Genomic DNA, 56,876 nt, shown 5'->3' with positions numbered 1-56,876 from the left:
CGGCGGAGCTGGCGCCGATCCTGGAGCGGCTGTCGCTGGACGCGGCGGAGTGGCTGGCGTCGGTGCGGGGCTACGACCGCCGGTTCCGCCGGGTGGTGGGCTGCGCCGGCCGCCTCGCGGAGCTGGCTCGCGCCGCCGGCCTCAAGTGGTTCCAGGGCGTCGCCGCCTGCCGACGACTCTTCCTCCCCGCCCGGACGTAGAACGCCGCAAGGGCAACACGGATGGACTCGGGGACACCCGAAAATGAAGCGGGAAAGTGGCTGTAAAACCTTGGGTTGAACCATCGCCCGGAGGGCGATGGTACTCATTGCGGGGTCATCAGCACTGACAAGTTCGCAACAGGTGGGAAACGACCGAGAACAGGGCCGTAACTCCTTTTTTTATTATCACCCGGCGGTCGATGCCACTTGTTTCGAGGCCGTCTGTATCCAACGGTTCTTCAGCCTTCGGATGACCGGTTGATCCGGTCGACAACCCCGAGAATGCAGGTATCGACAGGAACTTCTTCGGGTTCAAAGGGGAAGGCCGCCTCCCGCGCCGAAACGAAGAAGACCGTTTCCCCCGCGCCGACGCCGGCCACATCCAGAGCGGCAAAAGCCTCGCCTTTCATTTGACCGTCCGAACCGATCTCCCTGATCAGGAGGATCCGCTTCCCGGTCAGGGAGGGGTCTTTAACCGTGGCAACCACGTTGCCGACAACCTTGGCGATGCGCATCTGACCTCCTGGCCGGTCCATCGTCACCTGCAGGCCGACCCAGTTCAAGCCAAGCCGCAACCAACCACAGGACACTCAGTCATCCCAAGAGGTGAGTGCCTTCTGGACACTCATCTCTCTCACTGGTTTGAGTGTCCTTTTCCGCCAGCCTGGAACCAGGGCTCTCCCTGCGGATCAGTCGAGGAGATGGTTAACCAGCCCGTCCTTCAACTTGGGTTCGAACCAGGTCGATTTCGGGGGCATGATCTGACCGGCGTCCGCGATGGCCATCAACTCCGCCACACTGGTGTGGTGGAGGGCAAAGGCGACCGCCGCACGACCCTCATTCACCAGTCGCTCCAATTCACCAAGCCCCCGGATACCTCCGACGAAATCGATCCGCTTGTCCTTTCTCGGGTCACCGATCCCGAGTATGGGCGCAAGCAGATTGTCCTGAAGAATGCTCACGTCAAGGCTCCGAACCGGATCGGCGGCGTCGAAAGTCCCTTCCCGGGCGCTCAACCGATACCACCGCCCGCCAAGGTACATCCCGAAGCAGTGCGTCTTCCCGGGCTTCCCATGCTCAGCAGGCTCGACCGTGAACTTCTCTCCTACCTTGCCAATGAAGGCCCCGGGCTCCAAGCCGTTGAGATCCTTCACCACGCGGTTGTAATCCATGATGTAGAGTTGATCGTGCGGGAATATGATGGCGTAAAAAAAGTTATATTCTTCGTCCCCCCTGTGGCCCGGGTTGTTCTCTCTTCGCATCCGTCGGACCCGGCAAGCGGCGGCAGAGCGGTGATGGCCGTCGGCGACGTAAAGGGCAGGCATTTCTTTGAAAAGCTCCTGCACACGGCTGATCCAAACCGGATCGCTGACCACCCAGAAGGTGTGCCCGATTCCATCCGCGGAAATGAAATCATACGCCGGTTCGGCCTTCATGGCACTCTCCATCATCGCATCAAGCTCGGGTCGAGCGGCGTAGGTGAGGAAAACCGGTCCTGTCTGGGCATTGAGAATGTCCACGTGCCGGGTGCGGTCGTCCTCCTTGTCGGCGCGTGTCAACTCGTGCTTCTTGATGACACCGGACTCGTAGTCATCCACCGATGCACCTGCCGCAAGGCCAACCTGAACATGGTCGCCCATCCGCTGACGATAGACGTAAAAGCAGGGCGAAGGGTCCTGAAAGAAAATACCGTCCTCGAGATAACGCCGGAAGTTCTCCGCCCCCTTGCGGTAGACTCGCTCGTCGTAAAGAGAGATGGAAGGGTCCAGATCGATTTCCGGCTTCCCGACGTGAAGAAAAGACAAGGGATTCCCCTCCGCCATCCGCCGTGCTTCTTCGGAAGAGAGCACGTCATAGGGGGGAGCCGCCACGCGGTCCACGACTTCGGGCTTCGGGCGCATGCCGCGAAAAGGTCGGATGATGGCCATGGTCAAATTTCCTCCGTGGATTGGTCTTCAACAGTCGGCGGGACGCTGCCGGATCGCGCCGGAGCGGAAGTCTATAACCGTCCCCGCTCATTGTCAATTCTGAAAGAGCAAGGTTTCTCCTTGACTTTTGCTTCCCGCTCGAATAGCCTTGATTCGAGGTCGGGAAGCGAAATGTCGGAGAAAGCAAAGCAGTATCCATTCTGGCTGAAAACGGGAGAAGGGCTCCATTCGCTTGAGGAGCTGATGGAAGCCCTCTCCGACATGCCCGACAGCACCTATAACGATCACGTCAATCCCGCAAACAACGATTTTTCCAACTGGCTCAGGGACATCCTGGAACTCCAGTCAATGGCCGAAGCCATCCGCCACGCCCGTTCTCCCCTGGAGTGCCTTCGAATCATCCGTGAATCGCTTCAGCCCGGTCCGCGGCCGTACCGGAAATGGCACAAGGAGGACATCAGCCGCCTCAAGCGGCTCTTCCCCGCCAAGACGAACCAGGAGGTTGCCCGTTTGATGGGGCGGAGCCTGGTCAGCATTTCCTCCATGGCCTTCAAACTAGGCCTCCGGAAGCATCCCGAGTTCAAGGCCCAACTCGGAAGGCTCAGCATGTCGAGACGCTGGGGTGTCCCCCTCCGGCAAATGAAACGCCGTCGCCGGGCAAAACCCGAATCATCTTGAGGGTATCGTAACAGCCGGGAAGCAGCCCGAAACTGCTGACTTCCCCCTTTGTTCACACCATCGGCCAAGGTGGATGACTCGACGACGGGATACCCCTTTTCGCCGTCAAGTGACCCCGTATCTTCAATCGGCGGCAGCCCGGCTCAGGAGCACCAGATCGACTCCGTCCGGGTGCCCGTCGGAGTCGATGTCGTCGCAATCATGACCACAGGGAAGCTCGATCAGGTTGCCGGAGGCGTGGGCTCGCCAGAGCGCAAGGTCGATGGTGTTGACATGGCCGTCGAGGTTCAGGTCGTAGGCGGGGTCCACCGGCGTGTAAACGGTCACCGTCGGGGTGGCGCCCGATATCTCGCCCCCGTTGTTGACCGCCTTGAGCGAAAACGCATAGGGCCGGTCCATCCGCAGGCCGGTGACATCGTACAGGGTCCCCGTGACCTCCGCGATAATGGACGGGATGGGGCTGTTGTTGTTCTGGACAAGGTAGTGGTGGATATCCGGCTCAGGGTTCGCGTTCCACGCCAGGTGGATGGCGTAGGGCGACGTCGGGGTTGCCGTGAAACCCGTCGGCACGGAAGGAACTGCTGAGTCCCCCGCGGGCCCGGCCTCCGGGAGAGATCCGGCCGAAGCCCACGCCACCAGAACGACTGCCAGGATGCCTGCCCGCGTGACCCGCATGCTCACCTCCCCAACTGATGGGAAATCCTATCTTCCACCTTTACTCCTCTCCGAGAGTCTTGTCAAGGTCGGTCGAGACAATCCCGTCAAAAGCCCCCCCCTCTCCCGTCACCGTCACAGAACCAGACAGGACCGAGCGAAGGAAAACCCCGTCCAGGGCGTCCAAAACGTTGTTACCATCGGAATCCCCGCAAGAGGGGCACACGCAGGGGACTTCACCCGCCCGAAGGTTGCCCGACAGGGTCTGCAGCAGGACCACCAGGTCACCGCTGTCGACGACCCGGTTCCCGTCCAAATCCAAGCTGAGCCCGGTCACCGCCTCCTGGACCACCCCAACCGGCACCCCCTCCAGGCTCAGCACCACAGAACGGGATAGCTTGCCCACGTTCGGGTCCACTGCGAGCACGACGTCCGCCGGCCCGTTACCCGAGCTCGCAGCGGCATGAATCCAACCTGGCACACCTGTCACCATCCAGGGACACCCGCCGAAGGTGGAGACGAAAAACGACGTCTGCCCACCGGCGACACCCACGTCCAACCGCCCCGGGGCCGCCGTGTACGTGCACCCCTCGGCCATTCGCGGTTTGAGAGAAGCGTCCCCGATCAAAACCATCCCGTACCACCAGGGGGGAGTCTGCAGCGGGAAACGCCTCTGCACGGTGTTAAACCACGTCCGGAAGGCCTCGCCGAACACCTTCCCGGCCGACAGTGCACCGTAAAAGTGAGTGTCCTCCCACATCCCGCCGGTTTTGGTGCTCCCCCAGGCCAGAAGCCCGGATTGCGCGGGGTTGAAGGCGATCAACGATGCCAGGGAGTTCGGGGTGGCAAAGTCGGACCCGGAGCAGACGAAGAGCGAGTGAAACAAAGCCGGCGGGTCATCGGAAAGGTAATTCGGCGCCATGACGTAGTTGAAGAATGCGCCTCCGCCCTCGTAGAAACCGTGCCCCCCCGGGTAGCCGTGGGAGCGGAGAAGGACGAGTTCCCGTCCTTCCGGAAGACGGTTGACGCGATAGTCCGAGGCGGTGGTCAACTCCGCGTCCCAGACCCCGGCGACCTGGCCGGGGTAAATGGCCTCCAGCGTGGCGGCATCGTCGGGCCCCATGGAAGACCAGTCGTCGTCCACGTAGGCCAAGGCCTTTCGGGGCGGCGTCCAGCCCCCGGTCCGGTAGGCGTGGTTTTTCTGGAAGTAGGCGTCGAGAAGTTCCGCTTCCGTTCCGGCCAGGGACAGGTTCGCCGTCCGCATCCGGCAGACCCAGATTTCCAGGTCGAGGTTGCCCGCCCGGGTGTCGTAGCGGCCATTGCCCGCTTGGACCTGCCCGTCCTCCAGTGCGTCCGTCCACGTCCCGTCGAGATCCATGTAGAACACGTCGCAGGGGAAATCCTCGTACTCGCGGAACCCGTCCCCCCAATCCTCCATCATCTCGAATAACACGTAGGGGATTTCGCCGATCAAGACCGCCCCGGCCAAGGAGGCCGTTTCCTGGTAGAGCGCGCGGAGATGGTCCCGGAGTGCCTCAGCGCCGCCGGACTGGAAAGCGTAGACTACGGCTGAGAAGCCGGATTGGGAGATGTCGGCGAGGTATGCGTCCAGGCCCGTGGCCAAGGCCCCCTGCACATCCTGGTGGACCACCACGCAAATACGGGGCGGTGTCGCCACGCTTTCCCTGGACGCCGAGACGCAGGCCACGGCTTCCATCTCGAGGCTCCCTCCGAAACGGGGAACATCGTGGATCTCCCGTGGCAAGCCCAACGGGTGCATCCAGCGGGTCACCGCGGGGGGAATCCCGGCCGCCGCCGGACACGCCGAGCAAACCATGAAAACGATCCCCAGGACCGCAAGCCGTACCCTACCTGCCATAACCACTCTCCTTCGAGACGCTTTCATCCCCATCGGATATCCGAGACGAGGTCGTTTATAACACATCCAGGCATTTCCTCCAACCCTTCCCCAAAGCCCCCCGCCCCTGCGCCGAGATACAGGACACCCACTTTCCAGACCTTCGCCGAAGGGCCCTCATCCAGGCCCGAATCATCTGAGACCGAGTTCCCTCGACCGTCATGAACGGGTCCGAAACACCGCCTTGCCTGACGTGGTACAATGACGATTTACGTCCGGATGAACGGCAGGAAGGCCGCCCGGACCGGAGGTGAAGCATGAAACGGAAATCACCCGGGGTGGACCCCCTGTTCCTGATGGCCGAGCGCCAGGCTGTCGACTTCTCCCTCTTCCCGCCGGACGAGGCGGGGATCTCCCTGCTGGGCGTCCTGACGCCGGAGCAGATCGCGGCCCGGGTATCGGAACTGCGGACCCTGGACGTGGACGACTACGTTGCCGCCGCGGTCTACCCCTCCGAGGACGGCAACCGGCCGAGCGCCCGCTGGGTGATCCGGCGGCTGGGCGGGGAGGTCCTGCGGGAAATCGAGATGGGCCCCCTCTACGCCGCCGAGATGCTCCTGGGGCTGGGCGACGGGACCTTCCGACGCGTGGGTGTCCTCGCCCAGGAACGTCGGCGTCGGAGCGGGATCTGGATGAGCGAGCACCACCTGAAGGCGGTGGAGGTCATCCGCGGGTTCGCCGCGCGGGCCCTCCCCATCGTCACCTTCATGGACACGCCGGGCGCCGACGCCGGCGAGACGGCCAACCGCCACAACCAGGCGCACGCCATCTCCCGCCTCATCGCCGAGTTCGCCCAGCTCGACGTCCCGACGGTCGGGGTGATCCTGGGCAATGGCTACAGCGGGGGCGCCATCCCCCTGGCCACCACCAACGTCCTCCTCTGCGTGCGGGACGGTGTGTTCAACACCATCCAGCCCCGCGGCCTGGCCGGGATCGCCCGCAAGTACGACCTCTCCTGGCAGGAGTGCGCGAAGTACGTGGGCGTGAGCAGTTACGAACTGCACCACGACGGCTTCCTGGACGGGATCATCGACTTCGTCCCCGGCGAGGTGGACAAGGTCTCCAACCTGCTCGCCGCTGTCGGCAGTGCCGTCCGCGCCGTGGAGAAGGCCGCGGAGCGCTTCGTGGCCACCACGCCCGAGGTCTTCGAACACTACCGCGGCACCGTGACACGCTACCTTCAGCCGTCGGAATCGCTCCGGAAGCTCCAAAAGGCCCCCCTCTCCCTCCTGGACAACCCCACCGAGCAGCCCAACGTCTTCGGCTGTGCCTTCCGTCACCTGCGCTACCTGGGGCTGCGACGGCGCATCAAGTCCACGACCCGGGAGCAGTACGGGCGCCTGAGCGAGGCCGACCTCCCGAGGGGCGACCTCCGGCGCCGCACCGAGCAGGAGTATCACCGCATCTTCCGGAACTGGCTGGAGCACCCGCTGGAGGTCCGCTATGACGACGAGCTGGCCCACGCCTGGAAGGAGTACCTGCGCCGCCGGACGGAACTGCTGGGCGGGCGCGGCCGGCTCGGGCGCCTCTTCTTCGGCGACCCGGGAGCCAATTTCCGCGCCGCCTTCCAGCACCTCCTGATGGTGGTGGGTTTCCACCTCCTGAACCAGTGGAAGGGGGCCTCCCAGGCCAACTTCCTGGCCCTGGCGGACCACCTCGGCGGGGTCGAGCCCGCGGACTTTACCGAGCGGGAGGACCTCAGCGTGCTCGACGTGGTCAACCACCTGGAACTCCGGGACCTTTTCATCGAGGAATGCGAGAACTTCCTGGTCTTCGACCTGATCTACGACAATCTGGTGACGGGGATGCGCCTCATCGCCCGGGAAGTCAAGGACACCAACGTCATCAGCCAGAACTCCGTCCGCCGGCTCTTCGAGGACTCGCTTCACCGGGCCACCGCTGAACTGGCGAAGCGACGGATCCTCCCCGAGGCCGGAGAGGGCCGTCAGGACGAACTCAAGCGGCAGTTCATGGGCTGGATCGACCACTTCGCGGCGCACCCCCGCCGGGAGGCCCTTCTCCGCAAGGTCGAGGAGTGGAAGAAATTCGTCCACCTGAGGACCAGCGAACCGCTCTTCGCCATCATCACTTACTACTTCGGGCATCTCCTCCCCTCGCACTTCGCCTCGGTCCTTGCCGGAAAACCCTTCGACGGCGATATCCGGCCGCGCAACATCGGCGTCCGGGACTTCTGGAACCGGCTCACCCTGGCCTACCAGGACCTTCTCATCCACGACGAACTCCAGCGGCTGAAGAAACAGCATCCAGTGACGTCCGCCGCCGTCCTCGACCGGTTTTTCACCGAATTCCGGGAGACGGACCCCGGTCTCATGACGGCGGACCCCGTCCATTTCCCCGGCTTCCGCGCCTCCATCGAGGAAGCGCTGGACAAGGGCGTTCGGCCCTGCGGCGCCGTGACGGGAATCGGCCGGCTGAAGTGCGGCGACGTCCCCCGCCGGGTGGGCGTGGTGGTCTCCAACCTGGAATTTCAGGCGGGCGCCTTCGACATGGCGGGCGCCGAGAAGTTCTGCCGCCTCCTGGTGACCTGCGCCCGTCAGCGGCTCCCCATCGTCGCCTTCATCTCGTCGGGCGGGATGCAGACCAAGGAGAGCGCCGGGGCCCTTTTCCCCATGAGCGTCCTCAACGACCGGATCACCCGATTCGTCCGGGAGACGGGTCTTCCCGTTCTCTGTTTCGGGTTCGGCGACTGCACCGGGGGCGCCCAGGCCAGCTTCGTCACCCACCCCCTGGTCCGCACCTACTACTTCTCCGGCACCAACATGCCCTTCGCCGGGCAGATCGTGGTCCCCGAGCACCTCCCCTGCACCGCCACCCTCTCCAACTATCTCAGCCGGGAACCCGGTTCCATGCAGGGGCTCGTCCGGCACCCCTTCCACGAGGGGCTCGACGACGCCCTGCGCGCCATCGACCCCGCGGTCCCCATTCCCCGGGAGACGGTGGAGGAGGTCATCGACCGGGTCCTGAAGCTAGAGCTGGACGCCACGGCGGGCGGGGAGTCAGCGGAGGCCGTGGAACCGCCCATCGCGGCGCCCTACACCCGCGTCCTGGTCCACGCCCGCGGGTGCGCCGCCGAGAAGATCGTGCGCAAGGCCCAGGAGACCGGGCACGAGGTGATCCTGGCCCAGTCGGACGCCGACATGGAATCCACCGCCGCCGCCCTGCTGCGGGACGGCATCGACCAACTCGTCTGCATCGGCGGGAACACGCCGTCCGAGAGCTACCTCAACGCCATGAGTATCGTCCGGGTGGCGGAGCGGACCGGCGCCGGGGCCCTGCACCCCGGCATCGGCTTCCTTTCCGAGAGTTCCGCCTTCGCCCGGGTCTGCCGCGCCCACGGGCTGGTCTTCATCGGCCCGCCGGTGGAGAGCATGGAGTTGATGGGGAACAAGTCCAACGCCATCCACACCGCCATGAAACTGGGGATCCCCGTGGTGCCGGGCAGCCACGGCATCGTGACCCACCCGGAGGCCGCCGCGGCCCTGGCGGGGCGGATCGGCTACCCCGTCATCATCAAGGCCGTCCACGGCGGGGGCGGAAAGGGGATCGCCGTGGTGGAGCGCCCCGAGGACTTCGCCGAGGCCTTCCTCCGCATCTCCGCCGAGGCCCTGAGCGCCTTCGGCAACGGCGACGTCTACCTCGAACGCTTCGTCGCCTCGCTGCGGCACGTCGAGGTGCAGGTCCTCCGCGACGCCCACGGCCACTGCAAGGTCCTGGGCCTCCGCGACTGCTCCGTTCAGCGGAACAACCAGAAGGTGATCGAGGAGTCGGGGTCGACCCTGCTCCCCGGCGACCTGGAGCGGGAGGTGTTCGACCACGCCGCGAAGATCGCCGACGCCATCGGGTACGTGGGGGCCGGCACGGTGGAGTTCATCTACGACCTCTCGGCCCGGGCGGTCTACTTCATGGAGATGAACACGCGCCTGCAGGTGGAGCACCCGGTGACCGAGGCCGTCTCGGGCGTGGACATCGTGGCCGAGCAGTTCCGCATCGCCGCCGGCCGCTCCATCCGGGCGCTGAAGCCCCACCGGGAAGGCTACGCCATGGAGCTGCGCATCAACGCTGAAAAGGCGGTGGTGGGCGCGTCCGGCGCCCTCGACTTCCTGCCCTGCCCGGGGAAGGTGACTTTCTTCAACGTCCCGGATGCCCCGGGGATCCGCCTGATCCGGGGCACCGGCGACCAGATGACCGTGACGCCTTACTACGACAGCATGATCGTCCAGCTCATCGCCCACGCGGCGAACCGGGCCGCGGTCATCGAACTCCTCCGGGGTTACCTGGAAACCGTGGAAGTGCGGGGGATCAGCACCAACATCCCGGTCCTGAAGCGGATCCTGGACGACCCCGTCTTCCGCTCCGGCGACTACGACACCACCTTCCTGCGGGACTTCACGTCACGGCTCGACGCGGAGTCGCTGGCGGCGGAGATGGATGCGGCGGCCGGGGGATCCGGCGGGGCCATGGACCTGGACTCCCTGCGCATCACGGGCTCCGACGAACTGAGGGTCCCGGCCCCGTCCCCGGGCATCTTCTACGGCTCGCCGTCCCCGGGCGAGCCGGAGTTCGTCCGGCCCGGCGAGGTGGTGGACGTGAACCGGACCCTCTGCCTCCTGGAGGCCATGAAAAACTTCCGGCCGCTGAACCTGGCGTCCTGGCGGGCGGGCGATGCGCCCCTCTACCCGCCGGAGGCGCTCTACGAGGTGGTCCGGGTGGTGCCGGGGAACGGCCAGGTGGTGAACCGCGACGACCTTCTCTTCGTCGTCCGGCCGGTGGAGCCGCTCGCGGCGATTCCGACGAACCCGTAGACCGTTTCGGAATCCCCCCGCCCTTCGTACCATCGCCCTCCGGCGCGGTGGACGATCGTGCCACAGCCGCACCCTGCGCGGCCCGGAGCGCCGCGCTACGCCCCCCGTACCGTCACCCTCCGGGGCGATGGACGGTCTCGCCGCGGCCTCACTCCGGCAGCGTCATGTCCGGCCACGGGGACGGGTCGCCTTCCGGGCCCGACGAGGCCGGGAGCGGAACGGCTTCAAGGTCGGCCGCCCCCTCCGCGGCGTCCGGGACGGCGTCGAGGTCCATCTTCCCCCCGCCCGGGGGGAAGCCGTTCAGGTTCACGTGGTTCTGCGTCACCCACACCAGCCCCGCCGACCCCGGCGACATGGCCCCCGCCAGGCCCCACTCCGTCAGGTACCACGCCGCCACCGACCCCGTCGTCCCGTAACGCCACAGCAGGTCAGCCTTCGCGTCGTGGTTGAAGTCCCCCACTCCCACCACCTTCCAGTTCGGGTCCCCCACGGTCCCGAGGTAGGCCGCCCCCAGGAACCCCAACCCGCTCACCCGCCAGGCGGACAGCGCCCCGCTCGTCCCGTGACGCCAGAACACGTCCGCGCACCCGTCATGGTCCACGTCACCGAACCCGACGATCCGCCAGGCCGGATCCACCATCCCCAGGTACAGGCTCCCGGCGTATCCCCCGGCGTCCAGAAGCCACACGGACATGGTGCCGTCCGTCACCTTCCGCCAGAACAGGTCCGCCTTCCCGTCCCCGTTGAAGTCCCCCATCCCGATCACCTGCCAATCCGTCGTACCGATCTCGCCCAGCAGCACCGATCCCGTCGGCGTCCAACCGTTCATTTTCCACAGGCTCACCACCCCCAGCGTGTCGTTCCGCCAGAGCAGGTCGGCCTTCCCGTCCCCGTCCATGTCGTCCGTCCCCTGCACCGCCCATGCCGGGTCAACCGTCCCCGGGGACGGGCTCGACAGAACCCCGGCCGGTCCCATCAGCCACATCGACATCGCCCCCGTCACCGCGTCTCGCCAGAGCACGTCGTCCAGACCGTTCCCGTCGAAGTCCGCCACCCCCTTCACCTGCCAGTCCGTGCTCCCCACGGTGCCCAGGAACCGGCCCGTCACCGCGCCCCCCTCGCCCCACAGCCACGCCGTCAGCGTCTCGTTCCCGTCGTTCCGCCAGATCACGTCCGTGTACCCGTCCCCGTCCAGGTCGTACGGCGCCCCCGTCACCGCCTGCCGCACCGTCACCCAGCCCGTCGCCGAGTCCGCCGTGCCACAGTTCCCCGTCACCCGCACCCAGTAGGGCACGCTGTCCGTCAGCGCCGGCGTCGTGTACGCGTCCGCGTCCGCTCCCACCGGCATCGACACGTCCCCCGTCACCCCGCGGTACCACGCGTAGTGCAGGTTCACCCCGGTCGCCCCCACCGCGAACGTCGCCGCATCCCCCGACGCCACCGTCTGCGACGCCGGGTGGCCCGTGACGGACGTCGCCGCCACCACCGTCACCAGGTGCCCCGCCGACGTCCCCGCGCACCCCGACCCGTTCGTCACCGTTACCGTGTAAGTCGTGTCCGTCGCGGGAGACACGTCCACCGTCCGCGTCGTCGCGCCCCCGGGAGCCCAGGAGTACGAGGCGTACCCATCCCCCGCGTCCAGCGTCACGCTCGACCCCGCGCACACCGTCGCCGGGCCCGTCACCGTCGGCACCGGCAGCGGGACCACCGTCACCGTCGCCGCCCCCGTGTCCGACGTCCCGCACCCGTTGCTCACCCGGCACCAGTAGCTCGTGTCCGCCGTCAGCCCCGGCGTCGTGTAGCCCGGTGCGTCCGCCCCGCCGGGCGCCGGCGTCCCCGTGTCCCCGCTCGCCCCCTGGTACCATGCGTAGTGCAGCGTTCCCGTCCCCGTCGCCGTGACGCCCAGGTTCGCCGTCCCCCCGGAGCAGACCGCGGTCCCCGTCGGCCCCGCCGCGAGGAAGGGCCCCTCGCAGAAGGAGACCTTGTACGCCGGTGACGCGTTCCGGAAGTGTATCCAACCCGTGTTCTCACCCCATGCGTACCCGTCGAAGTCGCCCGTCGCCGGGTCCAGGGTCACCCCCCCGCCCGTCGGGTCGAACCGCACCCACCCCGTGTTCTCGCTCCACGCGTACCCCGACAGGACGCTCCCGTTCCGGTTCACCCCCCAGTCGGTCGCCGTGGTGTTCAGGTAGGTGTGTGCCCCGCCCCCTACGTGGCTTCCCAGCTTCAGCCACCCCGTGTTCTCCGCCCACGCGAATCCCTCCAGGTGGTCCGGGTACACCGTCACCCCCCCGCCTGTCGGCCGATAGTTGGTCCACCCGGTGTTCTCCGCCCACGCGTACTTGTTCGTCGCGTCGATGTTCCCCGTCTGCGCCCCAACCGTCCCCGCCGCCCACAGCAGCAGCGCCAGGACCAAAACGACCGCCCGACCGTATCCCGCCCGGGGACTCGCGTGTCTCATGCTTCCTCCTCGATCTCTCGTTGACGTTTCAACCTTCAACCCGATGTCGGATTCCCATCCGGACGAACCGGAGAACAGACCACGAAATACACGAACCGGAAGAGCACCCGGGTGAACACGGATTATCCGGACTCTCCGGAAACAAAAGAACCATGCGGTCCCGACCTCTCGCAAGGGCGCCAAGCCGCCAAGCCTCGCCAGATCGGATCCGGAACCGGGAACCCCTCACTATTTCCGCCCTGCCCCCCGAAGGGACGCCACGCCTGTTCACCTCAGCCTCGTTCGAGACGATCCCCCCGTGTTGGCGCACGCTATACCTTAATCCATCCAAAGCGCTTATTGTCCGCCCCGGACCGGCCACACGTAGGACTTGGTCGACTTGACAAAACCGCTCAAGGCGCCGTTGTAAATTTCCATGGTCCACGCCTGGCTGGTGTCGCTGGCGAGCGTGCTGGACGACCAGTAGCGGAAAGCCCATGTACCGAAGGTCTGTACCGTGAAGGGGTCGCCCGACGTCCACTGCCCCGTACCCGCCGTGTTGCATAACGCCGGGCCGATATATCTGTAATCCGGCAGACTGGAGAGTTCCCGCACGCTCGGCAGGCGCCAGTCCCCGGCGACCGACCCGTCGGTCAGACCGCAATGGCCGCTATGCAACTCGCTACATAACAACAAGGCTGCGTCCCATGTAACCGAAGTAGGTAATCCGGTGAGAGTGCCGCAGTCGGCCTTCTTCAGCCAGATCAGCCCCGTCAGGTTGTCCGTCACCGTCCCGTCCCCGTTGTCCGCGAACCGCGGCGCCGGCCAGGGCACCCCCTTCTGCAGCGCCCCGTCCGACCCCGCCGGCGCCGGGTCGATCGGGACGGTCGGCGTCTGCCCCGTCTTCGGCACCTTCGTCGGGAGCGCCGCCGCGTACACCTCGTCCAGGGTCTTCCCCGTACTCGACGGCCCCGCCGTCGGCTCCACGAACGCCAACGGCCGCTTCGAGGCCATCACGTTGTTCGTCAGCCGGTTCCAGATGTCCCGCAGCGTGTACATCGCCGTCATATTGTCCGACGGCGTCAGCGGCTGGTCCAGCTCCCCCGCGATCGCGAACCACGCGGCCAGAGAAACCCCCGCCAACACCAACGCCAGGGCCAACCGTCCCGGTCCCCGTGTTCCCGCCGCTTTCGTGGCTTTCGTCATGTCAACATCCTCCACCCGTCCTGTTTACGTTTTCGATCCGTCCCGAATTGCGGGATGTTCATGTTCCCGCCAACCTTGGCCAACGCGTAACAAATCAATTCAGCCGCAGAGAACGCAAAGAATATCGAATCCACAACGCAATGCACTTGGACAGGTCGGGCTTTCTTTGCATTCTTCTGCGTTCTCGGCGGTTTTACGGATCCGGACTCCTTGCGGGACCGACAACCTCGACGTGGTCTTTCCACTCCCTCGGCGCCATGCACGGATACTCCCCCTCATAACACCCGCTTCTTCCGACGATTTTGTCTATTCATAGCATCACGCGCCGAGGATGTCAACAGGATTTCCCGGATTGAATCCTTTGTGAAATCAATACATCCGCGTCGCCGGGGATGGGCCTCAGAGGGGGAGCACGAGACAGACGAACGGAGAAGACAGAATCCAGAATCCAGAATTCAGACTGGAGAAGTCCGGTGCGGGGAGACAGCAGGCAGGCGACGGGAGATGGCGTCTGGCCTGTTCATGGTCGTCGAAGGCGTAGCCTCTCCGTGCCGTAACACCGTGGTGAGAGTTCCGGAAGGATCTTCCAGAGAGAAATTCCAGAAGGATCGCTCGCGGAGATATTCCGGGGGGATGGCTCACGGAGACGCCGGGGTACGGGGCGGGCGCGGCCGGAACAGGGCGACGATCCGCCAGGTCAGCCAGGGGACGAACCAGACCAGGTTCCAGATGACGATGGTGAGCTTGTACCAGTCGACCTGCTCCGCCCAGAAGGCCTCGTACGACTCCGCCCACTCGAGGAAGACGGGGTCCGGGGCCATCTTCAGGCCACGCCGCTCGACGGCGTCGTCCGCGGCCGCCCGGCAGGCGTCCAGGTCCTGGTTGCCGGGGTCCAGTCGGATAGCGGCCCGCGGCGGCTGCTTCCAGTTCCTGCGGCACGCGGAGACCTCCCCGCAGATCACCCAGGCCGCCACCGGCTGTTCCGTCGTCCACCCGGCGTCCACCAGGGGCGCGGCGTAGACGTCCCGGCCGCGGGAGGACGACCGCCGGGTTCTGCTCGGTGGAGTGCGGTAGTACCCCCACAGGTCGTCCCGGACCCGGGCGTCCACCAGGGTGAAGGCGGACGCCTCCGGGTGCGCGGGGATCGCCTCCACGCGGACGTCCCTCACCACCGGCCGGGAAACCAGCAACAGAATCTGGTACAGGGCCTGGTTGCCCGTGATGCCCCCGAAGCACCCCGCGAAGGCCGCCCACCACAGGGCCCCCGATTTTTGAAAGACCCCCAGGACGATCACCGCCAGGGCCAGGACGATGGCCACGGCGATGGAGAGCCACCACGTCCCGAACCAGGCCGCCAGTCCAGACAGCGCGATGATCGCGTTCATCGACAGCAGGCACGCGAAAAACGTGGCGAGGGGTTTCATGGCTCTCCTCCGGGTCGGTCTCCCCACATTCTACGCCGAACGCCCCTGCTCGGCAAGATCTTCAGACATCTGGACGGGCAGAACGATGCGGGCGGGTAAAACTCTGCGGAATCCGCGTGTTCTGCGGTTGCGGCTGGTATCGACCGGTAGAGTAGAGGAGCGAGCGAGAGTGTTAAGGCTCCGGCATAGGGTGTTTCAGGGTTTCCCCGGTCCGTGCCTCAGCAGCCGTATGCCATGCACTCCAACTCGCTCCCCCCTCGTCGAACCGGACGTGCGGATTTCCCGCATCCGGCTCTCCCGGAGACTATCCCCTCAGGCTGTCGCAGTGAGTTGCGCCGCCTCTCCCTTTACAAGTAGATCAGCCCCAATCTCTTGAGCTGTTCGTACATCGTGACCCCTTCCGGGGGTCGGTAAGGCCGCTGGCTCCGCCGACGCAGATGGATTTTCATCCGTACCCGTACGTACCAGTTGATCGCCCGAAACGCTTTACGGGGATACCCGTGCCCGTAGTAGTTGCTCCATCCCCGCAGGTGGCGGTTGATTTCCCCGATCATTGTCTTGACCGGCTTGAAGCAGTACTTCGACCCCGTCATCTCCCGCAGCTTTTCCCGTTCCCGGTTCAGCGATTTCTTCGAGGGGGCCATGTTCAGGTACCGATGCCCGCGACCATGACGGTCGGGTTCATAGCTGAACGTGTACCCCAGGAAGTCCAGGCTCTCCCCGGTTCCCCGGACGTTGACCACCCGGGTCTTCTCGCGATTCAACTCCAGTCCCATCCAGGTTTCGATCTTCTTCTCGATCCATGCCCGCAGACGGCTCCCCTGGTATCTCGCCAGGATCACGAAGTCGTCCGCGTACCGCACCAGGCGGGCCTTGGCCCAGTGGAACGGCCCGTCCTCCCGATGGAACACCTTGTCGAACCAATGGGTTCTCCGGAGCCGTCGGGGTTGGCGCCCCCTCCCGCCGGGTCTCCCAGGTTCCTCGACCGATCTGTCGATACGCGCCCTCCCCAACCACCCCGGATGGCTCGACCGGTGCTCGTGCTCATTCCTTCCCGGTCGATGGCAGGCTTCACATGCTCTGGTTAGCTGGCCACCATCATCCTTGCGTTTCGAGGCCGAATCGGGTTCACAATCGTTAGGGCTCGCACCTTCGTTGTCCGGGAGGGTTCTCCCCCCGTCGCCCCCAACGCGCCCTCGCGTTGGAGACCGGCCTGCTCCCCACGCTTGATCACTCTCGCGCAGGAGACCGCAACTACATGATGAATGAGCAATTATCACGCCTGACACCTCTCAGTCAGGTAGATCGGCCAGGCTTTCCCTGGCGCACCAAAGACACAAAATCCGCGAACGAAGAAGACAGGAGTGATGCTTCCTTAACATTCTCATATTTTTGCGGATTTTGCTCAGGATATTGAGTAAAATTGATGCGGTCGCAAAAAGTGCCATCACCCTCTGGGTGATGGCTCAAACAAAGGTCTTACAGACACTTTCCCCCTCGCTTTCCGACTTTTTACGAGGGCATCAAAATTGCTCAGGATGATGAGCAAAATGGCGAGGGCAACCATGGACTGTCGACGTTCGCAGTACGCGGAGTTGCTGAAGCGATTGAGGGAGCCGCGCCGCTTCATTACTGGAGAGGGTGACCGTGAAGTCGATTTCGTGCTTCGCCGGGGGAAAGACCGCATGGCCATCGAAGTCAAGATCGGCCGGTATCGGGGGGAATTGACGGGAATGCAGGCGTTCGCCCGGTGTTTCAACCCCTCGCGCAGTGTACGGGTGGGGGAGGGAGGGCTCCCCCTGGAAGAGTTCCTGCTCATGCCGGTTCCGGACCTTTTCCCCATGGCCTGATCCAATGAAAATCCTTATCTGTACGCCATTCGACCTGTCCGTGCCGCGCGGGAACGCCATTGCCGCCGGCCGGTTGGCCAGGGGTTTCAACAACCGGGGACACGCCGCGGAGATCCTGGCCGGCCCCGATGCGGTCGCCGAGGAAAGCGTCCGCCGGCGCCTGGCGGACGCCCGGCCCGACGCCGTGCTGGTCCTCCAGGCGGCTTACAGCGCCGGGGCCGTCCGAGCCGCCGCGGCCGACGGCCGGGCCCGGGTCGTGCTGGCCCTTCGCGGCACCGACGCCAACGAGATGCTGGACGACCCGGCGATCGGGCCGGCGGCGCTGGAGGCGATCCGGCTCGCCCACGCCGTCACGGTCTTCAACGACGTCATGCGGGATGCCGTCGCCGCCCGGGTCCCCGGCAAGGCAACGGCGCTCCATGTCGTACCCAACGGCCTGGAATTCCCCGTCTCGGACGTCGACTACCGCTCCCGCCTGGGTGTCCCGCGCAACGCCGTGGTCTTCGCCGCCCTCTGCGGCCTGCGGGCGGTGAAACGGCCCGTCGAGCTTCTGGAGTGGCTGGATCCCGTCGTTCAGCGGAGCCCCGGTCTCGTCCTGATCCACGCCGGCCCGGTCCTGGAGCCCGAGGTCGGGGATCGCTTCCACGGCATGGCCGACGCCAGGCCCTGGGTGCATCGAACCGGGGTGATCCCCCACGACGAGACGGACTCCTTCCTCCGGGCCGCGGACGTCTACGTCTCCGCCAGCCGCTCGGAGGGGATGCCCCACGCAGTGCGCGAGGCCATGGCCGCCGGGCTGCCCCTGCTCCTCTCCGACATCCCGGGCCACCGCCGCATGGCCGCCGGGGCGCGGGAGGCCTTCTTCTACGACAGCCCCGCGTCTTTCGCAGCCGGCGCCCTGTCCCTGGCGGGCGACCCGGAACGCCGCCAGGCGATGGGTGCTGCCGCCCGGGAGCGAATCGAGCGGGAACTGGCGGGTTACTCCGAAACGGACGCCTACCTGGCCCTGCTGTCCCAACCCGGATGAACCGGAAAAGGAACCACGAACCACACGAACAAGTTCCCCGGTTCCGGAGGAAGGGGGACATCAGCCGGTGGGTGCTCCGCCGACGGCGGTGCTACCGCCGGGAACGCCGCGGGTGGTTTGGTCCCGCGCACCGACGGGTCCCCACCCCGTCAGGGGTGTAATGTTGGTAGTAAAAACGGTTGTTTTAATTTCCCCCGCGCGCCTCCGCGTCCTCACCCCGTTAGGGGTGAAATATTTGTAGTAATAGTGGTTATTGATTATTTCCCCCGCGCGCCGCCGGGGGTGAAGCGTGCTCCGAAGCGCCCTCCCGGGCCGGCGGCGCGCGGGGGAGGACAATCTTTATAACTGCCTTTTCTACAAACATTTCACCCCTGACGGGGTGAGGACGCAAAGGGCACGATCCCGGCGGGGTGAGGACGCAAAGGGCGCGATCCCGGCGGAATGGGTACGCGGCGGGCACGCTCCCGGTGGGGTGAAGGCGCGGCGGGCACGATTTCGGCAGGGTGAAGGCGCTGTAAGGCACGATCTCGGCGGGGTGAAGATGCAAAAGACAACCAACCGCCGAACCCTGTTGAATCCGGCCACGGAAAAGGTGTCGTTGTCCCGGACCCGGTGTCGTTTTCCTGGATTCGGTGTCATTTTCCCGGACCCGATGTCGGCGCCCCCCCGGGCGACGACGCATTGTCAGGCCCGTCCCCAAACCCCCGTGGCGAAACGTTCCGCCAAGCCACCCCGGATGCGGCCCGTCTGCCCCGCAGGGGCGAAGGGATTCCCCGGTCCGCTTCCCCCCACACTTTGCCGTGATGGCGCGGCGGTTTTAGGGTAAAATAGGCGGTCCGGGCCCCGGGCTCGAATCACTCGACCGAAGGAGACCCCATTCCCATGCCGCCCCGGTGGAGAAACCCCTTCCGGCGCCTCTTCACGAACTACCCGCTGTGGCCGGTGCTGGTCTGCCTGGGAATCCTCTGGTTCGGGCTCATCGGCACCTACGGTTTTCTCGGCTCGGAAGAGCCCCGTTACGCCCGGATCCCCCAGGAGATGGCCGACCGGGGCGACTGGGTGGTGCCGGTCCTGAAGGGTTACCCCTGGATGGAGAAACCCCCCCTGCTTTACTGGGGCATCATGGCCTCCAACGCCCTTTTCGGCCGCACCGAGTTCGCCGCCCGCTTCCCGTCCGCCCTGCTGGCACTGCTCTTCACCGCCTTCCTCCACGGGGCCGTGCGGGACGTTTTCGGGCGACGCGCCGCGTTTTTCGCCGCCTTGTCCCTGGGGACCACCCTCCTCTACTCCGCCTTCGCCATGGCGGCGGTGATGGACATCCACCTCACCGTCTTCCTGGGCGCCGGGCTGCTCCTCTTCTGGCGTTCCTGGCTGGGCTTCGAGGGGAAGGCCCCGGTCCGCCACCCGAACATCCACCTCTGGGGGGCCTGTTTCGCCTTCGGCGTCGCCGCCCTGGCCAAGGGCCTCGTCTCCCTGGCCGTCCCGGTGCTGGCCATCGTCCCCTTCCTGGTCATGGCCGGGGGGTGGCGGCACTACCTTCACTGGCGCATCCTGCCCGGGATTCTCCTCTTTCTCGCGGCCGCCGTCCCCTGGCACCTCCTCATGATCCGACGCCAGGGCTTTCACTTCGTCCTGGTCTACTTCATCAATCACCACCTGGCCCGGTTCTTCACCTCCATCCACCACCACTCGAAACCCTTCTGGTTCTACCTGCCCGTCCTGCTGATGGGGCTCTTCCCCTGGACCCCCTTCCTGTTCAAGATGCGGGGCCTGCGGGACGCCCTCCGCCGGGCGGGGGAGGACGCCCGTGCCTCCGGGACGGCCTTCGCCCTCTGCTGGGCCTTCTTTCCTTTCCTCTTCTTCTCCGTGTCGGAAGCCAAGCTGGCGGGTTACATTCTTCCCCTCTTCCCCGCCCTGGCGCTCTTCCTGGCCCTGGGCACGGAGCGCTTCATCGACGACGAACAGCCGGACCGGACCCTGGCGGCGTTCGTCCTCGGGACGCCCGTGGTGGTGGCCCTCGCCATGCCGGTGTTCGTGAAGGTCCGCTTCGACCGGCTCTTGGAGGGCATCGGTTTCGGGCTGCTCTTCCTGGCGGCCGCCCTTCCCTTCCTGGGCCTCTACCGGAGAGGGAAGCGTGCGGCCGCCGCGGCCTCGGTCTCGCTCATGCTGTTCATCCCCGCCCTCGTGGGGATTCCCGCCTTCTTCGAGACCTTCGAGCCCGACTTCAACCGGCGCCACGTCTGTGAAGCCGTCAAGCGTCTCACCGGGCCGGACAACCCCCTGGTGGTCTTCCAGCACCTCCACCACTCCATCGATTACTACACGGGTTACACCTGCAGCGAGAACATCCTGGAGCCCCCCCTCCTCGCGGATCTGCTGGTTCGGCGCCCGTCGCCGGTCTACGTCCTCACCCTGATGGAGAACTACTCCCACATCCTTCTCCCCCCCGGCTTCCGCATGAAACCGCTCTTTCGGATCGGCACGTCGCTGGTGGTGAAGGTGACCCGCCTGGAGGTCCCGGCGCCATGACCACCCTCCCCGCCTTCCTCAAACCCGGCGACCGGGTCCACGTCCCCGCGCCGGCCTCCCCGGTGAAGGAAGCCTTTCTGAAGGCCGGCCTCGATCGTCTTCGGGGGCGGGGGTGGGAGCCCTCCACCGGGCCCAACCTGTTCGAAACCCGCTTCTCCTCCGCGGGGGACGACGACGTCCGGGCCGCTGACCTGGTCCGGTCCCTGTCCGACCCCGCGGTGGCCGCCGTCTGGCCTGCCCGGGGAGGCTATGGCTGCGGCCGGCTCCTCCCCGCCCTGGACCGGGCCTTCGCCGACGGCCCGCCGCCCCTGAAGTGGCTGCTGGGTTGTTCCGACGTGACCTTCCTGCTTCTCTACGCCCGCCAGCGCTGGGGGTGGCCGGTCGTCCACGGGCCCATGCCGGCCGGCGACGTGGCCCGCGGGCCGCGGGACTGCGACCTGGACTACCTCTTCGCCCTCCTGGAAGGCCGTTCGGTGCGGGCCGGCGTCTCCACCGTCCCGCTGGAGGTCCTCCGGGAAGGCCCCGACGTCGTCGCCCCGCTGACGGGCGGGTGCCTTTCCATCCTGGCGGCGACCCTGGGGACGCCGTACGCCTGGGAAACCGACGGCTGCATCCTCTTCCTGGAAGACACCCAGGTGAAGCCCTACCAGCTCGACCGCCTCCTGACCCAGCTCCGCCAGGCCGGGAAGTTCGATCGCTGCCGGGGCATCGTGTTCGGCCGCATGACGGAGTGCTCCCAGCACCCCGCCCAGGGCTACACCGTCTGGGAAGCCCTCTCCCACGCCCTGGAGGGACTGGACGTCCCCGTGCTCGGCGCCCTGTCGTCGGGGCACTCGGACCGCCCGACGGTCCCCCTGGTGTTCGGACCCCCCTACCGCCTGAGCACCGCCGAAAATAACCTCTTCCTGGAGGCCCGGCCCGATGCCTGACAAAACGAAATCCACCCCTGAACGCATTTACCTGATCGGAATCTGCGGCACCGCCATGGCGTCCCTGGCCTACCTGCTCAAGGCGGCCGGGTACACCGTGACCGGGTCCGACGCGGGCATCTACCCGCCCATGAGCACCTACCTCAAGCAGAACGGGATCCGGCTCCTCCAGGGCTACGACCCCGCCAACCTCCAGCCCCGGCCCGACCTCGTGGTGGTGGGCAACGCCATCTCCCGGGGGAACGTCGAACTCGAGCGCACCCTGGAAACCAAGATCCCCTACGCCTCCCTGCCCGAAACCCTCCGGTTGCGGTTCCTTCCCGGCCGGACCTCGGTGGTGGTTTCCGGGACCCACGGGAAGACCACCACGGCCTCCGCCTTGGCCTGGGCCTTCAGCGAACTCGGGGAGGACCCCTCCTTCCTCATCGGAGGGATTCCCGCGGGCCTTGGTGGAGGCGCGCGGCTCGGACAGGGCCGATGGTTCGTCCTGGAGGGGGACGAGTACGACACTGCCTACTTCGACAAGGCCCCCAAATTTTTCCATTACCGCCCCGACCTCCTGGTGGTGAACAACGTGGAGTACGACCATGCCGACATCTACCCCGACCTGGAGAGCATCCTCCTCCAGTTCCGGCGGCTGGTGAACATGGTCCCCCGCAGCGGGCTCATCGTCTACGGGGGCGACTGCCCCAACGCCCGGGCGGTGACGGCTCGCGCGCTCTGCCCCACGGTATCCGTCGGGCTCTCCGAGGGATGTGACTGGCGGGTCGAGGTCCCGGGCGCCGACGTCGACGGCACGCGCCTCCGGGTCTACCGCCGCGGGGAGGACCTGGGGGAGTTGCGCACGCCCCTGCACGGAGACCACAACGTCCGCAACCTCGCGGCCGCGGCCGCCGTGCTCGACCATGCGGGTTTTGCCTGGGACCGGGTGGCGGGGGCCCTGTCCTCCTTCGCGGGGGTCGAGCGGCGGATGACCCTCCGGGCGGAAGTGGGCGACGTGCTGATCTACGACGATTTCGCCCACCACCCCACGGCCATCCGGGAAACCCTGGCCGGCGTCCGCCGCCGCTTCCCCGGCCGCCGGGTATGGGCGGTCTTCGAGCCCCGGAGCTGGACGTGCCGGAAAAAGGTCCACCAGGAGGCCATGCCCGCCGCCTTTGCCGGCGCCGACGGGGTGATCCTGGCCGAGGTGTTCCGGAAGGAGCAACTCCCCGAGGCGGACCGCTTCCGCCCCGAAATCGCCGTGGAAGCTCTCAACGCTTCCGGCGGGCGGGCGTATTACATCCCGGACGGCGACGCCATCGCCGATTTTCTCTCCCGGGAGACCCGCCCGGGGGACGTGGTGGTCGTGATGTCCAACGGCGGGTTCGACGACATCCACCGCAAACTGGCCGAAAGGATGAGGACCAACCATGATGCGTAACACCCGGCGAAGCGGCCGCACAAGGCCCCTCCCCCCCGCGCTCCTGGCGGCGGCGCTGCTGCTGCTCGGGGCGGCCCACGCCCCCGCCCAGGACGACAACGTCATCCGGAGCGAGTCCAACCAGGTCTTCGTGCCGGTCTCCGTCTCCACCGTGGAGGGCGAACCGGTGACCGACCTCAAGCGGACGGACTTCCACGTCCTGGAGAACGGCATCGAGCAGGAACTGGCCAACTGGGCCCACGAGGAGGTCCCCCTCAACGTGGTGTTCCTGATGGACGCCAGCCACAGCGAGTTCATGGAGATGACGGCCATCAAGAAGGCCATCCGCGCGTTCGCCGCGGAACTCCACGCCCAGGACCGGATCGCCCTGGTCACCTTCAACGCCGAGGCCCGGCTGATCCTCAACTGGAGCAACGACCGGGAGCGCCTCGATAAGGCCCTGGACCGGGTCTTCCCCAAGGGGAACACGGTCTGGTACGACGCCCTCTACGTGGTGCAGAAGGACCTCCTCCCCCAGGTGCAGGGCAAGAAGGTCATCGTCTCCGTCACCGACGGGTGGGACACGGGGAGCCTGGTCAAGTTCCAGGAAGTCCTGGACACCTGCCTCCAGAGCGACGCCCAGATCTACATCTTCGGCAAGACGGAGAGCATCCGCGAGTACGCCGAGTACTTCAAGCGGGAGTACGGCGCGAAGTACGACGAGACGGGGCTCATGAAGGTCATGTATGCCGCCGAGTCCCAGATCCGGAAGCTGACGTCGGAGACGGGGGGGCGGGTGGTGGACCTGGCAAAGTCCGACAAGCTCGAGACCCTTTACCGCAAACTCATCAAAGAGCTGAGGATGCAGTACTACCTTTCCTACCAGCCGTACAACATGGAAAAGGACGGCACCTACCGGGAGATCAAGGTCCGCGTGGACCGGCCCGGCATGGTGATCCACCACCGCCGGGGATACAACGCCAAATGACGGACGCCTGCGCACCGGGCCCGCTGGCGGCCAACGTCTACCTGATCGGTTTCACGGGCGCGGGCAAGACCACCGTGGGGGAAGCCCTGGCGCGGGACCTCGGGGTGCCCTTCGCCGACCTGGACGCCGCGGTGGAAACCCGGGCGGGTCTCAGCGTCGTGGAGATCTTCCGCCGGCACGGGGAGCTGTTTTTCCGGGCCGCCGAGGCCGAGGCCTTCAAGGCCCTCGCGGAACGAAAGGGCTGGGTGGTGGCCCTGGGGAGCGGGACCTACGCCATCCCCGGCGCGAAGGCCCTGGCGGATTCCACCGGCCTGTCGGTCTGGCTGGAGTGCCCTTTCGAGGAACTGCTCCTCCGCTGTTCCCGGGCCCACGCCCCCCGTCATCCCGCTCTCGACGAAAACAGCCTGCGAGGCCTGTACCTCCAGCGCCTTCCCGCCTACGAGAGCGCCGCGCTGCGGATCAGCACGGGGGGGGTCCCCGTCCGCGCGGTGGTGGAGGACCTCGTGCGCACCCTGCGCTGGCGGGGGATGGTGGGGGGGGGAAGGCTGTAGGCTATAGGCTGCAAGGCTGAAGGCTGGGCGAGTCCTATGGGGGTCGGCATCGCAGGCCGAATGGGACAACGAATGGGGCGTGTCGAGAACCGAGCCCCGAAGGGGCCGACGGGAAAGCAGCCGGGGGCGAGTCTTCGAGCCCCCGGAATGTGTTGTGAATATTGAGATTTAAGGCTCGAAGGGTCAGAAGGAAAAGCTGTTCGTATGTTCGGAAGCTCCATCGTGAACGCATTCGTAAAGGGCCCGGGCGGCCGGGGCCGTCATTGTACCGATTGAGGGAGCGCCCTGGCTGTCGGAGATCGAGGCCAGAATCCCGTTCCGGATTCCACCGCTATGTCGGGAACTGCTGGACCGCTTTGAATTTCTCCCGTTCACGCTGGGGGAGATCGAATTCTTCGGGAACACCGGGGACCGTGCGGATTCTGACGACCTTTCCTGCAGCCTTTTTCTGGACCGTGCCTTCGTTCAATCACTTTTTCCCGCACGAATGTTCCACTTCGCCGCCCCCGCCACCGGCTCCTACGACCCGGTTTGCATCGACCTTCGGAAATCGGACTCTGACGGGCCCGTCGTCCGCCTCGATCACGAGGAAATCCTCTGTCATTCTCGAATCGTTATCATTCGAGAACTTTACCGGTCATTCCAGGACCTGTTGACTGCCCTCTGAACTTGAGTATCAATTTCGGCCTCCGGATCGGACCGATCAGACGGATCCGACCGATCTGTCCGACGATGCGCGAAAGGCGCGATCAACCTACCTTGCCGAAGGGCGGAAAACTGTGCTTGACGCGCACGGCGGAGCACATTATCTTGGAGCGGTCAGGGAGGTCCCGTGAACTACGATGCGATCACGAAAGTACTCGAAGCCCTGGAGAGGGAAAATGTCCGTTATACCGTCTTCGGCGGTGCCGCCCTCAACTTTCACGGCCTCGCCCGGTTCACCGAGGATGTCGACCTCTTCATCCAGCCGGACCGGCTAAACATCGAGGCCTTGAAAAGGGCCCTCTTCAGCGTATTCCACGATCCGAATCTGGAAGAGATCTCTGCGGATGATCTGCTCGGGGATTACCCGGCCGTCCAGTACGTTCCTCCCGAGGGCGATTTCCACATTGACATCCTGACACGTCTGGGCGAAGCGTTTCGTTTCGAAGACCTCGAAGTGGTCCGCCTTCCGCATGGGGATCTGACCATCTCCGTCGTCAGCCCCCGCACTCTGTACCGGATGAAGCTCGGCACCGTTCGCGCCAAGGACCGGATAGATGCGGAATCCATCCGTGAACGATTCGGCTTTGAGGAGAAGTAATGCCAGTCCGGAAATTCCGGTCTCTCGAGGACATGAAGCGGGAACGCTGGCACGCGCCGGATGACCCCGTCCTCCCTCGCATCCTCACTGGGATCTGGCGCTTCGGGCGAATGACGACCGGCCTCCATTTTCCGCCCGGCGTCTACCGGCACCGGACGCTCGAGGAGATGAACGCCCTCACCGACCGGTGGGCCGAGGCCAACTTCCGCGCCTTCCAGGAGCGCCGATCACGGTCCTAGCGCGGCACTCCGGGCCGCGCACGGTCCTGCCGCGGCACGATCGTACACCGCCCGGCAAGCGATCGGGAACGCCGGTTTCCGGGCGGAAAACCGGAATATCCTTCTTGATTTCCCCGGACATTTCTGTATAATCCAGCCCTTTCCGGCCCCCGCGCCCCCCCGAAGAGGCACCGGGCCGTTCAATTCCAGGAGGAAACCACTATGAAGCAAACCCAGGACAAGATCGGGCGCCTGCAGGCGCTCAACGTCGACATGAAGCACACCGACTTCCTGCTCACGTGGGAAAAGACCGACGCCGAGATCGCGGCCACCATACTGACGGCCGAGATCCTCCGCGACCTCTACGAGAACAACGTCAGCCTGAAGGTCTTCGAGTCCGGCCTCGCCATCTCCCAGTTCCGCGACAACTCCACCCGGACGCGCTTCTCCTTCGCCAGCGCCTCCAACATGCTGGGCCTGACCGTGGCGGACCTGGACGAGGGGAAATCCCAGATCGCCCACGGCGAGACCGTGCGGGAGACCACCAACATGATCTCCTTCCACTCGGAGGTCATCGGCATCCGCGACGACATGTACCTGGGGATGGGCAACGCCTACATGCGCGAAGTGGCCCAGGCCGCCGAATCGGGCTACCGCGAGGGTGTCCTGCACCAGCGCCCGACCCTGGTGAACCTTCAGTGCGACATGGACCACCCCACCCAGGCCATGGCCGACCTGGCCCACCTGGTCCGGCACTTCGGCGGCGCGGAGAACCTGCGCGGGAAGAAGATCGCCATGACGTGGGCCTACTCCCCCAGCTACGGCAAGCCGCTGTCGGTCCCCCAAGGGATCATCGCCCTCATGACCCGCTTCGGGATGAACGTCTCCCTGGCCTACCCCGAGGGCTATCAACTCATCCCCGAGATCGAGGAGACCGCGGCCCGGCACGCGGCGGCCGCCGGCGGCGCCTTCACCGTCTCCAACTCCATGGACGAGGCCTTCCGGGACGCCGACATCGTCTACCCCAAGTCCTGGGCCCCCTACCACGTCATGGAGGAGCGCACCGTGCTCCTGAAGAACAACGACCGCGACGGGCTCAAGGACCTGGAGAAGCGCTGCCTGGCCAACAACGCCCGCTTCGTCGACTGGGAGTGCACCGCCGAGAAGATGAAGCTCACCCGGGGCGGCGAGGCGCTCTACATGCACTGCCTCCCGGCGGATATCACCGACGTGAGCTGCAAGGCGGGCGAGGTGTCCAGGGACGTCTTCGAGCACTACCGGGTGCCCACCTACAAGGAAGCCGGCTGGAAGCCCTACATCATCGCGGCCATGATGCTCCTGTCCAAGACGGGCGACATCGCCGGAACCCTCCAGAAGGTCCTGGACCGCAACCCGCGCCGGGTGAGCCTGTAGCGATCCCGGTCTCACGCCAGGGCGCCAGGACGCGGAGCCTCGCGAAGGGAAAAGATTCGACAGTCCTGGCAAGGATTGGCCGGAAAGAAACCACGAATGACAAGAACCACACGAAAGGGTTCCGGGTGCTGTTGATCGGTTTTGCTTGAGATCCCGACGGTTAAAAGCCGGGGATTCTTCTCTGACGTCGCTTTGCGAGGCTTTGCGTCTTCGCGTCTTTGCGAGAGTCCGGATAGTCTCAGATCAGCGGTTACCGAGCATCTGCCCAGGCGCCTTCTCTGTGCCTCCGTGCCTTGGTGAGAGATTTTCCGGATTCTTCTCTCACGGAGGCGCAAAGGCACGGAGCCTGACGTGAGCCCGCAACCGTTCCCCGACTGCAACTCGAGGAAAATCTTGGATTTTAAGAAACCTGATCAACTCGTTGCCAATCGATGCCTTCCAGCGGTGGATTTCATCTGGGGGCTCGCGGACCTGGGCGGGGTGCTGGACGCCTCGCTCGGCGAATTCCGCTACGGGATCTCCATCGGGAAACGGTTGGACGGGCGCATCGTGGACGGCCTGCTCGACGGTCCGACCCGGGAGTACTTCGAGCACTACCGGGCCGTCAACGACCAGTTGGCCGCCATTGCCGGGGGGATCGTCGAGGACTTGCGCGGGCACGGCATCGAGGCCATGGCGATTGCGCCCACCGTTTCCGGCCGGGACCTCGACACGATCTACGCCGCGGACCTGCGGACCCCCTTCCCCCACAAGATGGCGGCCACCCGGGCCGGGCTCGGGTGGATCGGCAAGTGCGCCCTCTTCGTCTCGAAGCGCTTCGGGCCCCGGCTCCGGCTGGTGACGGTGCTGACCGACCGACCCGTCGGCCCAGTGGGTCACCCGGTGACGAAGGGGCGCTGCGGCACCTGCCGGGTCTGCATCGACGGCTGCCCCGCCGGGGCGGTCAGCGGGGCCCCCTGGGACGTCTCCGTCGACCGCGACGCCCTCCTCGACGCCCGCAAGTGCCGCAACCAGTGCACGGAGTTCGGGAAGCGTTATTTCGACGGCGACATCCGCATCTGCGGCATCTGCGTCGCCGTCTGCCCGGTGGGAAGGAAAGAAAGCCAAAAGCCTCGGGAAGCTCTCTGATCGGCCTCACGCGAAGGCGCCAAGACGCAAAGCCCCGCAGAGCCTGACGATGAGCTTGTTCGTGTGGTTGGCGTGGTTCGTGGTTCCAGCCCCTTTCGTGTATTCCGTGTATTTCGTGGTTCCTTACGAACGGAGAAGACAGAATTCAGAATCCAGAAGGCAGAAGGAAGGAGCGGGGAGTCGGCATTCAGGAGGCACGAGATCGGAGAAAGGGTTCGGCCGGTTCACGGTTATTGGAGACGTCTCTTCTCCGTGCCCCCGTGCCTTGGCGAGCGAAATTACGGTCGGGATTCCGCCCGGATTCGCCTCGCAGCTCCTTTGATTTACCGCGCAAGCTGAAGCTTGCGCCACTGCGCAGGGCGGGGCGATCCCCGTGGCGCTGCACCTCTTCCCGTCGACAAACGGGCGGAACATGGACGTCAGCGGCGGTGACCTGACCGTCGCCATTCAGATCCGCCGCCGGTTCCGGCCTTCGGTCACTCCAGCGTGAACTCCAGCGTGTAGGACCCCGTGTTGCGGCCGTTGGCGCCGGCCACGCCCACCACCACGTTGTAGGGGTTGGTGACGGCGTTGAGCTTGACCGCGCGGGTGTGGTCCTGGGTCTTGCCGCGCTTGGGGCGGTCCCACTTGTGCTCGGCCTCGCAACTGACGCAGGACCCCAGGTCCGGGACCACGGCGAAGTTATTGACGCCGATGGAGTAGGCGTAGATGCTCAGATCGACGGACGGGTCGTCCGGAACGACCTTGACGGTCAGGATCGACCGGGGCGGAAGCTGGGTCGCGTAGAGAACGTGCTTTCCGTTGAAACGGAGGTTCTGGGTGGCGGGGAAGCACGCCACCGAACTCCGGGAGGCCCAGGAAAGGTCGGGCAGGACCTGGCCGGTCTCCAGTTTTCCGGCCACGGTGACGGTCTTTCCCTTCTGGATGGCCACCGGGGTCACGTTCGAGGGCCAGCCGGCGGCCAGTGCGGCGGACGCGGCGCCGAGCGCCAGGATCAGGGTGATCAACGACCACGACGGTTTCATGAACTCCTCCTCGATGATGTCGGTTTCCGATTCGTCCCGGCTCGGGGCGCTCGGTCGCGTGCTGAATCAAACCCTCCAACTCCCCGATGGTTGCAAAAAAAACCTCCGGGGCGGATCAGGATGGGCCCGGGTCCCCGCTCTCAGCGCTTGACGATTTCCACCCGACGGTTCTTCGCCTTCCCCTCGTCGGTGTCGTTGGAGGCCACCGGGGCGAGCGGCCCGACGCCATGGCCCTCCAGGCGCCGGAGCTCGATCCCGTGCTGCCCGACCAGGGCCCTGACGACCGCTTCGGACCGGGCCTTGGACAGCGCGAGGTTGACGGCGGCGTCCCCCGTGCTGTCCGTGTGCCCCACCACCCAGACCGACCATCCGGGGTTGGCTTTCAGCAACCGGGCGATCTCGGCCAGGGCGGCGTCCGACCCGGGCCCGAATTCGGACTTTCCGCTGTCGAAGAAGATCCCGTAGACGGCAGCGCGGCCGGTGGCCCCGATGTCCCGGGACCAGGCCTCGGCGTTGGCCGCGACGTCCTGGGTCATGGCCTTTTTTTCGACGACGACCACGGTGTACTGGGACGTGATGTAGGCATTGACGTGAACCCAGTATTCGCGTCCCCCCTCTGCCAGCCGCAGATAGGCGTTGCCGTCGTCGTCCCTGGACAGGACCGTCCCGCCCGCCTTTCGCGCCGCGTTTTCGTGGTTGGCCAGGACCTGGAGCCGGCTGGGTTCCTTCACCCCCTCTCTGACCGCATAGAGGAGGGTCGTGGTACGCCCTTCCACCGGGACCTCCTTTCCTTTCTCCCAAAACGAATGGGTGTCGAAGTCCTTTTCCTCGTACCGCTGGATATAGAACCCCGGCATCCGGGTGAAGAGCGGGTGGTCCTTCCCGCCCTCAACATCGTCCTGGGCCATGGCGGCAAAGGGAAGCAGCATTGTGGACAGCATCAAGATCAAGCCGACTCGTTTCATCGTCAGTCTCCTGCAGTGGGTTGGAACCGCCCGGTCCAGGGTCCCTCGCAAAGGGCCAGCGGGTGAGCCCGGCCGAAACCGGGGCATCTTATCACAGCATCCCGAAAGCCGGTTGTTCGGGTTTCTGGTAGAGGTCGCCCCTTCCGGGAACCTTCCATTTCCTCGAACCCCGGTATGACCGACAAAGTAAAATCGTTGCCAAATCGCGGAAGCTATTGGGATCGATCTTCCGAAACGTTGGCCGAGAGTGGAAGTTGCGGCCGGTGCGGTCTTCCCTTGCGAGCTTGGCGTCCTGGCGAGAATCGGTCCGGATCTGGATCTCGCCAAGGCGCCAAAACCGCAAAGAAGACCGGTTAACCCGGGATGCAGCCATGGGGAATGAATGATCGCCTTCACCGGAATGCCGTGCCGCCGGGAGGGACCTTCCGGAATTTCTCTCACCAAGGCACGGAGGCACGGAGAGGAGCCGTTTCCGCTCACTGTGAATCGGTCGGACGCCATCTCCTGAGAATCGAATGCAACGCTTTCCTCCCGCCGCCTTCGGGGCGGGCCTGCCCTTGCGAGGCGGTGCCTTGTCCACGGGGCGGCACCGCGGACGCCGGCCGCGAACGTGCGGAGTGCCGTTCGTTCCGGACGGCTCGCCCGGAATCCACCCCATGGAAAAAGGCCGCGCCCGGGGGCGCGGCCTTGAGGTTCCTCCGATCGAGCGGCGTTACTTGGGCGGATCCGCGGGGGCCGTCTCCGGCGCCGGGGCCGCCGCCGGCGCTCCGGGCTCGGCGGTGACCACCGGGGTCGGGGCGGCCGCCGGGAGATTGTCCGGGCTGAACTTCGGCACCGGGACCGTGAAGACCTGGTCCTGGCCGAAAACCGTTTCCTTCCCGGAGAAGACCACGAGCCGATAGTGCCATTTGGAACCCGCCGGCAGGTGCCGGACCACCGCATCGAGTTCCTTGGGACCCTCGCCGGTGAGGACCTTCTTGTCGGTCCGGTGATGGTACACCAGCTTCCTGGCTTCCGTGCCTTCCTTGTTCTCCAGCTTGAAGGCCGCGTCCGACGCGTACTCGAACCAGCAGTCGACGCTGTTGCCCTTGGGGTCGATGCTGCCGGAGAGGACGGCCTGGAAGGTCATGGGGAAGTCCACCGTCTTCTGATGCACGATCACGGGCGGGGCGACCATCACCGGTTTCGGGACGATCAGGATGCCGGCGATGGACGCCGTCATGAAGTTGGCCAGGGTCCCCGCCAGGACCGCCTTGAACCCGAGCCGCGCCAGGTCGTGCCGGCGGGTGGGGGCCAGGGCGCCGATGCCGCCGATCTGGATCCCGATGGACGAGAAGTTGGCGAAGCCGCAGAGGGCGAAGGTGGCGATGGTGAAGGAGCGCGGGTCGAGGAGGTCCTTCATGTTGCCGAGGCCCATGTAGGCGATGAACTCGTTGAGCACCAGGCGGGTCCCCAGGAGGTTCCCGATGTTGGTGCAGTCGGCCCAGGGCACCCCCATGGCCCAGGCGACGGGGGCAAAGGCCCACCCGAAGATCCGTTCCATGGACAGCGGCGTGCCCCCCACGGGGATGAGTCCCAGGAGGCCGTTGAAGAGGGCGATGAGGGCGATGAAGGAGATCAGCATGGCCGCCACGTTCATGGCCAGGTGCATGCCTTCCCCGGTCCCGCGGCAGGCGGCGTCGATGATGTTGACGTCGGTCTTGGGGATGTCCAGCTTCACCTTGCCCATGGTCTCGGGTTTCTCGGTCTCGGGGACCAGGAGCTTGGCCATCATGATGGTGCCGGGCGCCGTCATGATGACGGCGGTGAGCAGGTGTTCGGCCCTGGCGCCGAAGGCGATGTAGGCCGCCATGATGCCGCCGGAGATGTGGGCCATCCCCGAGGTCATGACGCACATCAACTCGGACTGGGTCATCTTGGCCAGGAAGGGCCGGATGGTGAGGGGCGCTTCCGTCTGCCCCATGAAGATGGAGGCGGCCACGTTCAGCGACTCGGCGCCGGAGGCCCCCATGACGAAGCTCATCACCCGGGCGAAGATCCGGACGATGATCTGCATCACGCCCAGGTAGTAGAGGATGGCGAAAAGGGCCGCGATGAAGATGATGGTGGGCAGCACCTGGAGGGCGAAGACCCCCACGAACTGCATGAGCGGGTCGCTGCTGGCGATGGAGCGCCCGGTGAGGTTCTCCACCATCCGGATCAGCGCCGCCCGGGAGCCGAGGGGCCCGAAGACGAACTCGGAGCCGTAGCGGGAGTAGTCCAGCAGGTGGTTGATGGCCTGCCCCAGGTACTGGAAGGCCCGGATCCCCGGTTCCCACTTCAGCACGATGAGCGCGAAGCCCAACTGGAGCCCGAAGCCCCAGAAGACCGTTTTCCACCGGATCGCCTTGCGGTTGGTGGAGAGGAGGTAGGCAAGGAGCGGGATCCCGATGAGACCCACGATGCCGGTCAGGTTGACACCGCCCATAAAAGGAGCCTCCGCGATTAATGATTTGGTTTCGCCGAAAGCAAAGCCCCGGACAGCCGGATTTTGACTTTGCCCGCAGATTTTAGCCGCGATCCGCGCAAATTACACGAAAAAAATCACGCCCCTCAAAAAAAACGCGCCCTAGTCCGTCAGACGTTCGAGGACGAGGGGGGACGCCGCCGGGGGATCCGGGGTGATGCGGTAGGCGGACCGGACGGATTTCACCGCTTCCTCGAGCCGGGTGTCGGCGTTGTACTCCAGAACGGCCAGCGTCTCGCCGCGCTTCACGGGGTCGCCGGTCTTCTTCTCCAGACGGACGCCCACGGCCGGGTCCACGGCATCCTCCTGCCGCATCCGGCCGCCGCCGAGCAGCACCACCGCGACCCCGACGCCCCGGGCGTCCATCTCCCCCACGTAGCCGTCCGCCTCCGCGGTGACCGCCAGGTTTCGCGCCGCGGCCGGAAGCCGTGAAAGGTCCTCGACGATCCGGGGGTCGCCCCCCTGCAACTCGACGCAGCGGGCAAAGCGCTCCAGGGCCCGCCCCGAGGCCAGTTGTTCGCGGGCGGCCTTCCGGGCGGAGTCCATGTCGGGGGCCGCGCCGCCCAAGCGGATCATCTCCGCCGCCAGTTCCACCGAGAGATCTTCCAGGTCCTTCGGGCCCTCGCCGCGAAGGGTGCGAACCGATTCCGCCACCTCCACGGCATTGCCGGCCGTCAACCCGAGCGGCTGGTTCATGTCGGTGATGAAGGCCGTCATGCGCTTGCCCATGCGCCGGCCCGTGTCCACCATGCCCTCGGCGAGGCGCCGGGCGTCCTCCCGGGTCTGCATGAAAGCCCCCTTGCCGGTCTTGACGTCCAGGACCAGGGCGTCGATCCCCTCCGCCAGCTTCTTGCTCATGATGCTGGCGGTGATCAGTGGGATGGACTCCACGGTGGAGGTGACGTCCCGCAGGGCGTAGAGCTTGCGGTCGGCGGGGGCGATGCGCTCGGTCTGGCCGGCGATGCAAAAACCGGCCTCCCGGAGGGCGCGGCGGATCCCCGGCACGTCCAGCTTGACGGAGAAGCCCGGGATGGCCTCCAGCTTGTCCAGGGTGCCGCCGGTATGCCCGAGGCCGCGCCCGCTGATCATGGGCACCAGCACCCCCGCCGCCGCGGCGATGGGCGCCAGGATCAGGGAGGTCTTGTCCCCCACCCCGCCGGTGCTGTGCTTGTCGGCCTTGGGGCCCGGAAGGTCCGAGAGGTCCAGGAGGTCGCCGGAGTGGAGCATGGCCTCGGTCAGGCGGCGGGTCTCCTCGCCGTCCATCCCCCGAAGGAAGACGGCCATGAGGAACGCGCTCAGCTGGTAGTCGGGGACGGAAGCGTCCGTGGCCCCCCCGACGGCGAAACGGATCTGCTCGGCGGAGAGCGTGCCCCCGTCGCGCTTGGTGCGGATGATGTCAAGCATGTTCATGGGATTCCCTCCCGGATGGCGTCCGTTCCCCGGGAGGTCGGCGCCCCGGGGACGGCAGGCACGTCAGTCGGCCGATCGGGCGTGCTCCTGACCATTTACACCGGATCACCCGCCATTTCAAGCTTTTTCCGAGCGTCAGTCCCGCCGGCCGCCGTGGAACACCCCGCCGAAGCCGAAACGGTACACGTTGGCCTCGGGCAGGTCGGTCTGCCGGATGTAGTCGATTCGCAGGCTCATCCCCGGAGCGAAGCGATCACCCCGTCGAACAGGGCCCGGAGGGCCGGGTAGTCCCGGGCCCGCTCGGAGGGGTTTCGGCTGGAGATGAAGACTCCGAACGGCACAAACGGGAGGCATCGACGGCTGGCATGCCCCGAGAATGCGCCCCATCAGGTTTTCTCACCCTCCGGCTTTCGAAAGCAGTGTACCCGATTTCACCATTTTCCAGGAAGGTAATTCCGATGGCCTCGCATCAAGTCCCGACTCTGCTTTCACGGGCACGGAGAATCCGCGGGAAGCCCGTGGTTCCTGACCGACGATTGTATTTCTCAGTGCCTCTGTGAGCGAAAAGGACGTTTTGCAAACCATCCCGGCAAAACCGGGCGGTCAGTGCGAACGGGGGCGCGGGATTGTGGTAAGATGGCCCCGCCGCGGGGAGGGCGGCTCCAGCATGCAGGACGTGGCGGACTATTTCCGGCCGGAAGCCGTCGAGGCGCTGCGTCGCCTGATCCGGCAGAACCACGGGCACGAGGTCTTCTGCGTGGCGACCCTGGACGACGCCCTGAAGGTCGCGTCGGTCCGCGTGGTGGCGAGGGGAAACCGGAACTGCGTGCCGGCCGTTCTCGAGGCCGCCGAGCACGGCATGATGGTGATCCACAACCACCCGGGCGGCGACCTGACCCCTTCCGAGAACGACGTCGGCCTGGCCGCCGAGTTCGCCGGGCGGGGCGTCGCCTCCTGCATCGTGGACAACGCCGTCTCCCGCCTCCACGTCACCGTGGAGCCCATGCGGAAAGCGGAGGCGCAGGACCTCCGGACCGACGAGATCGTCAGCCTCTTCTCCCGGGACGGCCAACTGGCCGCGGCGCTCGAGGGTTTCGAACACCGCCCGCAGCAGGAGCGGATGGCGGCCGAGGTGGTCCGGGCCTTCAACGAAAAGCGGGTGGCCCTCGTCGAGGCGGCGACGGGGGTCGGCAAATCCCTGGCCTACCTCATCCCCGCCATCCGCTGGGCCCTGGACAACAAAAAGCGGGTGGTGGTCTCCACCAACACCATCAACCTCCAGGAGCAGCTCATCCACAAGGACATCCCCTTCCTGAAGCAACGCCTGGGGATGGCGTTCGAGGCGGTGCTCATGAAGGGGCGCCACAATTACCTCTGCCTGCGCAAGCTGGAGGACCTGCGAAAAGACCCCGTCCTGAGCGCTTCGGTGGAGAACGCCGAGGAACTGTCCGCCCTCGTCGAGTGGTCCGGAAAAACCCAGGACGGCAGCCGGAGCGACCTGGGCATCCCCCTCTCCTGGGAGACCTGGGAACTGGTGGCCTGCGAGTCCGACGCCTGCCTGTTCGCCAAGTGCCCCCACTTCTCGAAGTGCTTCCTCTTCATGGCCCGCCGGGCAGCCGCAAAGGCCCAGCTCATCGTGGCCAACCACCACCTCCTCATGGCGGACATGGCGGTCCGGGAGCAGAGCGGCCCCAAGGGCAGCGGCGGCGTCCTGCCGGAGTTTCACCGGCTGGTCCTGGACGAGGCGCACCACGTCGAGGACGTGGCGGCCAAGTACTTCGGCGTCCGGCTGACCCCCTGGCTCTTCGTCCGCAACCTGGGCCGGCTTCAGAATGCCCGCGACCCCTCCCGCGGTCTGGTCCCCGGGCTGGCCCACTCCATCGGGAAAGCGGCGGGCCGCTCGGCAAAGCCCCTGGCCCACCGGATCAACCAGTACGTGGAAGACGTCTTCACCCCGGCGCGGGCCGAGTGCCGAAAAACGCTGGACCGGCTTTTCGACGGGCTGATCCGGGAGGTCCTGTCCCGACGGGAGAAATCGGCTTACGACGGGACCGAGCTGAAGATCCGGATCTCCCGGGCCACCGAGGGCACCCCGCTCTGGGAAGACGTCATCCGGCCCGCGGTCGCCGACGCGGCGGCGGAAGTGATCCGGCTCACCGGAACCTGCGGCCGCCTCACCAACCTCCTCTACAAGCTCCCGCCCGAACTGCTCGACCACGTCAAGAGCCCCGTGCTCGACCTGGAAGCGGCCATCCTCCGCCTGCGGACCGGCGCCGAGAAACTGGACGAATTCCTGGAGGACTCCGAGGACACCTGCCGGTGGATCGAGATCCGGCGACGGCGAGACCAGTTCAGCCTGGCCTTCGAGCAGGCGCCGCTGGACGTCGCACCCCGCCTGTCCAAGACCATTTTCGATCGCTACGAGGCCGTGATCCTCACCTCGGCCACCCTGAGCGTCGGCCGGAAGTTCGACTTCGTGAAAGCCCGGAGCGGGCTGGCGCTCCAGCCGCCGGAACGGATCACGGAAACCGTGCTGGAGTCCCCCTTCGATTACCGGAACCGGGTGCTGTTCGCCGTCCCCCGGGACCTGCCGGACCCCACGGACCGGGCCTTCCTGGACGCCACCGTCGAGGCGGTCCGCAAGGCGGTCCACGCCACGGAGGGCGGCGCCTTCGTCCTCTTCACGTCCTACAGCCACCTGAGCCACATGCACCGGACCCTGGAGGGCCCCCTGGGGGCCGCCGGCTTCAACCTCCTCCGCCAGGGGAGCGCAGACCGTCACCGGCTGCTGGAGGACTTCAAGGCCCTTCCCAAGGCGGTTCTCTTCGCCGTCGACAGTTTCTGGGAAGGCGTCGACGTCAAGGGGCGGGCCCTGCGGAGCGTCATCATCGTCAAGCTCCCCTTCCAGGTCCCGACGGAGCCCCTGGTGGAGGCCCGCCTCGAAAAGATCAAGCGGGACGGGGGCAACCCCTTTTCCGCCTACTCGCTTCCCCATGCCGTCCTGAAGCTCAAGCAGGGCTTCGGCCGCCTCATCCGCTCCCACGCCGACTGGGGGATGGTCCTCATCTGCGACCACCGGGTGATGACGAAACCCTACGGCCGCGAGTTCCTCGACGCCCTGCCCCGCCTGCGACCCCTCTACGCGCCCCTGGACGAGATCCTCCTCCAGGCCGGGCGCTTCCAGGAGCAGTTCGAGGGGTAGGCGCTTCAGCGGCTGCGTTCTAAGCCCCATGCCGTCATTCTTTGCGAGCTTTGCGCCTTGGCGAGAGCCGATCCGGATCAGGATCTCGCAAAGTCGCCAAGTTCGCCAAGAAGTGAGGTTGCGAAATGAGGTTTCTGACCGATCGGACGGCCGCCCTGCCGCTCCCGCGACACGGATTGAACCCCTGACGCGGTGAGGACGCGCGGGGCATCGATCCCCGGCACCGGGGACATCGTCGCCGGGTTTTCCCTGAAACCAGCCAGAACTTACGCCTTTTAAATACTTACAAACCTGGATTTCCTGGCCCTCTTTGCGTGTCTTTGCGTTCTTTGTGGTTTGAAGGGTCCGGTCCTATTCTCTCACAGAGGCACTGGGGCACAGAGAAATACAATTTGTATTTTACTAACAGAACATGCTTTCTGCGTGTTCTGCATATTCTGCTTATTCTACGTGTTCTGCGTGTTCTGTGGTTTTTGTTCCGGGGTCGCTTCCCCGGTCAGGGCTGCCGTCGGCCACCCGGCCCCCCGGGGCCCCCGTCTCCGGCTCACCCGTGCCCGGCTCGTCCGCGCCAGGGGTCTCGGGCTCGGCCAGGCCCGGGGCCGGCAGGGGCTCCCCGTGCTTCCGGAAGGCGAGGAACAGGTATGCCGCCGTCACCGCCACGCACAGCCAGGCGAACACGTCCCCCACCGCGACGTAGACCGTCCGGTCCGTCATGGGGTGGATCACGCCGGTCAGACAGCCGCGCTGGAACAGGGGGACGGCCTCCCGGACCCGTCCCATGGGGTCGATGATACAGCTGAGGCCCGAATTGGCCACCCGGACCAGCCAGCGCCGGTTCTCCACGGCCCGGACGAGGGAATTCTGAAAGTGCTGCCAGGGGGCAGCCGTGTCGCCGAACCAGGCGTCGTTGGTGACGTTGACGAGCCACTGGGCGCCGAGGGCGGTGAAGGTCCTGGATTCCTCGGGGAAGACCGCCTCGTAGCAGACGTTCACCCCGGTGGGGACGCCGGCGGGCCGGTGGACCCGGTGGGTCGTCCCGGCGGTGAAGTGGCTGATCTCCTGGCTCATGGCCTCGGCGAAGAAGAAGACCTTCTCGAAGGGGACGAACTCCGCGAAGGGCACCAGGCGGATCTTGTCGTAGACCGACGTGACGCGCCCGTTCTCGTCCATGCAGAAAACGGAATTTCCGTACTGCCCCTCCCCGATCCGGTGCACCCCGTTGAAGAGCAGGGAGACCTTGTGCTTGCGCGCCAGGCCCGCCATCAGGTCCCGGTAGGAGGGGTTGTCCTCGAAGGTCATGGAGACGGGGTTTTCCGGGAGGATCACCACGCGGCTCCCCGGCGCCTGGGCCAGCGCGGCGTCCATCATGGCCGGGTAGATCGACCAGTGGGCGTCCATCCAGTCCTTCGGGTCGAGGATGTTGCCCTGGATCCCCGCCACCTTCAGGGGCTCGCCCTGGGGTTCCCGGTACTGGAACCACCGGAGTTCGGCGTAGAGCAGAACGTGGAAGAGCCCCAGCGCCAGGAAGGCCCCCAGCGCCACCTTGAAACGACGGCCGACGTCGGGCCGGAGCAGGTAAAAGCCCACCACGTTCCCGGCGACCACCAGGAAGGAGACGCCGTAGACCCCGGTGAGGTCGGCGATCTGGATCAGCGGGGTCACCAGGGCCTGGCTGACCCCCAGCTGGCCCCAGGGGAAACCGGTGACCGCCAGGTGGTTCCGGGCGAATTCCGCCGCCACCCACGCGAACGGCGCCAGCAGATAGGCGCGGATGCCGAACCGGCGCGCCGCGAGGTGGAGTGCGAGGGTGAAGAACCCGAAGAACGGGGCCAGGACGGCACAGGCCGCCAGCAGGACCAGGGCCGCCGCCAGGGGGCTCAGACGGCCATAGGCGATCATGGCGGCCGGCATCCAGTAGAGGAGCCCGGCGAAAAACAGGACACCGGCCCAAAAACCGATGAAAAAGCCCCCGAGCTTGCCCCGGCACTTCGTCAGGCCCCACAGGAGCGGGACCAGGGCCACCCAGGCCATCGGCCACAGGGAGAAGCCGGGGAACGACAGCACCAGGAAGAGGGCCGACGCAAACGCGTACCGGAGCATCGAGAGGAAGGTCCGCATGGGGCGTCAACCCCTCCCGGGCGGAGGCGCGCACACTGAAAGGCGGACCTTCCCGAGGGCCTCGTCCACCGGGACCCCCTCGAGTTTCAAGAGGCGGAGCTTGAGGCCCAGGCCGCCCCCGAACCCGGTCAGCGAGCCGTCACGGCCCACCAGGCGGTGACACGGCACCACGAGGGGGACGGGGTTGGCGTGGGCCGCCCCGCCCACCGCACGGGCCGCACCGGGGCGGCCGATGGAGGCGGCGACCTCCCCGTAGAAGGATACAGCGCCGAAGGGGATCCGGGTGAGCTGGAGCCAGACCGCAAGCTGGAACGCCGTCCCGGTCAGGTCCAGGGGGAAGGCGAACCCCGAGCGCTTCCCCTCGAGGTACTCGCGGACCTGTCCCGCGACGTCGTCGGCCAGGGCGCCGCCCTCACCGGCAAGTCGCGAGTCCGGCGCCACCGGGGCACCCGGAAAATCCAGACGCACCAGACCTTTGTCGGAAGCGACGCCGGAGAACTCCCCCCAGGGCGTGTCAAAACGGAAATGCGTCATTTTCATGCCGATACCCCCTTCAAGGGATTCGAATACAGGATTATCCCACACCCGTGGGATTGCCACAATGTCCCTTGTACGATTCCCGCGGACCGCCGGGGATTCGAGACGGTTCCCGCCGGGAGGAGGAACGCCTCCTCCCCCCGGGGTCGAGGTCTCCTCCCCCTCAGCGCTTCGGGTACGCCGGGACCGGGGCGAAACGGAACGGGCTTTCCCCGATTTGCTGTTTGAGGACCTCGACCCCCGTCTCCAGCTGGACGTCCCGGCCCTGCATCAGGGAAGCGGGGTCGTTCTCGACCACCCGGTGGGGGTCGGCGCCGTGGTTTTCCACCCACCAGGCGCCCTCGCGGCCGAAGAACGCGTTGTTGGACTGCTCGACCCGCCCGTTGTCGGAAGTGAGCTGGGTGTTGATGATCCCCACCAGCCCGCCCCACGAGGGCACGCCGAGGACGGTGCCCAGCTTTTCCGCCTTGAAGTGCTCGACGAAGCACTCGCCGTCGGACCCGTTGTACTCGTTGGTCAGCACCACCAGCTTCGCGGTGGAGGTTGACCCGGGATAGCGGAAGGGTTCCATGCCCTTGAGGACGTTCATGGCCACCAGCCCGCGCTCGAGCTTGTCGATGACGAAGTACTCCGTCCACCCGCCGCCGTTGCCGCGGACGTCGATGATGAGGCCCTTGCGGTAGCGGTAGGCGCGCCAGTACCGGTCGAAGCGGCCGATGTTGTCCTCGTCCATGGCGTAGAGGTGCAGGTAGCCGATCTCGCCGCCGGAGGCCTTCTCCACGTACTCCCGGTTGTCGGACACCCACCGCTCGTACCGAAGGCGGTAGTCGTCCTCGACGGGCTCGATCACGAGGGTCCAGGCCCCCTCGGTGGACGGCCGGTCGTTGACGGTCAACCGCAGTTGCTGCCCGGGCGTTACCTGGAACCGGCGGTAGGGGCTCTCCGGGGCCTTGAGGGGAACGTCGTCCACGGCGAGGAGGAAGTCGCCCTCCTTGATTTTCATCCCGGGCTTCGTCAGCGGGGACTCGAGGTCGGGGGCCCCCACGGTGGGGCCCAGGATCCGCTCGAAGCAGTAGAAACCGGAGGGGTGCGCCTTCAGGTCCGCGCCGGGGAGGCCGGTGCGAACGGACGGCTTGGGCGGGCTGACGGGGCCGCGGTCCCCTCCGCTGACGTAGGTGTGGGAAACGCACAACTCGCCCACCAGCTGGGACAGGAGCCAGTTCAGATCGTCGCGGGACCGCAGGTCGGGGAGCCAGGCGCGGAACTTGTCACCGGCCGCCTTCCAGTCGATCCCGTGCATGCCGGGGTCGTAGAAGAAGTCGCGGTACCAGCGCCAGGTGTCCTGGAAAATCTGGGACCACTCCGCCGGGGGGCGGACCAGGCAGTACAGGCTGTCCAGTTTCAGGGGCTCGCCGAGGGCCTTGGCCTCCCGCACCGCTTCCAGCCGGCCGACGAAGTAGTCGGCCCGCGTCTTCACCACCAGGTGCTCCCCGTTGACGGACAGGCGCCAGTCCACCACCTTCTGGGGGAGCACCGTGTCCCGCCCGGTCGCGATCTCGTAGAGGTGCAGGTCCCACTTTTCCTTCCCGAGGGGCCGGAAGACCTCCTCGAACTCGCCGTCGTCCCAGGCGGCCACGGAGGCCCAGGTCAGGGTCCCCTTCCCCGCCCGCAGGTAGAAGTAGTTCCCGGGCGGCACCGGCACGGGGAGGACCCGCCGGGTGAGGCTGTCGGCGTCGATCCGGAACGGCTCCCGGTTGATCTCCTTACCGGCCGTGGGCTCGGGGACCTTTCCCTTGCGGGCGTCCACCGGTTTCTCGACGAAGGGGGACTTCATCCCCTCGCGAAGGAGCGCCGCCATCACCCGGACCGGCCGGGCGATGACGTGATTGTCCTCGAAGAGGTCCAGGGTGACGTCGAAATTGGAGTAGGAGAGAAAGTAGAGGCAGTCCCCCTCGGGCCCGAAGGTCGGGTTCAGGCAGTCGTGGAACCCGTCGGTGAGGGGGACTTTGCGGCCGGTCTCGAGGTGGTGGAGGAAGATCCGGTTGTTGCGGTTGTACTGCACCTGGGAATAGGCCACCCACTTCGAGTCCGGGGACCAGGCGTAGTCGCTGACCTCCCAGTAGAACTCGTCGTTCTTGAGCTGGTTGGACCGGTCGAGGGTGAGCGTTTTTCGCGTCTCCACGTCCACGCAGAAAAGGGCGAAGTCCTTGCTGCCGAACAGGAGCTTCTTCCCGTCGGGGGACCACTCGGCGTGATAGTACGTGGTGGGGGGGCCGCTGGTGAGCTGAACCCAGTCGCCGCCGGGCCGGGCGGGCTTGACGTAGAGTTCGTACTCCCCCGACCGGTCGGAGAAGAAGGCCACGGTCTTGCCGTCCGGGGAAAGGCGCGGGAAGCGCTCGCGGCTCTCCGGGGTCGCCGTGACGTTCACGGGCGGGGTCTCCCCGTCCTCGGGAACCAGGAACACGTCCCCGCGGACCTCGAAGACCGCCGTCTTCCCCTCGTCGGACACCGCGAGGGTCTGGATGAAGTCCTTGCCCGCGACCATCCGGTCCCGGAGAGGCCACCCGTCCGAGGGCAGGGTCAGCTCGATCGCCTTCACGGAACCGTCCGCGGGGTCGAACACTCGCAGGCGGCCGCCCTGCTGGAAGACGATGCGTTTCCCGTCCGTGGAGGGCATCTGGACGTCGAAATCGGTGTAGTCCGTCCTGGCCTCGGCGCGGCCGGTCTGGAGGTCCAGGGTGTACAGGTTGGAGACCCCCCCGTGCCCGCGGTCGGAGACGAACCAGGCCCGGCCGTCCGCCCACATGGGGTAGGCGTTCTTCCCGACGTAGTCGGTGACCTTCCGCCAGCTCTTCGCCGCCGGGTCGCAGAACCAGATCTCCTGATACTGGCCGCCTTTGTAGCGTTTCCAGTAGTACTCCTCCCGGCCGCGCGGGCTGTAAAGGAAGCCCTTTCCCTCGCCCGGGAAGGCGCACTGGATGCCCTGGGGGACGGGGAGCGCCTCCGGCTCGTCCCCGTCCAGGTTCACCGTGAAGAGCTTGTCCACCGGCCGGAACGTGACCTCGTGGCGGGAGCGGAAGACGACCCGGGCCCCGTCGGGCGTCCAGCCCTGGACGACACAGAACCCCCGCCAGGTGAGACGTTTGGGCGCTCCCCCCCCCGACGGCATGACGTAGACGTTCAACCCGTCGTCGTAGGAGGCCGAGAAGGCGATCCACCGGCCGTCCGGCGAAAACTTGGCCGCGATCTCGCGCCCGGGGTGGGTCGTGAGGCGAACGGCCGTGCCGCCGGAGACCGGCGCCGTCCAGAGGTCGTCCTCGCAGGTGAAGACGAGGCGCTCGCCCCGGATGTCGGGATAGGTCGTGAAACGGCGGGTCTCGCCCGCCGCCGGGGAAACGGCGGCCAGCAACAGGACGGCCCCCGTGATCAGCACGTGAACGCACTTCATGGCGGATGATCCTCCGGTCGAAAAGCTTGGTGAACCCGCTCCCCGACAGGGCGAATACGCGTGTCGGACGAGCCTCGTCGGACTTTATACGCCGTCAGGGGGGCGAAGTATGAACTCCCCTCAAAAAGCGCCGCCGTCAGTTCTGGAAGAACTTCTTCGCGGACTTGAAGACGCCGTCGAAGGAGGTGAAGTTGACGAAGCCCTTCCCCTTGGACCCGTCCATGGTGCTGTTGAAGGCGGTCCGGTAGATGACCGCCGGGCTCTTGCCGCCCATGGGCACGTTCTTCTGCACGAGGAAGCCCACCAGGCGAACCTTGGTCTTCTTGCACAGGTCCGTCAGTTCGTTGAGCAGGGGTGACTTGACGATGACGGGGAAGCTGATGGCCGAGCCCGTCCGGCCCCGGGAGGAGAGCTGTTCCGGGTCCTCGCTCTCGGCGCAGTGGAGAAGGTCCTGGGAACTTCCGTTGGTGACGACGTAAACGTTGGTGTCCGCCAGAGACTTGTCCTTGAGGAACTGCAGGAGGGTCTTGTAGGGCATGGTCAGGGAGGAAGTCACCATGAACTGAAAGGCCTTGGGCAGAGCGGTCAACTCGGAGGCCTTGCCCGAGAACAGTTCCTTGTAGCCGGTGCCGGCGAACGCCACGAAGACGACGGGGCGGTCGGGGGGGAGGCTCTTGACCAGGTTGAGAAAACCGGCCTCGAAGTCGTACTCGTCGATCAGGGGACGCATGTCCTGCTGGACAAAAAAGATGCAGGGCTTTGACGGGGGGGCCTGCCCGAAGGCGAAGCCGAGGAAGGCACAGAGCACGGCGACCGGCACGAGACGTTTCACCGTCATGGTAAATACCTCCTTGAAGCGAAAGGAAATCCTCGATCACGGGAAGGCCGCCCGGCCCCGGGAGCGAAACGGGAGGGGCGCACGACGGCCGCCGTGGAGGAAAGTGTGCCAGATCCAGGGTTAAAAGACAAGCCGAAACCGGCCTCCGGTCGAGCCGTTCACGGAAAGGCCCCCGCGACGGCCGGAACACTTGAGGGACGGCGTTTCCTGTGAGATAATCCGCGTGTCCGCATCGCCCCGGCCCGGCTCCCGGTCGAATCCAGGCGATGAGGTGGAAAGATCTGACATGCTGTTGCTGGAAGATTCGTTGACCCTCCTCCTGTTCTCCTTCGTGGTGATCCTCCTGGGCGGGATCCTGATCCGCTATCTCCTTCCCGCCTTCTCCGGCATGAAGCGGAGTCGTCGACGGCGTCGTCGCCACCATGTGGACGACGACCGCCTCCCGGAACCCACGGCGACCCCCGGGCCGGGGTTGCAGGCGATCGTGGCCGGCATGCAGGCCGCCGAGCGCCGGGTGGCCGAACAGGGCCGTCGGAGCGGGTCGGAACGGCCCCGGCAACCCGACCTGGGGGCGGAGGGGGCGGACCCGGTCATCGAAGCGTCGGCGGCGGTCGTCACGGCCTGGCGGGGCGGCAGCCTGACCGAGGCGCACATCGCCCGATTGGAGCAGGCGCTCCGGACCCGGTCGAACTGAGCCGCCGCCCGGGGTTCATCACGTCCCAACCCGGATAAAACCACGGATGAACACGGACGAACACGGATAGGCGGGAGAATGAACCCCGAAGTTCATGGATTACCCGGACAGGTTTCCGGGGCCGGGGCAGGGTGTTCAAGGCAGCCACGATACACCGAGCCGGACGCAAAATCCCTTCAGCCTAAACCGCTAAAAGCCTGCTTTTAACCTCGAACCCCGCGAACGAAGAAGGTATGACCCGGAAATTATTTATTTTGCGAGATTTTTTTCGGTTGTAAACCGCTCTGTGTTTTTCGCGGATCTCGTGGTTCCTTTTCCGGCTTGTCGGGCTTGGGCCAAAGAAAAGCGGCTTGCATCTGTGCAAGCCGCTTTGGTTTTGGCACGCCCGGCGGGACTCGAACCCACAACCCCCGGCTTAGAAGGCCAGTGCTCTGTCCGGTTGAGCTACGGGCGCGCGCGGTTTCTCGTCTCCCCTCCCGCTTTACCCTCCTCGGGGTCGGCATCGGCATCGCGGCCGGTATCGCTGCCGGTTTCGCTGTCGCCATCGGACCCTGCACCCGGAGCGCCAGCGACGGGCCGTGAGTGGGTGGCCCAGGCGCTCGCGACCCTCAGCCCCTCGCTCGTTCTCGGGGTGCAGCGGCGATCGCGACGCCGGGGGTTCCGTTTCGCCGCGTCCGTCCGGGCCGAGTTCCCTGGCGGCTTGCAGCCGGGGTCGGAAGCGATTGCGATACCGATTGCGATTGCGATCCCGATTGCGATCCCGATTGCGATACCGATTCCGATTCCGATACCGATTCCGATACCGATGATTGAGGCGTAGAGGGAAAGAACTGGTCGGGACAGCAGGATTCGAACCTGCGACTTCCTGCTCCCAAGGCAGGCGCGCTAACCAGACTGCGCTATGTCCCGCCCGACGCAAGGCCGGAGTGTAGCCTCGCCACGGATTTTTGTCAAGGGTGGAGTGCGGCGCGGAGTACCGACGAAGCGCCGCTTCTCCGGCGCCTCTCTCCTGGCCGGCGGTCGTACGCGCCTTCTGCCGGAAGGCGCTCTCGGCTTCGCATGACCGTGCGCCGCCCGGCAGGCGGCACGTACGGTAGGCGCCTTCTGCCGGAAGGCGCTCTCGGCTTCGCATGACCGTGCGCCGCCCGGCAGGCGGCGCGTACTTACATGAAAACCGTTGACGGCGGGGGGGCGGGCGGATAGAATACTTCCATATTCCGAACGCGGGAGCGAACCATGAAAGTCGACGATCTCCTGAAAGTAGCCGTATCCAAAGGCGCCTCGGACCTTCACCTCAAGGCGGGGTCCTTCCCCAACGTCCGGGTGAACGGCGAACTGGTCCCCCTGATGGAATTCAAGAAGCTCACCAAGGAAGACACCCTGCTGATGGCGTTCGGCATCATGAACAACCGCCAGAAGCTCTACTTCAAGGAGAACTCGGAGCTCGACCTGGCGTACGGCGTCAAGAGCCTGGGGCGTTTCCGTGTGAACGTCTTCCAGCAGCGCGGGACGGTCTCCATCGTCTTCCGTGTCATCCCCGCCACCATCAAGACCTTCGACGAACTCTACCTCCCCGAGGTCCTCAAGAAGATCGCCCTCATCCCCCGCGGCATGATCCTGGTGACGGGGACCACCGGCTCGGGCAAGTCCACCTCGCTGGCCACCATGATCGACCACATCAACGAGTGCGAGACCAACCACATCATCACCATCGAGGACCCCATCGAGTTTTTGCACCGCGACAAGAAGAGCATCATCTCCCAGCGGGAGGTCAACGTCGACACCAAGAGTTTCGCCGACGCCCTCCGAAGCGCCCTCCGCCAGGACCCGGACGTCATCCTCGTCGGCGAGATGCGCGACCGCGAGACCATCGAGACGGCGCTCCTGGCGTCGGAGACGGGCCACGCGGTCTTCTCCACCCTTCACACCCTGGACGCCACCGAGACCATCAACCGTATCATCTCCGTCTTTCCGCCCCACCACCAGAACAACATCCGCATCCAACTGGCCTCGCTGCTGAGGGCCGTCGTCTCCATGCGCCTGCTCAAACGCTCGGACGGCAAGGGTCGAGTCCCCGCCGTGGAGGTGCTCCTGGTCACGGAGTTCGTGCGGAATTGCATCATCGACCCCGCCAAGACCAAGTTCATCAAGACCGCCATCAAATCGGGCACCAGCCAGTACGGCATGCAGACCTTCGACCAGTCGGTCTACTCGTTCTACCAGAAGAACTTCATCTCCTACGACGACGCCCTCAATTACGCCAGCAACCCCGACGAGTTCAAGCTGCGCTGCCAGGGCATCTACTCCACCGCCGACTCGGCCACGGAGGAGATGGAGAAGGAAATGGAACAGATGATGAACCGCTGATGGGCCCCGACGACCCGGCCGTCCTCCGCAAGGCCCTCCGCCTGCTCGCCATCCAGGGACGCTCCGAAGCCCAGATGCGCCGGCGTCTCTCCGCCGTGGGCGACCCCGCCGCCGTCGAAAAAGTCATGGACAAACTGCGGTCGTTGAAGTATCTTGACGACGCCGAGCTGGCCCGGACCCTCGCGGAGAAGCACCTGGTCCGGGCCCTTCACGGACCCTGCCGGACCCGGCTGGAGATGGAACGGGCGGGTCTCCCTCCCGACCTCGTCCAGTCGGCCATCGACGCCACCCTGGAAGAGCACCCCGCGGGGGAGCTTCTCGCCCGGGCCGTGTGCAAGGAGGCGCGGGGACTTCCGGAGGGGGTGCCGGACCCCCGGGACCGGCGCCGCCTCTTCGACCGTCTGGCCCGCCGGGGCTTCGACCCCGAGGCCATCCGTGAGGCCATCGAGCACTTTCGCCGAGGTGAGCCATGACAACCGCCAAGGATGTCCGAGCGACGTTCCTGAAATACTTCGAGGACCGGGGCCACCGGGTGGTGCGTTCCTCCTCCCTGGTCCCCGGAAACGACCCGACCCTGCTCTTCGCCAACGCCGGGATGAACCAGTTCAAGAACATCTTCCTGGGCCGGGAGACGCGGGATTACCGCCGCGCCTGCTCCACCCAGAAGTGCGTGCGCGCGGGCGGCAAGCACAACGACCTGGAGAACGTCGGCCACACCCCGCGGCACCACACCTTCTTCGAGATGCTGGGCAATTTCTCCTTCGGCGACTACTTCAAGGAGGACGCCATCGCCTTCGCCTGGGAGTTGTGCACCCAGGTCTACGGCATCGAAGCCTCCCGGCTCCACCCCACCGTCTTCCGGGAGGACGACGAGGCCGCCGGCCTGTGGCGGCGGGTCACGGGCCTGCCGGACGGTCGCATCCTGCGCCTCGGCGAGAAGGACAACTTCTGGGCCATGGGCGACACCGGCCCCTGCGGCCCCTGCTCCGAGATCCTGGTGGACCTGGGCGTCAGCCCGGCCGGCCACGCCGACTGCCCGCCCGACTGCGAGTGCGGGCGTTACCTGGAGATCTGGAACCTGGTGTTCATGCAGTACAACCGGGACGAGACCGGCACCACCACCCCCCTGCCCGCCCCCTCCATCGACACGGGGATGGGCCTGGAGCGCATCACGTCCGTTCTCCAGGGCAAGCTGAGCAACTACGACACGGACCTCTTCCTGCCCATCATCCGCGAGGCCGAGGCCATCGCCGGGGTGCGCTACGGGCAGGACCCGAAATCGGACGTCTCCCTGCGCATCATCGCCGACCACAGCCGCTCGGGCGCGTTCCTCGTCTCCGACGGGGTCGTCCCGTCCAACGAGGGGCGCGGGTACGTCCTGCGCAAGATCCTCCGCCGGGCCATCCGGCACGGGAAGATGCTGGGGGTGAAGGACCCCTTCCTCCACCGCCTGACCACTTTCACGGCCGACCTCATGGGCGATCCCTTCGACGAACTGACCGCCGCCCGGCCCTACGTGGAGCGTGTCATCCGGGTGGAAGAGGAGCAGTTCTCCACCACCCTCGACTTCGGCCTGTCCAAGCTGGAGGACGCGGCCCGGGCCTCCGGCGGCGCCCTCTCCGGCGCGGAGGTCTTCCGGCTCTACGACACCTACGGCTTCCCCCTGGACATCCTCCGGGAGATCGCCGAGGAGAAGGGCTTGACGCTCGACCTGGACGGCTTCCAGGCGGAGCTGGAGCAACAGAAGGAACGGGCCCGGGCCAGCTGGAAGGGGGAAGCCCACAAGGTGCTGGCCGAGGACGTGCGGAAGCTGACGGCGACGCCCGCCCGCTTCGAGGGCTACGACACCCTTCTCGTCCCCGACGCCCGCGTCGAGGCCATCCTGGTCGGGGACGCCCGGATCGACCAACTCGCCGAGGGGGCCGAGGGGGAGGTGTTCCTCGACCGGACGCCCTTCTATGCCGAGTCCGGCGGCCAGGTGGGGGACCAGGGCTTCCTCCGGGGTGAAAAGGTCTCTGCCCGGGTCCTGGACACCCACGCCCCGGCTGCCGGGGTGACCCTGCACCGCGTGAAAGTGCTCCACGGCACCCTGGTTCCCGGGGAGACCCTCCACGCCGAAGTGGACGAGCGGCGGCGCTTCTTCACCGCCTGCAACCACACCGCGACCCACCTGCTCCACGCGGCCCTGCGGGAGGTCCTGGGGCCCCACGTCAAGCAGGCCGGCTCCCTGGTGGCCCCCGACCGGTTCCGTTTCGATTTCTCCCACTTCACCGCCGTCACGCCGGCCGAACTGGAGGCCATCGAAGAGCGGGTCAACCAGTCCGTCTGGGCCAACCACCCCGTCCGGACCGACCTCATGAACGTGGACCAGGCGGTGGAGAGCGGCGCCATGGCCCTCTTCGGGGAAAAGTACCAGGAGACGGTCCGCGTGGTGTCCGTGGAAGGGGTCAGCCGGGAACTCTGCGGCGGGACCCACCTGTCGCGCACCGGTTCCATGGGGATTTTCCGCATCGCGTCCGAGGGCGGGATCGCCGCGGGCGTCCGGCGCATCGAAGGGATGACGGGGATCGAGGGCTACCGGCGGAGCGTGTCCGCCGATCGCACCCTGGACGCCATCCGCCAGGTCTGCGTAGCCGACAACGAGAAACTCCCCGCCGCCGTGGCCGAACTCCAGGAGGCGACCCGGCGCCAGCAGAAGGAGATCGACCGGCTGCGCCTGATCAACGCCTCCCGGTCGCTGGAGTCCATTGTCGGCGCCGCCGTGGACGTGGACGGGACCTGGGCCGTCTCGGGGGTGCTGGAGGACGTGGACCGCCCCGCCCTCCGGACCCTGGCGGACCAGCTTCTCAAGCGCTTCGGCAACGCGGTGGTGGCCCTGGGGGCCGAGATCGAGGGAAAAGCCGCCCTGGTGGTCATGACCACCCCCGAGGTCGGGAAGGTCCACCCCGCGGGGAAAATCGTGGGGGGCCTGGCCGCCCGGGTCGGCGGCGGGGGCGGCGGGCGGCCGACCCTGGCCGAGGCCGGGGGCAAGGACCCCGCCCGCCTGGCCGAGGCCATGGCCGCGCTGCCGGGGCTCCTGAAGGGCTGACCCCGAAACGTCGGGGAGATTTCAACCACGAAATACACGAAATACACAGACAAGGGACCGGAGACTTGAGGAGAGCATTCGACCATGAGAATTTGATCGACTCCGGCCGCTTCTCCGGCCGTTTCCTCCCCGTTCACCGTCACCCCGGACGCCTGGCGCTCGCACTGGCTTCCCTGCTGCTCTTCGCCCCGGCGGGCCTGCCGGCCGGGGGTAAAAAGGTCCGGCCCGGGCCGCCGGCGGCGGAAGGGCCCTTCGTCCCGAGCGTCCCCTTTCCCGGCCGCAACCCCGACTCCCTGGACGTCTACAACGCGTCGGGCGTGGCCGCCCTCCCGGACGGCCGCCTCCTGTTCGTGGACAACAATGCCGACCGGGCGGTCTACACCTTTACCCTCGACGACCGGCACCGGCTGACCGCCCCCCCCCGGCGCGCGGGCTTCGACCTGAAGGGCGTGCCCCCGGCGGACCTGGAAGGGCTCACCCTCGCCCTGGCGGGTGACCGCCCGGTGCTGTTCGGCGTCTCCTCGCTCTCGGCCCCGAAGCGGGGAAAAGTACCCGGGGCCGCGGCAGGCTCCCTCGTCCGAATCACCGTGGACGGGGAGAACATCTCGGCGGAATCCATGCCGGGCTTCCGGGAGTGGCTCGTCGACAGCGTCCCGGGGCTCGCCGCAGCCTCCGGCCTGGAGGCGGACGCCGGCGGCCTGAACGTGGAAGGCCTGGCCTGGGACCCGTGGCGGGGCACGCTTCTCCTGGGGCTCCGCACCCCCCTGGCCGACGGACGCCCCCTCGTCTTGCCGCTGCGGGTCAGGGACCTCGCCGGTCCCTGGACCCCCGCCAACCTGGAAGCATTCGAACCGATCCGTCTCGACCTCGTCAACGCCGAAGCGGGGATGAGCATCCGCGGGCTCGAGTACGACCCCGACCGCGAGGGCTTCCTGGTCCTCCTCGGGAACGCGGTGAGCGGCGGCAGGGCGCCCTTCCGCCTGGCCTTCTGGGACGGCAGCGACGAGGGGCGGACGGAACTTCTCCCCGGCTTGCTGTTCAGCCCGAAGGTGAAGCCGGAGAGTGTCACCCGGGTCCGGTCCGCTCAGGGAACCTTCCTCCTTGTCGTGGACGACGGGGGCGGTTTCGCGGTCATCCCCGACGCCCCCGCCCCGGAGGGCCCGTGATGATACCGGTCAAGCCGAACCGGGCCGCCCGCCCGCAACCGGGTCTCCCTTCCGTTCGTCGCCGGTCCCGGGCCCTCGCGACGGGCCTCGCCCTGCTTCTCGCCGCCCCCGGCGTGCTTCCCGCGAAGGAGAAGGTCAACGTCTCCCCGGCATCCGGCAGCCTTCACGCCCTTCGCTTCCCGGGGAACAACCCCGCCACGGGGCTGGCCTACAATGCCTCCGGGGTGGTCACGCTGCCCGACGGGCGGGCCCTCTTTGTCGACAACCGCTGTTCCCGCGCCCTCTACGCCTTCTCCCTCTCCGGCGATCTCCGCCTCTCGGGGTCGATCCGCCCGCTGAAGCTGGACCTTTCCGGCCCCCCCCCGGAAGATCTCGAGGGCCTCACCCTGGTCCGGGGCGGCGATCGGCCGGTCCTGGTCGGGGTCTGTTCCCAGTCCATCAAGCGGAAGTCGAAAACCTCCCGCGCCGCCCGGGGAAGCCTGGTCCGGATGGAGGTGGACGGCGACCGCGTGAGGGCGGAATCCATGCCGGGCTTCCGGGACTGGCTGGTGCGGAACGTCTCCCGGTTGACCCCGATCGCCGACCTGGCCGACAACCGCGGCGGGATCAACGTGGAAGGCCTGGCCTGGGACCCGCGGCGCAACGCCCTGGTCCTGGGCTTCCGCAACCCGCTGGCGGAGGGCCGCCCGATGCTCCTCCCCGTCCGGGTGAAGGACTGGTCCGGCGACTGGACCCCGGACAACCTCGAGGCCGGGGAACCGATCCGGCTGAACGTAGCGGGGGGGGAAGGCGGCCTCGGGGTCCGCGGGATCGAGTACGACTCCGCCCACGGGAACTTCCCCCTCATCCTGGGCGACGCCTCCCGCAGCGGGAAAGCCCCCTTCCGGCTGGCGGTCTGGGACGGCGGGGACGCGGGGCGGGCGACCCTCGTCCCCGGCGTGTCCTTCGCCCCGGGGATGAAGCCCGAGAGCCTTTCCCGCACCGTCATCGGCGGCCGCGGCTGCCTGCTGATCGTGGACGACGGCGGCGGCTGCTTGGTCATCCCCGAGAAACCGCAGACCGCTGCCGGGCGGCCCGCGGGAAAACCCGCCCGGCGCCCCCCCGCCCCCCGCCACCCGGACTGAGACCGGGTGCACACCGTGGGCGTATCTCGTGTTTTTCGTGTATTTCGTGGTCTCCTTACCGCTTTGCCCGGGCCCAGGCCTTGAAAACGAAAGTGCTGGTATTCCGGCAAGAAGCTGGTAAGATAGGCGCTCGCTGAAAACCACACCGGAGTGACACCATGGACCATCGCCCGAACGCCCACCCCAACCCGACACCTCCCCTTCACCAGGCCGAACTGCCCGGATTCCGGCGCGTCAGCCGGGGAAAGGTCCGGGACATCTTCGAGGTCGGGGATGACCTCCTGATCGTCACCACCGACCGCATCTCGGCCTTCGACTGCGTCCTCCCCGACCCCATCCCCGGCAAGGGGAAAGTCCTGAACCAGCTCTCCCTGTTCTGGTTCCGCCGCTTCGAGGGCCTGCTCCCGGGGCACGTCATCACCGGCGACGTTCCGGCCATGCCGGCGTCCCTCCAGCCTTTCCGCGACCTGCTCGCAGGGCGGTCCATGCTGGTGCGCCGCGCCAGGGTCCTCCCGGTGGAGTGCATCGTCCGGGGCTACCTCGCCGGGTCCGGATGGCAGGAGTACCAACGGCAGGGAACGGTCTGCGGGATCGCGCTCTCCGAGGGCCTCGCCGAGAACGCCCGCCTCCCGGAGCCCCTCTTCACCCCCTCCACCAAGGCCGAGGAAGGGCACGACGAGAACATCCCCTACGAGACATTGAGCGGCCTCGTGGGCGAGCCCCTCGCCGGGGAGGTCCGCCGGAGGGCGCTCGAGCTGTACTCGAGGGCCGCGGAGTACGCCCTCGGGCGGGGGATCATCATCGCCGACACCAAGTTCGAGTTCGGGCTTCACGAGGGGAAACTGATGCTGGTGGACGAGGTCCTGACCCCCGACTCCAGCCGCTTCTGGCCGGCGGACGGATACGCCCCGGGCCGGGCCCAGCCCTCCTTCGACAAGCAGTTCGTCCGGGACTGGCTGACGGGGTGCGGATGGGACCGCAACCCGCCCGCCCCCGCGCTACCCGCGGACGTGATCGCGAAGACCACCGAGAAGTACGGCGAGGCCTTCCGGCGACTGACGGGGGAGGACCTGGCGGAGTGAGGCGTCGCGGCCCGGGTTTCGGGCTTACATGCGAGCCGGGCCGTCTCAGGCCCGCGCGGGGCCACGGGACCGCCACGCCCCGCACGGGAACATGACGATCTGTCGGAATGGCGGCCGGGAGCGGATTTTATGGCCAGGGCGGTCTTCCCTTGCCCGCGTCGCGTCTTGGCGAGGACCGATCCGGCCTTTATCCCGCAAAGGCACACTACACTCATTCCGGCTCTCTCCGCGGCTCTGCGTCTCCACGCGAGATTTCTCATTAAACCTGACGGTACCGCTACATGTCAATTCAACCACAAAGAACGCAGAGAACGCAAAGAATGATGCGGTCGCAAAACGTCTTGGTTGTGATCTCGCAGAGGAACAGAGGCACGGAGAAGAATCGTAAGGATTTTTGATTCTATTAAATACGATTTGCATTTCTCTGTGCCTCCGTTCCTCTGTGAGAGAAAAGGACTTTTTGCGAACGCATCAACATTGAGTTTCCCGCAATTTATCACTATACTCATACCAGGCGCGCTCGCCGAATCCCTGTTTTTTCCAGGCACGGGTGTATCTTCGGAAACAAGGAGGCACCGATGAACGATCAGGCCAACCCGCTCACCGCCCAGGCGCAGGACCGCGCCCAAGCCGACGAGCAGCTCATCTGGGAAGGGGTCCCCAGCTGGAAGGCGGACTGCTTTTTCATTTTCCTGTCCATTCTCGTCATCGTGGCGGGCTTCGTCGGTTTCGGCATCTGGCTGGCCAACGGGTGGGCCGTCTGGTACTTCCCCCTGGCCGTCTCGCTGGTGGGCTTCATCATGTTCCTGTACAAGTACCTGAAGCGGGTCACCATGCGCTACAAGATCACCACGCTCTGCCTCGAGTACGAGTACGGGATCCTGGCCAAGACCATCCAGAACATCGAGCTCTGGCGGATCAAGGACATCGTCTTCAAGCAGAGCCTCCGGGAACGCCTTCTGGGCATCTGCCAGATCGAACTGGTCACCACCGACGCCACGACGCCGGTCGTGGTCCTCGAGGGCTTGCCCCCGGGTCGCCGGATCTTCGACGATCTGAAGAAGGCCTTCATGCTGGCCAAGCAGCGCCGAAACGTCCTCGGCGTGGTGGAGTAGGGCCGGGAGCAAGGCCCTTTTCGGGAAAAACGCCCGGCCGCGATCGGGCAACCGCGCGTCACAGGAGGAAGAATGGGTATCTTGTCATGGGTCGTCATGGGCCTGCTGGTCGGAATCGTCGCCCGGATCCTGATGCCCGGCCGGGACCGGGGCGGGATCGTTCTCACCATCGTCCTCGGCATCGGGGGAGCGGTCCTCGGCGGCTACATCGCCTCCAGGCTCGGGTGGGGTGATTTCACCGGGTTCAACCTGAAGAGCTTCGGGCTGGCGGTGGGCGGCGCCCTGATCCTGCTCCTGGTCTACCGGCTCGTCCGGTCCCGCTGACGGCGGGGCCCCCTCCTGCCGGGCCGCAGCCCGCAGATCCCGTCGGTGCGCGGGGAAAGAGGTCGTTGAGCGTCGCATGAACTGGCTGGACATCGTCTTCCTCGTCATCCTGGGACTGTCGTTTCTCCTGGCCGCCCTGAAAGGCTTCGTCAAGGAACTGGTCACCCTGGTCAGCCTCTGCCTCGCCGTGATCCTCGCCGGGAGACTCTACCCGGCCCTGCACCCCCTGACGTCGCGGGTGGCCTCTCATCCGCTGGACTCGGTCCTGGGGTTCCTGCTGGTGTTCTTCGGGGTCCTCGGGCTGGGCGCCCTCCTGATCTTCCTCATCCATCGCCTGCTCAGCGAGGCGGAACTCCACCCCGTCGACCGGGTCCTGGGCGCGCTCTTCGGACTGGTCCGCGGGTGGCTGGTCTGCGCCGTCATCATCCTGGCCCTCACCGCCTTCCCCTGGAAGTCCACGGCGGTCGAGAACTCCGCCCTCGCCCCCTACCTGATGATGGCGGGTCAGGGCGTGGTCTGGGCCCTCCCCCGGGACCTCCGGGACGGTTACGACCAGCGTTACCGGGAACTCTACCGCCTCTGGGTGGACCGGACGCCCGCCCCGGGACCCCGGACAGGGGCCGGCAGCGACCCCGCCCCCCCGCCCGCCGGGCGCCTAGCGGCACCCCCCTCCCCCATCCCGGCCGCTCCCGGGAAGAGCGCCGAAGCCGGGACGAGCGCCGAACCGGCGCCCCATCAGGCGGATTCTCAGCCAACCACGTTGAAACCTCGGCCTGATCAGAAAAAATCGCCCACCAACCCCGCCCTGTCAAAGTCGCCGGGAAAGAAACCGAAGCCGGCATCCGCTTCAACGGCGCCGGCCAAGCGGGCGTCGAAGTCTCCGTCGCGGTCGCCCAGGCCCCGGCCCGCCTCCCCCGCCCCCGCCGGCAGGCCCTGAGGACTTCGGGCAGGCTTGATTGCCGCCCCGGATGCTGTTATAGTGTGACCTTGACGCCGAGGCCCGGTGAGGGAACCGTGATCGAACACCCCGGGCCCCGCGGCGATGCGACCGGCTGTTCAGCCGCCAGGGAGACCGCTTGGCCAACCATCCGCAAGACCCTTACGAGACCCAGGTTCAGGGCGCACCGCCGCCCGCGCCTCAGCCGCCGCAAGCGCCTCGACCCGCGCCGCCGCCGCCCCCGCACGTGGTCCTCTGGGAGCGCTACGAGGGGTACCTCCAGGACGTCCGCGGCCTCTCCGCATCCGCCCGGTACCATCA

42 protein-coding genes and 2 tRNA genes are annotated in these 56,876 nt (G+C 66.5%); 26 read left to right on the top strand and 18 right to left on the bottom strand.

Annotated elements, in window-relative coordinates; genetic code table 11:
* Positions 1-200: hypothetical protein (locus KA419_13645; protein ID MBP7866980.1), on the top strand; the 200-nt coding region annotated here is incomplete at its 5' end.
* A gap of 239 nt (positions 201-439) precedes the next feature.
* Here the strand turns inward: KA419_13645 and KA419_13640 are convergent.
* Both KA419_13640 and KA419_13635 read right to left on the bottom strand, forming a co-directional pair.
* Complete coding sequence (locus KA419_13640) at positions 440-715, bottom strand: EutN/CcmL family microcompartment protein (protein ID MBP7866979.1); 276 nt, start codon at positions 713-715, stop codon at positions 440-442.
* A gap of 174 nt (positions 716-889) precedes the next feature.
* Positions 890-2,128, bottom strand: a complete 1,239-nt coding sequence (locus KA419_13635) for a DUF1015 domain-containing protein (GenBank protein MBP7866978.1) — start codon at positions 2,126-2,128, stop codon at positions 890-892.
* Positions 2,129-2,299: 171 nt separating this feature from the next.
* On the opposite strand from KA419_13635, the gene KA419_13630 reads away from it, so the two are divergent.
* A complete protein-coding gene (locus KA419_13630) occupies positions 2,300-2,806 on the top strand; it encodes a hypothetical protein (protein MBP7866977.1) in 507 nt (168 codons plus the stop codon).
* Positions 2,807-2,929: 123 nt separating this feature from the next.
* Here KA419_13630 and KA419_13625 read toward each other — a convergent pair whose 3' ends face one another.
* Complete coding sequence (locus KA419_13625) at positions 2,930-3,481, bottom strand: fibronectin type III domain-containing protein (GenBank protein MBP7866976.1); 552 nt, start codon at positions 3,479-3,481, stop codon at positions 2,930-2,932.
* A gap of 40 nt (positions 3,482-3,521) precedes the next feature.
* Complete coding sequence (locus KA419_13620) at positions 3,522-5,339, bottom strand: BACON domain-containing protein (GenBank protein ID MBP7866975.1); 1,818 nt, start codon at positions 5,337-5,339, stop codon at positions 3,522-3,524.
* 296 nt (positions 5,340-5,635) lie between these two features.
* Here KA419_13620 and KA419_13615 point away from each other — a divergent pair, with 296 nt between their 5' ends.
* A complete protein-coding gene (locus tag KA419_13615; GenBank protein ID MBP7866974.1) occupies positions 5,636-10,201 on the top strand; it encodes an ATP-grasp domain-containing protein in 4,566 nt (1,521 codons plus the stop codon).
* Positions 10,202-10,349: 148 nt separating this feature from the next.
* Here the strand turns inward: KA419_13615 and KA419_13610 are convergent, their stop codons facing one another.
* The 4 genes from KA419_13610 to KA419_13595 form a co-directional block, all read right to left on the bottom strand.
* Entirely contained in the window at positions 10,350-12,662 is a 2,313-nt protein-coding gene (locus KA419_13610; GenBank protein MBP7866973.1) for a VCBS repeat-containing protein, read from the bottom strand.
* A gap of 336 nt (positions 12,663-12,998) precedes the next feature.
* Positions 12,999-13,847 (bottom strand): DUF1566 domain-containing protein, encoded by an 849-nt coding sequence (locus KA419_13605; protein ID MBP7866972.1) that lies wholly within the window; start codon positions 13,845-13,847, stop codon positions 12,999-13,001.
* A gap of 638 nt (positions 13,848-14,485) precedes the next feature.
* Positions 14,486-15,271, bottom strand: a complete 786-nt coding sequence (locus tag KA419_13600) for a hypothetical protein (GenBank protein MBP7866971.1) — start codon at positions 15,269-15,271, stop codon at positions 14,486-14,488.
* A gap of 347 nt (positions 15,272-15,618) precedes the next feature.
* Positions 15,619-16,047, bottom strand: a complete 429-nt coding sequence (locus tag KA419_13595) for a maturase (protein MBP7866970.1) — start codon at positions 16,045-16,047, stop codon at positions 15,619-15,621.
* 789 nt (positions 16,048-16,836) lie between these two features.
* Between KA419_13595 and KA419_13590 the strand changes: the two genes are divergently transcribed.
* The 11 genes from KA419_13590 (at position 16,837) to KA419_13540 (ending at position 28,609) form a co-directional block, all read left to right on the top strand.
* On the top strand, positions 16,837-17,121 hold the full coding sequence (locus tag KA419_13590; protein MBP7866969.1) for a hypothetical protein: 285 nt from the start codon (positions 16,837-16,839) through the stop codon (positions 17,119-17,121).
* Positions 17,122-17,125: 4 nt separating this feature from the next.
* Positions 17,126-18,148: a glycosyltransferase family 4 protein gene (locus KA419_13585; protein ID MBP7866968.1), complete on the top strand. Its 1,023-nt coding sequence runs from the start codon at positions 17,126-17,128 to the stop codon at positions 18,146-18,148.
* Positions 18,149-19,030: 882 nt separating this feature from the next.
* Positions 19,031-20,677 carry a glycosyltransferase family 39 protein gene (locus tag KA419_13580; GenBank protein MBP7866967.1) on the top strand — a complete coding sequence of 549 codons (1,647 nt, stop codon included), beginning with the start codon at positions 19,031-19,033 and terminating at the stop codon, positions 20,675-20,677.
* Complete coding sequence (locus KA419_13575; protein ID MBP7866966.1) at positions 20,674-21,606, top strand: LD-carboxypeptidase; 933 nt, start codon at positions 20,674-20,676, stop codon at positions 21,604-21,606. Before KA419_13580 ends, KA419_13575 begins: the two co-directional genes overlap by 4 nt.
* Positions 21,599-23,029: a UDP-N-acetylmuramate:L-alanyl-gamma-D-glutamyl-meso-diaminopimelate ligase gene (mpl, locus tag KA419_13570; protein MBP7866965.1), complete on the top strand. Its 1,431-nt coding sequence runs from the start codon at positions 21,599-21,601 to the stop codon at positions 23,027-23,029. Before KA419_13575 ends, mpl begins: the two co-directional genes overlap by 8 nt.
* On the top strand, positions 23,019-23,996 hold the full coding sequence (locus KA419_13565; protein ID MBP7866964.1) for a VWA domain-containing protein: 978 nt from the start codon (positions 23,019-23,021) through the stop codon (positions 23,994-23,996). Before mpl ends, KA419_13565 begins: the two co-directional genes overlap by 11 nt.
* Positions 23,993-24,547, top strand: a complete 555-nt coding sequence (locus tag KA419_13560) for a shikimate kinase (GenBank protein MBP7866963.1) — start codon at positions 23,993-23,995, stop codon at positions 24,545-24,547. Before KA419_13565 ends, KA419_13560 begins: the two co-directional genes overlap by 4 nt.
* 832 nt (positions 24,548-25,379) lie before the next feature.
* Entirely contained in the window at positions 25,380-25,850 is a 471-nt protein-coding gene (locus KA419_13555) for a nucleotidyl transferase AbiEii/AbiGii toxin family protein (protein MBP7866962.1), read from the top strand.
* Positions 25,850-26,089, top strand: coding sequence for a hypothetical protein (locus KA419_13550; protein MBP7866961.1), 240 nt, complete (start codon positions 25,850-25,852; stop codon positions 26,087-26,089). Before KA419_13555 ends, KA419_13550 begins: the two co-directional genes overlap by 1 nt.
* A 201-nt stretch (positions 26,090-26,290) precedes the next feature.
* Positions 26,291-27,481, top strand: a complete 1,191-nt coding sequence (gene ygeW, locus KA419_13545) for a knotted carbamoyltransferase YgeW (protein MBP7866960.1) — start codon at positions 26,291-26,293, stop codon at positions 27,479-27,481.
* A gap of 444 nt (positions 27,482-27,925) precedes the next feature.
* The gene (locus KA419_13540; GenBank protein ID MBP7866959.1) at positions 27,926-28,609 is read left to right on the top strand and encodes an epoxyqueuosine reductase; all 684 of its coding nucleotides are present in this window, start codon (positions 27,926-27,928) and stop codon (positions 28,607-28,609) included.
* Positions 28,610-29,085: 476 nt separating this feature from the next.
* Here KA419_13540 and KA419_13535 read toward each other — a convergent pair whose 3' ends face one another.
* The 4 genes from KA419_13535 to KA419_13520 all read right to left on the bottom strand — a co-directional run bounded on the left by KA419_13535 (position 29,086) and on the right by KA419_13520 (position 34,515).
* A complete protein-coding gene (locus KA419_13535; protein ID MBP7866958.1) occupies positions 29,086-29,634 on the bottom strand; it encodes a hypothetical protein in 549 nt (182 codons plus the stop codon).
* Between the two features lie 140 nt (positions 29,635-29,774).
* Positions 29,775-30,599: an OmpA family protein gene (locus KA419_13530; GenBank protein ID MBP7866957.1), complete on the bottom strand. Its 825-nt coding sequence runs from the start codon at positions 30,597-30,599 to the stop codon at positions 29,775-29,777.
* A 712-nt stretch (positions 30,600-31,311) separates the two neighbouring features.
* A complete protein-coding gene (locus KA419_13525) occupies positions 31,312-33,066 on the bottom strand; it encodes a hypothetical protein (GenBank protein MBP7866956.1) in 1,755 nt (584 codons plus the stop codon).
* A 141-nt stretch (positions 33,067-33,207) separates the two neighbouring features.
* A complete protein-coding gene (locus tag KA419_13520) occupies positions 33,208-34,515 on the bottom strand; it encodes a thymidine phosphorylase (GenBank protein ID MBP7866955.1) in 1,308 nt (435 codons plus the stop codon).
* 667 nt (positions 34,516-35,182) lie between these two features.
* Here KA419_13520 and KA419_13515 point away from each other — a divergent pair.
* Positions 35,183-37,717 carry a DEAD/DEAH box helicase gene (locus KA419_13515; GenBank protein ID MBP7866954.1) on the top strand — a complete coding sequence of 845 codons (2,535 nt, stop codon included), beginning with the start codon at positions 35,183-35,185 and terminating at the stop codon, positions 37,715-37,717.
* A gap of 441 nt (positions 37,718-38,158) precedes the next feature.
* Here KA419_13515 and lnt read toward each other — a convergent pair whose 3' ends face one another.
* The 4 genes from lnt to KA419_13495 form a co-directional block, all read right to left on the bottom strand.
* Positions 38,159-39,835 carry an apolipoprotein N-acyltransferase gene (gene lnt / locus KA419_13510; protein ID MBP7866953.1) on the bottom strand — a complete coding sequence of 559 codons (1,677 nt, stop codon included), beginning with the start codon at positions 39,833-39,835 and terminating at the stop codon, positions 38,159-38,161.
* Between the two features lie 6 nt (positions 39,836-39,841).
* Positions 39,842-40,375 carry a methylated-DNA--[protein]-cysteine S-methyltransferase gene (locus tag KA419_13505; protein MBP7866952.1) on the bottom strand — a complete coding sequence of 178 codons (534 nt, stop codon included), beginning with the start codon at positions 40,373-40,375 and terminating at the stop codon, positions 39,842-39,844.
* Positions 40,376-40,535: 160 nt separating this feature from the next.
* Entirely contained in the window at positions 40,536-43,820 is a 3,285-nt protein-coding gene (locus KA419_13500; GenBank protein MBP7866951.1) for a PD40 domain-containing protein, read from the bottom strand.
* A 136-nt stretch (positions 43,821-43,956) separates the two neighbouring features.
* The gene (locus KA419_13495) at positions 43,957-44,658 is read right to left on the bottom strand and encodes a hypothetical protein (GenBank protein ID MBP7866950.1); all 702 of its coding nucleotides are present in this window, start codon (positions 44,656-44,658) and stop codon (positions 43,957-43,959) included.
* A 286-nt stretch (positions 44,659-44,944) separates the two neighbouring features.
* Between KA419_13495 and KA419_13490 the strand changes: the two genes are divergently transcribed.
* A complete protein-coding gene (locus KA419_13490; GenBank protein ID MBP7866949.1) occupies positions 44,945-45,352 on the top strand; it encodes a hypothetical protein in 408 nt (135 codons plus the stop codon).
* 377 nt (positions 45,353-45,729) lie between these two features.
* Here the strand turns inward: KA419_13490 and KA419_13485 are convergent.
* Positions 45,730-45,806: transfer RNA gene (locus KA419_13485), tRNA-Arg, on the bottom strand.
* Positions 45,807-46,183: 377 nt separating this feature from the next.
* Positions 46,184-46,261: transfer RNA gene (locus tag KA419_13480), tRNA-Pro, on the bottom strand.
* Between the two features lie 327 nt (positions 46,262-46,588).
* On the opposite strand from KA419_13480, the gene KA419_13475 reads away from it, so the two are divergent.
* The 10 genes from KA419_13475 to KA419_13430 form a co-directional block, all read left to right on the top strand.
* Positions 46,589-47,719, top strand: a complete 1,131-nt coding sequence (locus tag KA419_13475; protein MBP7866948.1) for a type IV pilus twitching motility protein PilT — start codon at positions 46,589-46,591, stop codon at positions 47,717-47,719.
* Positions 47,719-48,192, top strand: coding sequence for a RecX family transcriptional regulator (locus tag KA419_13470; GenBank protein ID MBP7866947.1), 474 nt, complete (start codon positions 47,719-47,721; stop codon positions 48,190-48,192). The genes KA419_13475 and KA419_13470 overlap by 1 nt, the downstream gene beginning before the upstream one ends.
* Positions 48,189-50,807, top strand: coding sequence for an alanine--tRNA ligase (alaS, locus tag KA419_13465; protein MBP7866946.1), 2,619 nt, complete (start codon positions 48,189-48,191; stop codon positions 50,805-50,807). The genes KA419_13470 and alaS overlap by 4 nt, the downstream gene beginning before the upstream one ends.
* A gap of 65 nt (positions 50,808-50,872) precedes the next feature.
* On the top strand, positions 50,873-51,973 hold the full coding sequence (locus tag KA419_13460; protein ID MBP7866945.1) for a hypothetical protein: 1,101 nt from the start codon (positions 50,873-50,875) through the stop codon (positions 51,971-51,973).
* Positions 51,973-53,097 (top strand): hypothetical protein, encoded by a 1,125-nt coding sequence (locus KA419_13455; protein MBP7866944.1) that lies wholly within the window; start codon positions 51,973-51,975, stop codon positions 53,095-53,097. The genes KA419_13460 and KA419_13455 overlap by 1 nt, the downstream gene beginning before the upstream one ends.
* A gap of 158 nt (positions 53,098-53,255) precedes the next feature.
* On the top strand, positions 53,256-54,179 hold the full coding sequence (locus KA419_13450; protein MBP7866943.1) for a phosphoribosylaminoimidazolesuccinocarboxamide synthase: 924 nt from the start codon (positions 53,256-53,258) through the stop codon (positions 54,177-54,179).
* A 578-nt stretch (positions 54,180-54,757) separates the two neighbouring features.
* On the top strand, positions 54,758-55,294 hold the full coding sequence (locus tag KA419_13445; protein ID MBP7866942.1) for a PH domain-containing protein: 537 nt from the start codon (positions 54,758-54,760) through the stop codon (positions 55,292-55,294).
* Positions 55,295-55,366: 72 nt separating this feature from the next.
* Positions 55,367-55,618 (top strand): GlsB/YeaQ/YmgE family stress response membrane protein, encoded by a 252-nt coding sequence (locus KA419_13440; protein MBP7866941.1) that lies wholly within the window; start codon positions 55,367-55,369, stop codon positions 55,616-55,618.
* Between the two features lie 76 nt (positions 55,619-55,694).
* A complete protein-coding gene (locus KA419_13435) occupies positions 55,695-56,555 on the top strand; it encodes a CvpA family protein (protein MBP7866940.1) in 861 nt (286 codons plus the stop codon).
* Positions 56,556-56,694: 139 nt separating this feature from the next.
* The coding region (locus KA419_13430; GenBank protein ID MBP7866939.1) for a hypothetical protein at positions 56,695-56,876 on the top strand (182 nt) is incomplete at its 3' end.

This window comes from Acidobacteriota bacterium, from assembly GCA_018001935.1.
Classification (GTDB): Bacteria; Acidobacteriota; JAAYUB01; order JAAYUB01; family JAAYUB01; genus JAGNHB01.
The sequence above is the reverse complement of the archived record's forward strand: the minus strand, read 5'-3'. Positions and strand labels throughout refer to the sequence as shown.

What these genes read in the sequence shown, in the direction of transcription:
- KA419_13640 (MBP7866979.1), bottom strand. Translation starts at nt 715, where the DNA reads ATGCGCATCGCCAAGGTTGTCGGCAACGTGGTTGCCACGGTTAAAGAC.
- KA419_13635 (MBP7866978.1), bottom strand. Translation starts at nt 2,128, where the DNA reads ATGGCCATCATCCGACCTTTTCGCGGCATGCGCCCGAAGCCCGAAGTC.
- KA419_13630 (MBP7866977.1), top strand. Translation starts at nt 2,300, where the DNA reads ATGTCGGAGAAAGCAAAGCAGTATCCATTCTGGCTGAAAACGGGAGAA.
- KA419_13625 (MBP7866976.1), bottom strand. Translation starts at nt 3,481, where the DNA reads ATGCGGGTCACGCGGGCAGGCATCCTGGCAGTCGTTCTGGTGGCGTGG.
- KA419_13620 (MBP7866975.1), bottom strand. Translation starts at nt 5,339, where the DNA reads ATGGCAGGTAGGGTACGGCTTGCGGTCCTGGGGATCGTTTTCATGGTT.
- KA419_13615 (MBP7866974.1), top strand. Translation starts at nt 5,636, where the DNA reads ATGAAACGGAAATCACCCGGGGTGGACCCCCTGTTCCTGATGGCCGAG.
- KA419_13610 (MBP7866973.1), bottom strand. Translation starts at nt 12,662, where the DNA reads ATGAGACACGCGAGTCCCCGGGCGGGATACGGTCGGGCGGTCGTTTTG.
- KA419_13605 (MBP7866972.1), bottom strand. Translation starts at nt 13,847, where the DNA reads ATGACGAAAGCCACGAAAGCGGCGGGAACACGGGGACCGGGACGGTTG.
- KA419_13600 (MBP7866971.1), bottom strand. Translation starts at nt 15,271, where the DNA reads ATGAAACCCCTCGCCACGTTTTTCGCGTGCCTGCTGTCGATGAACGCG.
- KA419_13595 (MBP7866970.1), bottom strand. Translation starts at nt 16,047, where the DNA reads ATGGGACTGGAGTTGAATCGCGAGAAGACCCGGGTGGTCAACGTCCGG.
- KA419_13590 (MBP7866969.1), top strand. Translation starts at nt 16,837, where the DNA reads ATGGACTGTCGACGTTCGCAGTACGCGGAGTTGCTGAAGCGATTGAGG.
- KA419_13585 (MBP7866968.1), top strand. Translation starts at nt 17,126, where the DNA reads ATGAAAATCCTTATCTGTACGCCATTCGACCTGTCCGTGCCGCGCGGG.
- KA419_13580 (MBP7866967.1), top strand. Translation starts at nt 19,031, where the DNA reads ATGCCGCCCCGGTGGAGAAACCCCTTCCGGCGCCTCTTCACGAACTAC.
- KA419_13575 (MBP7866966.1), top strand. Translation starts at nt 20,674, where the DNA reads ATGACCACCCTCCCCGCCTTCCTCAAACCCGGCGACCGGGTCCACGTC.
- mpl (MBP7866965.1), top strand. Translation starts at nt 21,599, where the DNA reads ATGCCTGACAAAACGAAATCCACCCCTGAACGCATTTACCTGATCGGA.
- KA419_13565 (MBP7866964.1), top strand. Translation starts at nt 23,019, where the DNA reads ATGATGCGTAACACCCGGCGAAGCGGCCGCACAAGGCCCCTCCCCCCC.
- KA419_13560 (MBP7866963.1), top strand. Translation starts at nt 23,993, where the DNA reads ATGACGGACGCCTGCGCACCGGGCCCGCTGGCGGCCAACGTCTACCTG.
- KA419_13550 (MBP7866961.1), top strand. Translation starts at nt 25,850, where the DNA reads ATGCCAGTCCGGAAATTCCGGTCTCTCGAGGACATGAAGCGGGAACGC.
- ygeW (MBP7866960.1), top strand. Translation starts at nt 26,291, where the DNA reads ATGAAGCAAACCCAGGACAAGATCGGGCGCCTGCAGGCGCTCAACGTC.
- KA419_13535 (MBP7866958.1), bottom strand. Translation starts at nt 29,634, where the DNA reads ATGAAACCGTCGTGGTCGTTGATCACCCTGATCCTGGCGCTCGGCGCC.
- KA419_13530 (MBP7866957.1), bottom strand. Translation starts at nt 30,599, where the DNA reads ATGAAACGAGTCGGCTTGATCTTGATGCTGTCCACAATGCTGCTTCCC.
- KA419_13525 (MBP7866956.1), bottom strand. Translation starts at nt 33,066, where the DNA reads ATGGGCGGTGTCAACCTGACCGGCATCGTGGGTCTCATCGGGATCCCG.
- KA419_13520 (MBP7866955.1), bottom strand. Translation starts at nt 34,515, where the DNA reads ATGAACATGCTTGACATCATCCGCACCAAGCGCGACGGGGGCACGCTC.
- KA419_13515 (MBP7866954.1), top strand. Translation starts at nt 35,183, where the DNA reads ATGCAGGACGTGGCGGACTATTTCCGGCCGGAAGCCGTCGAGGCGCTG.
- lnt (MBP7866953.1), bottom strand. Translation starts at nt 39,835, where the DNA reads ATGCGGACCTTCCTCTCGATGCTCCGGTACGCGTTTGCGTCGGCCCTC.
- KA419_13505 (MBP7866952.1), bottom strand. Translation starts at nt 40,375, where the DNA reads ATGAAAATGACGCATTTCCGTTTTGACACGCCCTGGGGGGAGTTCTCC.
- KA419_13500 (MBP7866951.1), bottom strand. Translation starts at nt 43,820, where the DNA reads ATGAAGTGCGTTCACGTGCTGATCACGGGGGCCGTCCTGTTGCTGGCC.
- KA419_13495 (MBP7866950.1), bottom strand. Translation starts at nt 44,658, where the DNA reads ATGACGGTGAAACGTCTCGTGCCGGTCGCCGTGCTCTGTGCCTTCCTC.
- KA419_13490 (MBP7866949.1), top strand. Translation starts at nt 44,945, where the DNA reads ATGCTGTTGCTGGAAGATTCGTTGACCCTCCTCCTGTTCTCCTTCGTG.
- KA419_13475 (MBP7866948.1), top strand. Translation starts at nt 46,589, where the DNA reads ATGAAAGTCGACGATCTCCTGAAAGTAGCCGTATCCAAAGGCGCCTCG.
- KA419_13470 (MBP7866947.1), top strand. Translation starts at nt 47,719, where the DNA reads ATGGGCCCCGACGACCCGGCCGTCCTCCGCAAGGCCCTCCGCCTGCTC.
- alaS (MBP7866946.1), top strand. Translation starts at nt 48,189, where the DNA reads ATGACAACCGCCAAGGATGTCCGAGCGACGTTCCTGAAATACTTCGAG.
- KA419_13455 (MBP7866944.1), top strand. Translation starts at nt 51,973, where the DNA reads ATGATACCGGTCAAGCCGAACCGGGCCGCCCGCCCGCAACCGGGTCTC.
- KA419_13450 (MBP7866943.1), top strand. Translation starts at nt 53,256, where the DNA reads ATGGACCATCGCCCGAACGCCCACCCCAACCCGACACCTCCCCTTCAC.
- KA419_13445 (MBP7866942.1), top strand. Translation starts at nt 54,758, where the DNA reads ATGAACGATCAGGCCAACCCGCTCACCGCCCAGGCGCAGGACCGCGCC.
- KA419_13440 (MBP7866941.1), top strand. Translation starts at nt 55,367, where the DNA reads ATGGGTATCTTGTCATGGGTCGTCATGGGCCTGCTGGTCGGAATCGTC.
- KA419_13435 (MBP7866940.1), top strand. Translation starts at nt 55,695, where the DNA reads ATGAACTGGCTGGACATCGTCTTCCTCGTCATCCTGGGACTGTCGTTT.